Origin of the sequence: Paenibacillus sp. FSL H8-0048, assembly GCF_038002825.1 — a bacterium.
Classification (GTDB): Bacteria; Bacillota; Bacilli; order Paenibacillales; family Paenibacillaceae; genus Paenibacillus_AQ.
Genome location: NZ_JBBODF010000001.1, coordinates 4,090,676 through 4,148,346, shown reverse-complemented (window position 1 = coordinate 4,148,346; position 57,671 = coordinate 4,090,676). Strand labels below are relative to the sequence as shown.

Sequence of the window (57,671 nt, the reverse complement as noted above, 5' to 3'; positions counted from 1 at the left end):
GCCCGGGAATAATCATCAGCACTACGCTGCCGGCTTTGGAGACTGCGAAGCTCATGGCATAGCCCACATAGGGGACGGTTACGCCGGTGTACTCACCTACCACATTCGTGGAACTGACGGGCGCGGTGTCGGCTGCATCATTATTGTCGCCCTTGGTGATATAGCTGGCTTGCCCCAGCGCACTGTTCAGCTCGGCATCGACCACGCGGTGGGTGATCAGAATATTATCCGGATTCAGAAAAGTGATCACATCGCCCTTCTGGAACCGCGTCATGTCTCCGCCCGGCTTAATGGCCACAATGGAACCGGTCTGGATGCCTGGCTCCATGGAGCCGGACAAAACCGTCTTAATCTGATAGCCGAAGAAGGAGGGCTCGCCGCCGGAGGCTTTGGAGATCACAACGGCTGTGATCAGCACGAGGAACACAATCAGAATCAGTGTGGAGATGATCGTACCTGCTATTTTTCGGATGCGCATCTTATTCGCCGCCTTTGCTGGTGTCGGATTGTGGAGACGGTGTAGCTGCAGGAGCAGGCTGCCCGTCGTCCATCACAGTGCCCGGAATTACGCCGTTAGGTCCTTGATCTGGAGTGGGTTCCGGTAAAAGAATCTCAGGCACAGGAGTGGCCGCTGGAGCAATAACCTCTGCTGCTGCTGAAGCTGTGGGGACTGGAGTATCCTGTACAGGCGCTGTTGGAGCGGGCTCCTCTGCCGGCTGGCTTTTGTCAGGAGGACTGGTTGCGGGCGGCTGGTTCCGGGCTTGTTCATGCTCCAGCTTCAGCGCTTCGTCAGCAGCCTTCTGCTTCTCTATGGCGAGCCGTTCGGCCTCTTCCGCTCTGGCCTTATCGGTCTTTTCCAGCGTCAGGCGTTTCTCTTCCTCCTGCTGTGCCTTCGCCTTGTCCTCAAGGGCCGTCTTGGCACCAGCGATCTCTGCCAGCTGTTCCTCTAAGGTGTGGATGGTGGAGGTCAGGGTATCCTTGGACGCTGTTAATTCGGTATTCAACTGCTCATACGCGGCCAGCAGCGCAGGGGATACCTGCGAATCTACTTGATAGGCGCTGGTTACGAATGAGAGCACAGGCTCCTCAGCGGGGAAGCTGTAGTCATCCTGCCGGAGTAAGACGCGGTCGGGATTACCGGTAGGCAAGGAACCGCCGATATCATGAATCGAGCCAAGGTATTGCACAATTCCGCTTAACGTCTCCGCCAGCGGCTCCGAGAGAATCCCGCTTTGCTGAAGACTCTCTTGAATCTGGTCAAAGAACTGTGCATCACGGATTTCCAGACAGTTAGGATCGAGATTCACCATATACCCTCCGAGCTTGTGCAGAATGGCCGCTGCATAGCCAATTTCCTGCAGAATTTGTTGCCAGACCGTCACGTTGAAGCTTAGTTGCTTCTCCAGCAGACCGATCTCGCTGCCAGCTTGAGTGAGCTCAGACGAGAGTTCGTCTGCAGCCTGATCCAGCTCGGCAAGCGACAGCTCTCCGGTAGCGGCTGAGGTGTTATACACTCCACTGATGCTATGGCTGCCAAGGGAAGCTTTCAGCTCTACGAGGGTGCTTAGATGCCCGCCTAATTCCGATAACAGCTGTTCAATCTGACCCGGGAATACCGAGCACAGCCCGATGGAGCTGATCTGCTCCTGCGAGGTGTTGAACTCTCCATAGGTGCTGCCGATCTGGCCTGAGGTATAGATCAAAAGCACAGATACAGCCATACCCGATTGCAGAATCCGCAGGCCGAGCTTCCTGGTTGTTCGTTTGCGCCGCTTGGCAGATCTGGGGTACATAGCTAAGCCCCCTCTCAACTTGCTAATGAGTTATTCGTTATATTCGTTCTTTATAAAGAACAATATCGTAAGCAAATCATACACTGCGCCGCTTGGAAAAGAAAAATGTTAATTTCAGCGGAATGTTCGCAATAAAGTACGAATTAGGTGGGATATCTCGCTGTAACTGCGGTTATCGCTGTTTTTCACAAATGTTCTTTATAAAGAACGGATGGGGCGGGTGGCAGGAGCGGAGTGAGGTGAGTACAGGTGCACCTGAATGGAGCAAAAGTTGGTGGGGAGCGGAAATGAGGGCATTAGTGCCCCTGAATGCGGCGAAAGTTAGTGGAGTGTGGAAATGAAGAGCATAAGTGCACCTGAATGGAGCAAAAGTTGGCGGGGAGCGGAAATGAGGAGCATAAGTGCACCTGAATGGGGCAAAAGTCGGCGGGGAGCAGAAATGAGGAGCATAAGTGGACTCCTGTCAAGAAAGTAGACAAAACCTACAACGTTTTTCGCTTAAATGTGGCTGCAAACTGAACCGGAGAAACGTACCCCAGTGCCCCATGGATTCGTTTACGGTTGTAGAAAAATTCAATGTACTGGAAAATGGCATCATACGCCTGTTGCTTCGTTTTAAATCGATTCCAGTACACCAACTCTTTTTTTAAGAGGCTGTGAAAAGATTCGATACAGGCGTTATCATAACAGTTTCCTTTGCGGCTCATGCTTGCGGTCATCTGGTACGTCTTTAGGCGTTCCCGGTAGTCTGCAGAGGCGTACTGGGAGCCTCGATCCGAATGGTGAATCAAGCCCTTTCCGGGGCGTTTGGCCTGGTAGGCAGCGTCCAGAGCGCCCTGTACGAGGTCAGTGGTCATCCGGTCGCTAAGCCGCCAGCCGACAATCTCCCGGGTACACAGGTCCAGCACGCTCGCCAAGTACATTCGTCCTTCCCGGCAGGGAATGTAGGTGATATCCGCTACCCACGTCTGGTTCGGCTTTTCCGTGTGAAATTGCTGGTTTAACAAGTTGGGGGCAATGGGTAGCGGATGGTTGGAGTCGGTGGTGCATACGCGAAATCTCTTTGCGACACAAGAGCGCAGCCCCAGTTCTTTCATGTACTTGCCTACCGTGCGTTCACTGACCTGGTGCCCTTCACGCACTAGGAGAACCTTGATTTTGGGGCTGCCATAGCGACCCTTAGAGTCGTGAAAATGATAGGCAATCCGCTTTAGCAACAAGGCTTTACGAGTGGCTTGAGGGCTGGGCTTCGCTGTTCTCCATTTGTAATACCCGCTCCGGGACACCTGAAAGACACTGCACATCTTCTCCACGCGGAACTCGGAGCGATGATCTTCAATAAACCGAAATCTCAGTTCTTTGGATTGCTGAAGATGTGCACGGCTTTTTTTAGGATGGCCATCTCCTCTGTCAGGTCTGCGAGTTCTTGCTCCCGCTCCTTCAGTTGACGTTCCAGCTCTCTGTATTTGTCTGGAGTAATGATGGGCTCATTCTCAAACTGCCGGTACTGACCTAGCCATTTATGCAACGTTTTGGCGGGGACATCCAGCTCCAGGGCCAATTCCGCCACCGTTTTCGTCTGCTCCTGGATGTACTTTACGGCCTGTCTTTTGTATTCTTCATTGTAGCTTCTCCGTGTTCCACTCATGCGGACACCTCCTCGTTAAACTCATTATCTCTATTCTCTTAACGGGTGTCCACGGTTAACACTAACAGCAAAGTGCACCTGAATGGGGCAAAAGTGGGAGGCGTACGGGCCCGATGTATGCGAAAAACCGAATACAATTCAGATGCTGAACCAGTTGGCTAAACGAATGGGTTAGTGTTTCTTGGCAAAGAAGGGGTTGTCCCAAAAGCAGCGATCCTTCCGTTAAAAGAGAATCGCTGCTTTCTGTTTTGGAAGAGAAATCAAATGATATTCTCTTATGATGGGGTGTTACGTATACCGCTTAAACAGCGGAGCGTCCACCCAAGTGCCCACAAACTCAAGGAAGCTTCTCCCCGCGCGAAGTAACGTACAACTCATACCATTCCTTGCGGGATAACTCCAGCTGGTCCGCGCCAGCACAGGCAGCGATCCGCTGCGGATTCACTGTGCCGATCACAGGCTGAATGGCTGCGGGATGCGTCATTAGCCAAGCCAGCACGATAGCCTCGGGTGCCGCGTCCTTCTCGTTAGCGAGTCTCCGTACCATGGCCGCTGTATTCACAACATTCTCCGGCTGGCCTTCAAGCGGCCGTCCGCTGAAAAGTCCCTGGGCCAGCGGGCCCCAGGCCTGGAGCTGGATGTTCCCGGCACGGCAATACTCCATGGTGCCCTCCGGGAACGTAATGTCCTTCCACGGATCGCGGTTCACGCTAAGTACGGCGTCGACCCAGCTGATTTTGTACAGGCTCATATGCAGCTGATTGACAATAAACGGCTCGTCGCAATAAGTCTGCAGCAGCTGGATCTGGGCAGCGCTCATGTTGGAGACTCCGAAGTGGCGTACCTTGCCGGAGGCCTTGAGCTGATGCAGCGCTTCTGCCACCTCTTCAGGGTCCATTAACGGATCGGGGCGGTGCAGCAGCAGAATATCAATATACTCTGTGCCCAGCCGTGCTAGAGTTCCATCAACGCTGGACAGAATGTGCTCCTTGGAGAGGTCGAAGCTATTGGAGAGGTCTCCCGGCTCCATCAGCTTGATGCCGCATTTAGACTGGAGGAGAATGCCCTCGCGCAGCCCCGGCCGTTCCTTGAAGATCTGCCCGAACACCTTCTCCGCCTTGCCCCGGGTGTAGATATCGGCATGGTCAAAAAAATTAATACCTATCGACAGCGCCGCATCCAGCGCCTCATGTCCCTGCTTCATATTCGCAGCCGTGACCGGCTCGCGGTCCCAGCCGCCGCCCAGTCCCATGCAGCCAAGGGCAATACGGCTGGCGGGTATGCCGCGCCGGTTAAGGGGTAACGCTCTCAGCAATGTGATCCCTCCATACTATTAGCTTGAGAATGCTCTCGTTATGTTACCGGACAAGCTTACACCTTTAGAATCCGGTGTGGTATCTCTTATCACTGGAGGAACGGTGCTTCGTGGTCTCTTTATCCTTCTCTTCCTCTTTCTCAAGTGTCAGGTCCTCTACGGGTATCGGGTCCACATTCTGCTGGTCCTCATCTACATCGAACAGGCTGGGCTTGTCCGTAGGGTATTGCTCCGGGTGGTCACGCTCGTCTCTGATCGGCTTTTTATCATCGCTCATCACGGCTTCACTTCCCTTTCCAGAATATACGTCAGGCGGGGGCTGACACAGCTTTAGCCCCTCGCCAGCGGTTTGCTCCAAATATAAGAATTTTGAAACGGTACCGCCCCTAAAAGGACAGTAAAGCCGTTTCCACTTGCTAATAAACACATAAGGTCTCCGCTAAACAATCACAGCGGCTATTCACTTCTATTCATCTGCGATAATAGGTCTGCCGATATCATTCAGTCTGCGGGCGGCCACATCCTCATACAGGCGCTTCAGCCACTTCAGCTCAGTCTGGCAATGCTCGTATCTGCCGTACATCAGATGCAGCACCGAACGCGGTACCACGGCGATATGCTCCTCGTATAGCTGATAGGCGAGGTTTACCTCATGCTCTGCCTCGCGGATACGCTCTTCCAGCAGGCTTTCGACCTTCTCCTGGTCAATCAAATGCGTGAGTGACAGAGCGATCTGTACCGGATGGTACATGGGATCGCTTTTTCGGATCTGCTGCAGAATAAGCTGCTCCATGAAGGTCTTGCCTTTGTCAGTGATCCGGTAGATGGTTTTGTCCGGCCGGTCCGGGCTGTGGATGATCTCAACCGCCTCAATATGGCCGCCTGCTGCCAGCTTATCGACCGCATAATATAATGAACCTGTCTGCATCTTGATCACCCGGTCCATGGAGCGTTCCTTCATAACAAGCGTGATCTCATAAGGATGCATATCCCGTTCCAGCAAAAGTCCCAGAATTGCCAGCTTCATGGGCATGGGCTTACCTCCGTTCGTTATCAGCAGCGTGCTGGCTGCCCTGCGGCAGCAGACGGTCCTTCGGCATCAGCAGGACGAAGACCACGGTAAGCACTGCCGGAACGATGGCCCACAAGAAGGTATGTGAGATCGACGAAGACAGTGAGTTCGTGATTTTCTCAAGGACAGGCGCCGGAATCTGTGCTCTGGCCTCGGGTGTTAACGCGGAACGCGGGTCGCCGAAGGAAGCGGCCTGGCCGCTGTCTCCGAAGGCTGCGCTCAGCTGGGAGGCGAAATGGTTGCGCTGGATAATGCCGAAGATCGTAATCCCCAGCGTCATTCCGAGCGAGCGCATGAAGGTACTGGTGGAGGTTGCCGAACCGCGCTGGCGCATGTCGAAATGCTGGATCGAAGACAGGCTGAGCACGGAGAAGGAGAAGCCCACGCCGAAGCCGGTCAGTGCCATGAAGGCATTAAGCGCCATCCGGGGGGTCTCCGGGGTCAAGGTGCTGAGGGAGTAAATCCCGCCCACGAAGCAGACTGCTGACAGCAGCATGATGTTGCGGAAGCTCGTTTTAGTAGTAAGCAGGCCGCCGGACTGGCTGCCGATTACGGTTCCGATCATCATCGGCATCAGAATCAGGCCGGAGTTGGTGGCGGAGCCGCCGTATACCCCCTGGACGTATATTGGGATATATACCGTTGCTACAATGAATGCCGAACCATAGAACAAGCCCAGTATACTGCTGGTCGCGAACAGGCGCTGCCGGAACATGGCGAAAGAAATAACCGGCTCTGCCGCGAATTTTTCAATGATAATGAAGGCGATCAGCAGCACGGCGAACGCAGCGAACAGTCCAAGAATGGCTGCAGAATCCCAAGCATACTGGTTACCGCCAAGCTCCAGGGCGAACATCAGGCAGATAATCCCTGCCACCAGGGTGAAAGCGCCGCCCCAGTCAATCCGCTGTTTGGAATGCGATATGGATTCCTTATAGGAGGTCATAATAAAGAAGAACGAGACAATCCCGATGGGCAGGTTAATATAGAAAATCCAGTTCCAGCTCACATATTCGGTGATATATGCACCCAGCAGAGGCCCAATTACACTGGAGATCCCGAAGACAGCACCGAAGAGTCCGGTGAGCTTGCCTCTTTTCTCAGGCGGGAAAATGTCGAAGACAATCGTGAAGGCAATCGGCATGAGTGCGCCGCCGCCAATCCCTTGAATCGCACGGTAAATACTAAGCTGGGTGATGCTGGTAGCCGTTCCGCACAGTGCGGAGCCGATCAGGAAGACGATGAGTCCGAAGATGTAGAACCGTTTGCGTCCGTACATATCGGACAGTTTGCCGAAGATCGGGGTGCCGGCCATCACCATGACCATGTAGGCGGAGGTGACCCAGACGATTTTATCAAGTCCCCCGAGATCAGAGACAATCGTGCCCATCGCTGCGGCAACAATCGTATTATCCATGGCCGACATCAGAATGCCGAGCAGCAGTCCGGCAACGACAAGCTTCAGATTGCTCTCTTTGTTATGCATGTTGTTCATACTCCTTTAATTGAAATTGATAAGTTGCAGACCTTATTATATTCAAATTTGAATAGGGGGTCAATCCTTTTTATGCAGCGCTTGTACAGGAGTTCTGAAAGGCCGTTTAAGGAAAGCGGCGCCATTCTAATTGGTATTCCTTAAGCGGCGATTCTTTATTCCTGCAGCTTGACATACCCATGGGGGGTATATTATATTGGTACGTAAGGAGGCTGATTCCTGTGTCTACAAATGAGAAGGACCCTGCCGGACGGGACCCTGCCGAAGCCTGCCATTCTTCTGCTTCCGGTGTGCGTAAGAGTCATCATTCCCCGGAATTCAAGAATGGGCTGACGACCCGGCTGAACCGGATTGAAGGACAGATCCGTGGAGTGAAAGGCATGATTGAACGGGATACCTACTGTGATGATGTGCTGAATCAGCTGGCGGCGGTGCAGGCGGCCCTGAACAGTGTCGGCAAGCTGCTGCTTGAAGGCCATATGAAGAGCTGTATTATTGAACGGATCGAAGCCGGTGAGCATGAGGTCATTGACGAGCTGCTGGTTACGGTGAACAAGCTGATGAAATAAAGGTTGGGCCTGGAGAAATGGAACTGTGAGAATCAAAAGTACAAATATGGTGGATGTAACTGCGTTGAATTTAGAACTTTCGGCCGCTGTTGTCCACGGATTTCATGATTGATACCGCCTTAGTGAAAGAAATCCTTGGACAAGGCGGTCGCTGGCGCTCCTGCAGTTTCAGAGGAAGAAGAAACAACAAACAAGGGTCTGATTGTACTTTGTGCAATAGAATTCCTGTTTAACGATGAAAATATCCATTCTATTGTATTCTGTACAATTGAAGTCAGGGAAATAGGATGAAAGAGCCTAAAAGCTGAAAATCTAATGTGCGAAATACAATAGATTCCATTCAGAGGCTGATTTGTCCGGCATCTGTTGTACAAAGTACAATCAAGCACAGCTATCCTTTCTTCACGCAACAATCTATATTCCGGTTGTAGAATATGAACACAAATTAATCGTGTACCAACAACAATTAGGAGGTAATTCAAATGTCGAACGTAACACTGAATGTTGAAGGAATGTCCTGCGGTCATTGTGTAAGTGCTGTAGAGAAGGCTGTTAGCGGTGTAGGCGCTGCGGCGAAGGTGGATCTGCCGGCGAAGACGGTGGCGGTTGAATTCGATGAGAATACGGTAAGCCTGGATAAGATCAAGGCTGCTATTGAAGATCAGGGCTACGACGTAGTGTGAGCTAATTGTTGTAATATAAGGGCTTGGAGCAGGGAACCCTGGGGTACAGGGCCGGGCGCCAATGCCTTTTCTTTTCAAAATAAATATACCCCTTGGGGGTATGTGGAGGTGCATGAGGATGGAAAAGAGTGCAGAGTCCGCCCCGGAGCAGCAGGCCACGCTGCAAATTACCGGAATGACCTGCTCCGCCTGTGCGGCGCGGATTGAGAAGGGCTTGTCCCGCATGGAGGGGGTATCCCGGGCGAGTGTCAATCTGGCGCTGGAGCAGGCTACGGTAGGCTTCGATCCGGCAGCTATGGATGTGCCGAAGATCGAGGAGAAGATACGCTCGCTAGGTTACGATACACTGAAGGAATCTGCGGATTTTGATATTACCGGCATGACCTGTGCCGCCTGCTCGGCGCGCATTGAGAAGGTGCTGGGACGCATGCCTGGAATCGCGGCCGTGAATGTGAACCTGGCGCTGGAGACTGCGCATGTGGAATATTCGCCGGGCAATGTCAGTCCGGCCGAGATTATGGATAAGGTGAGCAGCATCGGCTATAAGGCGGCACTTAAGCAGGACCGGAAGGATATCGCGGAGCAGCGCAGCGAAGAGATTACACGCAAGCGGAATAAGTGGATGATCTCCGCGTTGCTGTCTCTCCCGCTGCTCTGGGCCATGGCGGGCCACTTCTCGTTCACAACCTGGATCTGGACGCCTGAGCTGTTCATGAATCCCTGGTTCCAGCTTGTGCTGGCGACCCCGGTTCAGTTCGTGATCGGCTGGCAGTTCTATGTCAGCGCCTATAAGGCGCTGAAGAACGGCAGTGCCAACATGGATGTGCTGGTGGTGCTGGGTACATCTGCGGCGTATTTCTACAGCGTGTACCTGACGATTGATTCTCTGAAAATGAGCGGGATGCACCACACCGTGGAGCTGTACTTCGAGACCAGCGCGGTGCTGATCACGTTAATTCTCGTAGGCAAGTGGTTAGAAGCGCTGGCGAAGGGGCGTTCATCGGAGGCGATCCGCAGCCTGATGGGGCTTCAGGCCAAGACAGCGCTGGTGCTGCGTGACGGTGCAGAGCTGAGTATTCCGGTGGAGGATGTAGTGATCGGCGATATTGTGCTGGTGAAGCCTGGAACTAAGGTGCCTGTAGACGGTGAAGTCGTTGAGGGCTTGTCCTCCGTCGATGAATCCATGCTCACAGGCGAGAGTATCCCGGTGGAGAAGAAGCCGGGAGATTCCGTGATCGGAGCTACGCTGAACAAGAACGGAATGCTGCGGGTTAAAGCCCGCAAGGTCGGCCGTGATACGGCGCTGGCACAGATCATTAGAGTCGTGGAGGAAGCGCAGGGCTCGAAGGCACCGATTCAGCGGATTGCCGATGTCATCTCCGGGATCTTCGTGCCGATTGTGGTCGGTATTGCTGCCGTAACCTTCGGGGTCTGGTATATCTGGGGAGCGCCGGGGCAGTTTGCAGAGGCCCTGGAAAAAGCCATTGCGGTGCTTGTCATCGCCTGCCCGTGCGCACTGGGACTGGCGACGCCAACCTCCATTATGGCCGGGTCCGGCCGGGCCGCCGAGTTCGGCATCCTGTTCAAGGGCGGGGAGCATCTGGAAGCTGCGCAGGGCGTGAAGGTAGTGGTCGTAGATAAGACCGGGACCGTGACCAACGGCAAGCCGGTGCTGACCGATATTGTAGCGACTACTGGAATCGCTGCGCAAGGACGGGTGCTTGGCGAGAACCGGCTGCTGGCCATAACAGCGGCTGCGGAGAAGCTCTCGGAGCATCCGCTGGCGGAGGCCATTGTGGCTGGAGCACAAGGTAGAGGAATCGACCTGCCGCCAGCGGGCCAGTTCGAGGCGGTACCGGGCCGCGGGGTGTCGGCGGTAGTGGACGGCCAGAAGGTAAGCGTAGGCACACGGCGTATGATGGTGGAGAACGGGCTGGATATCGAGCCGTGGACAGGGATCATGACCAAGCTGGAGCAGGAAGGCAAAACAGCGATGCTGGTAGCCGTGGAGGATGCGGTTGCGGGAGTGATTGCTGTGGCTGACACGATTAAGGAGACCTCACGGGAGGCGGTAGCCCGGCTGCATGCCATGGGCATCGAGGTTGTCATGATTACCGGAGACAATAGGATTACGGCCCAGGCGATTGCGGATCAGGCGGGCATCCGCACGGTTCTGGCGGAGGTGCTGCCTGAGGGCAAGGCCGAAGAGATCCGCAGGCTCCAGAGCGGCGGGGTCAAGGTGGCTATGGTCGGCGACGGCATCAACGATGCTCCGGCGCTGGCAACCGCGGATACGGGCATGGCAATCGGCACCGGCACGGATGTGGCGATGGAGGCGGCGGATATTACGCTGATGCGCGGTGATCTGATGAGCATTCCGGATGCGATCCTGATGAGCCGCAAGACCATGCGCAATATCAGGCAGAATCTGTTCTGGGCGCTGGCCTACAATATCACCGGAATCCCGATTGCGGCGCTGGGCTTCCTGGCGCCTTGGCTGGCCGGAGCTGCGATGGCCTTCAGCTCGGTATCCGTTGTACTGAACGCGCTGCGTTTACAGCGCGTCAAGCTGTAAGAATGATGCAGCCCTTCCGCAGCCGGAGTCATCCGGACGGACAGAAGGGGGGAAGGAACCCAAAGAATCGCCGGGGAGCACCTAAATGCGTGTCTTCTATAGACGCATTCGGTACATGCTGCTCTATTCGCTGGCTGCTGGGGAAGCCGCAGCGGTCTCTTTTCGGCCAAGCAAGTTCGTGCCAATGACCCCGGCGATGATCAGGAATGATCCGATCCAGTGATAGACCGTGATCTGCTCACCCAGGAAGATCGCTCCGGCTGCAATGGATACGATGGTGGAGAGGTTGGTGAACACGCTCATGAGTGAGGCCTCGATTTTGGATAAAATATAGGTTGAGGTCAGGGTTGTGACCAGCGAGGCGACCACCCCCAGATATACAGCGGACAGGACAAACGTTGCGCTTCCCAGCGGATTCAGGAACTCCCCGAGCGTCCCGCTGACGGTATGTCCGGTAAGCGAGATGATCAGGAAGGTGGCGAAGCCGACCCCCATCATCAGGTAGCTGAGCTCAGCAGGGCTGAAGTGGCTGGAGAGGGAGCGGGCCAGCACACTGTACCCGGCAAACGCGAGACAAGTCATGAACAGCAGCACAATCCCGGTCATACTCGACAGCTGAATGCCGCTTCCCTTCATGACGAAGATGAATACCACGCCGAATACCGAGAGGAAGATGCACAGCTTTTGCAGCAGGGTGGTCTTCTCCTTCAGGAAAACCCCGGCGATGATCATCGTCACCACCGGAGTGAACGAATAGAGGATGCCTCCCTCGGCTGAGGTGGCGCGCTGAAGTCCGAAGACCTGCAGGGTGAAGAAGCCGAGCGGATACATCGCGGCGAGCAGCAGGGCCCGGCCAATCGGCTTGCCCCGGTAGGAAACCTTGACCCAGCCGAGGGCGACCGGAACCGACATCACGGCAAAAGAGGCAGCGAACCGGAAGGTCAGCGTATCGAGCGGCCCGGCATGAACGAGCGCCACTTTGGTGAACAGGAAGGAAAAGCCGATAATGAACGCATTGAGTACGGCGAAGCTGTAGGCCAGTTTGAGTCCTTGTTTGTGCATGGGTACATCTCCTTGTAGGTTAGTGAAGATTGGATGCTGTAAACATTCGATCTATTACTTTAAAATTAAAGGAAAAGGTGTGCACCAACAATACAAGGTTTCCTCAACTGTACCGGTACAGTCTGCCGTGATCCCTATATAATAAGGGGAGAATAATAGGATAGAATATACGGCATAGCAGGGGAATAACGGCAAACGGAGGCGGGCGATGAACAAGTATCATCAGGTGATCACCGAGCTGGAGAAGCAGATGAAGGAAGGGCAGTACCGCCCGGGGGACAAGCTGCCGTCTGTGCGCAGTGCTTCAGAAATCTACGGCTGTAGCGTCAGTACCATACTGAAGGCTTACGGGGAGCTGGAGCGGACGCATACGATCTACTCTATTCCGCAGAGCGGCTATTACATGGTGGACAAGAGTGACGATTCAGCGGCGTCGGGGAGTGAAGGGACGGTTGATTTTGCTTCGGCATCGCCGGATCTGAATGTCTTTCCGTACCTGGACTTCCAGCATTGCCTCAATAAGGCGATTGACCAGTACAAATACCATCTGTTCACCTATGGGGATGCCTTGGGGCTTGCAACACTGCGCCGCACCCTGGTGTCGCATCTGGCGGAGTATCAGGTGTTCGCGAAGGCGGAGTCGATCCTGATTACCTCAGGGATTCAGCAGGCGCTGGAGATACTGGCGAGAATGCCTTTTCCCAGCGGCAGGACGGAGATTTTGGTGGAACAGCCGGGGTATGATATCTATTTGAGGTATTTGGAAGCTGAGGGGCTGCCGGTGAGCGGAATCGGGCGTTCGGCGGCGGGCATTGACCTGCAGGAGCTGGAGGAACGGTTCGCCAGCGGGAGATTTAAGTTTTTTTATACGATGCCCAGATACCACAACCCGCTTGGGACAACCTACAGCACAGAGGAGCGCAAGGCCATTGCCGGACTGGCTGGCAAATACGATGTCTACATCGCAGAGGATGATTATATGGCGGATCTGGGGATCGGACGGCGCTATGACCCCATCTATGCGTATGACCAGACCTCCCATGTCATTTATCTCAAAAGCTTCTCCAAAATCATCTTCCCCGGCCTTAGGCTCGGTGCGGTGGTGGTGCCGCAGCCGCTGCTGGAGACCTTCCGCTCCTATAAAGGCTACACCGATACCTCGCTGCTGTCGCAGGCTGCGCTTGAGGTATACATCAAGAACGGGATGTACGGGCATCACCGGCACAAGATCAAAGCCATGTACGCCAAAAAAATCCGCGCGGTATACGAAGCACTCGGGCGGCATAATACAGACGGCTTAATCGAAGCCTCTGCGGACAGCTCAGGCATCTATATCCAGTTCAGGCTGCCGCTCACCGTCAACCTGGAGCGTCTGGTCAAGCGTCTGGGGGAACGCAAAATTCAGGTGATACCCGGTAACGGCTTCTATCTGCCGGGCTACCAGACCCGGGACAAATTCCTGCGCATCAGTATTTCCCGGGCGGGGCTTACACAGATTGATGAGGGAATCCTGGCGATTATCCAGGAGGTAAAGCGCGGGAGCGGGTGGTAAAGGCCGTAGAGGCGGAAAAGGCAGAAAAGGCGGAAGAGGGGGAAGAGGGGAAAAGGTAAAAGAAGGCGGAAGAGTAGGAGAGAAGGAAGATGCGAATGAGGGACGAAGAGGGTGGAAGGAAGCTCCTTTGTTGTCTGAGCCGCGAAATGGGATCATAATAGGCTTTATATGAGTGAAGAAAGGCGGAACGATAATGAAACCTACGAATGAAACCCTTGAGCTGTTGAACCGTCATACCTCTGTCCGCCAGTACCAGGACAAGCCGGTCAGTGACGAGCTGCTGGCAGCAGTGATTGGAGCGGGGCAGATGGCTTCGACCTCCAGCAATGTCCAGGCGTACACGGTTATTGCGGTAACCGAGCCTGCGCTTAAAGAGCAGCTATCCGTTTTGTCCGGTAATCAGGCCTACATTAAGCAGTGCCCGGTCTTTCTGGTCTGGTGTGCGGACCTGTACCGTCTGCGGGAAGCGTCTGCTCCGCATTTGCAGGGGGAGCCGTCCTACGAGGGCACGGCCGAGAATCTGATTGTAGCGACTGTTGATGTCGCGCTGGCCGCGCAGAATGCCGCTGTTGCCGCAGAATCGCTCGGCCTTGGCATTGTCTACATCGGCGGCATCCGCAATGAGATCGCTGCTGTATCTAAGCTGCTCGGCCTGCCGGAGCTGGTCTATCCGGTCTTCGGCATGTGCCTCGGGTATCCGGCCGCCGTGAATGGCGTCCGTCCTCGCCTGCCGCAGGCAGCGGTGCTGCATCATAACGGCTACAATGCCGAAGCTGCAGTGGAACAGGCCCGTGTGTACGACGCCATCTCCAGCGATTATATGCGCGAGCGTACCGGCGGCCAGAACGCAGCCTCCTGGTCGGAGATGATGGCCGGCCGGCTGGCTCAGCCTGCCCGGCTGCACATGAAGGAGTTCCTGCTTAGCAAGGGATTCATGCAGAGGTAGAGCTAGGGATTTGGTGAGCCTTCCCCGTAGTCAGCGGGGGAGGCTTTTTTTGGGTTGGAGGGGCGCGGGGCGAATGTATGCGAAAAATCGAACATAATGGTCTGATGCGAATGTCTGCAGGCCCCAATATTCAACAGCCAGTAACATATTTAGAGAAATCCTGCCAAAAGTGCAACAATGCCGGGTAATAGAAGCGGCCAATGCAGAAATCTTGCATGAAATGCAACAAAGCCAGCACTAACTTGCTCAAAACACCAAAATTCCTGCAAATCATGCAACATTGCACCGCAGCCAGTAACATGCCTTGAGAAATCATGCAAAAACTGCAACAATGCTGCTACATACAAGCTGTGGCAGAGAGTGAAAACCATCAAAATTGGCCGGAGATAGGCAGAACGTCACCATGATGTGCAACTGCGGGGTATCGGGACGAATGTGTGCCGAAAACAACATACAATGTGCCACTGCAAGGGTGATCGGAGCGAATGAGTGCCGAAAACAACATACAATCGGTGCAACTGCAAGGTGAACGAGGCGAATGTGTGCCGAAAACAACATACAATGTGTCACTGCAAGGGTGATCGGGGTGAATGGATGTCGAAAACAACATACAATGTGCAACTGCAAGGTGAACGGGGAGAATGTGTGCCGAAAACAACATACAATGTGCCATTGCAAGGGTGAGTGAGCCGAAGCGAGCGAAAGGGTATTTTCCCATTTGATCGTTTTGCACGTATATAAAAATTGCGTTAAAAGAAATATTGCGTGTTGCGCAAAAATATGGAAAGTGCTAAAATTTGGTCAGAGGTTGGATTTCGCTGGACGCCAACACCCGGGCCCGGAATCGCGCCGTAGCCTAATTCCCTCTCCGCTTCGCGGCTGTGTCTGCTGTGGATGATCTTGAAATCATAGATTCGAGAAGGAGGAGAATGGTATGGTACAGGTAGACGGGCAAGAGACAAAGGTGGCTGCACGATTAACGCATAAGGTATTCTTCGAGCGGGATGACATTGAGTTCACGTTCCAGTGGCTGCTGTCGTTCGTACACTGCGGCGGTGTGTCGCAGGGTGAAGTATTTAAGCTTGCACGGAGCATCGATCCGAACTCTTTGGCCAGCTGGAAGACTGAATTCGAGAAGGAAGCCGTTAAGATCGAAGCAAGCGCAGAGAACTGCATGAAGAAGGGCCATCTGATCAGCGCCAGCGAGGCATTTATCCGTGCCCACTCGTATTACCGGGCAGCCTTCTATGGAGCTTTTCCCGGTGAACCGGATTTCGCGCGGTATCATGGCAAAAGTGTGGAATGCTTCCGCAAGGCGCTTGATGCGAAGTCTGAGCAGATTCCCCATGAATGGGTCGAGGTGGAATACAAGGGGTATAAGTTCCCGGGCTGCTTCCTGAAGGCAGAGCACGGGAATGCGCCTAAGCCAACGATTATTTTCCATAACGGCGGGGAGACGCACAAGGAAGATACCTATTTTCTCGGAGGGCAAGCGGCGATTGACCGGGGATATAACGCGCTGATCGTAGACCTTCCGTATGATGTATGTGTCAGATTCTATGAGCCGGAGGCGACAGCCCGGAACTTCCCGCGCGAGGAGCTGCATAATGTCTACAGAGCCACCACAGATTTCGTTCTGGCCCGTCCGGATGTGGACTCTGAGCGGCTGGTGGTCAGCGGGATGAGCTACGGCGGAGCCAAAACAATGGTGCATGCCAGCTGTGACGACCGCTTCGCAGCGGCAGTGCCCAACTCACCGGTGTACTCCATGGCGTCCTTCATTGAACGCGGCATGCCTTCGTTTCTCCGGGGCAGTGCAGAAGAAGCGGCGGAGCAGACTAAGAAAATGCCTTACACCGGCCAGGTCCTGTTCGCCGGATCAGCCTGGTCGCACGGCTTCGACAGTATTGCCGAGTGGTATCCTGTAGCCAGGGAAGCCGTCGAAGTGGACCCGAAGGACGTCAAGTGTCCCCTGCTCTCCATGTATTCGGAGGCAGAGCATCCTGAGATGCAGCGGCAAGCGATCGACACTTACGAGAAAGCCCCGAATGAGAAGAACGCGATCTTCAAGGGGACGGAAGAGGATGGTGCCGACCTGCACTGCCAGCTGAACAATCTGCCGCTCAGCTACCAGGTGATGTTTGACTGGCTGGATGAGGTACTGGATTATAATATCCGGCTACAATCGGCGCGGTAAGCGAGATTCCGCAGGAATCGAACGGATCTGCGGTGCTGTCCTTTCAGCACCGCAGATCTTTGACTACATATAAGGAATGGAGCACTAGACTGCCATGACGAATGAAAAACAAGGCTTGAGAGCACGCAAGAAGGAAGAGACCAGGCGGACGCTGAGCGATGTAGCATGTAGTCTGGCCATGGAAAAAGGGGCCAGCCAGGTTCGGGTGGAGGATATTGCCGCTGCCGCGAATGTCTCCATGCGGACGTTCAATAACTATTTTGCTTCCAAAGAAGCCGCAATGGTCGGAAATGCTTACCAGCGTTCCGAGCGGATAGCGGCTGCCCTTGCCGGCCGCCCTTCAGATGAACCGCTGCAGGACTCCATCCGGGCCGCTGTGCTTGAAGGCTTCGCCGAGACAACAGACCGGCAGTGGTATGCGCGTATCGTCCTCCTCCGCGATGATCCGGCATTGTTCGGTGCGACACGGAAGGTGGAGATCGAGATTGAGCGGGAGCTCGCCAAGGTGATTGCGGAACGTACACATAAGGATGTGAAGCTCGACCTGTACCCGGACTTAATGGCGGCGCTGCTTATGGCAGCGATACGCACAGCGGTTTTCCATTGGGTAAGCGCACCTCCCGGAGGGCAGACGCTGAACGATATGCTGGAGCAGTCGCTCCAAAGGCTGAGGTTTGAGTAATATGCACACGGGGGGCGCTCCTGCTACGATAACGGAATCGTGGACAGGAGCGCCCTATTTTGGCCGGGTGACAGTTGTCACTTTGAATCGGTGACAGTCCATACTGATGCTCTTCTCCAGTCTCCGGTACTATAGCAATATAGCCAAGAAGGCAGAAGGACACGGAGGGATACACGATGGAATATGTCATTGAAATGAACAATGTCAGCCGCAGCTTCCAGGAGAAGCAAGCGGTGAAGCAGGTGAGCTTTACAATTAGCCGCGGCTCGATCACAGCGGTGCTTGGCCCTAACGGAGCCGGCAAAACCACCACACTTGCGATGCTTCTGGGCTTGCTTGAGCCCTCGGAGGGCAGCGTTAAGGTGTTCGGTCTTAAGCCGGCAGACGTCAGAGTGAAGCAGCGGACCGGAGCCATGCTCCAGGAGGTCAGCGTCATGGACCGGTTGAAGGTCCGGGAGATACTGGCGCTGATCCGCAGCTATTATCCTCAGCCCATGGAGATGGAAGTGCTGCTTCAGGCGACCGGGCTGGGGGCGGCGGATCTGAACCGTTACGCGGAGAAGCTCTCCGGCGGGCAAAAGCGCAGCCTCAGCTTCGCGCTGGCGCTGGCGGGCAACCCGGATCTGCTGTTTTTTGACGAGCCGACAGTGGGGCTGGATACGACAGCCCGGCGGCATTTCTGGGAGAGGGTGCGGGGACTGGCTGACCAGGGCAAAACAATTCTGTTCAGCACTCATTACCTGCAGGAAGCGGAGGATATCGCGGACCGGATTCTGCTGTTCAACCGGGGAGTGCTGGCGGCGGACGGAAGCCCGGACGAGGTTAAGGCGAGACTGGTTAAGAAGTCGCTGTCCTTCCTGGCGTCCGGCGACCCGGCGCTGCTGCACAGTCAATTACTGGAGCTGCCAGCCGTGGACGGCTGCTACGAGAAGGATGGACGGCTGCATGTGACGACAGAGAATACGGATGAGGCGCTGCGGGCTATTTTCGTGAACGGACTGGCTGTGCAGGATGTACGGATCGACCAGGGGAAGCTGGATGAAGCGTTCGAGCAATTGACCCTGAATCAAGAGGAGGCGGCAGTATGATGAAACCTATGATGGCCCAGTGCAAGGCAGAGCTGCTGCGGATTATCCGCAATCCCTATTATGTGTTCTGGTCGCTGCTCATGCCGATTCTGTTCTACTTCATCTTCACCCGGGTGGTGAATACGGGGACGGACGATACGAAGCTGTGGCAGGCGCATTATCTGATGTCGATGGCGGCCTTCAGCGTGATGGGTTCCGCAATTATGACCCTCGGCATCCGGCTGGTGCAGGAGCAGACACAGGGCTGGAATACGTTTATCCGCATTACTCCGCTGCCGTCCTCGGTTTATTTTTTCGGCAAAATGTTCGGTCAGAGCGTCATGCATCTGTTCTCGGTTCTGTGTATTTTCGTAGCCGGGTATTTAATCAACGGGGTGTCGCTGACAGCGGCGCAGTGGCTGCTTTGCGGATTGTGGCTGCTTGCGGGCTCTCTGCCTTTTCTGGCGCTGGGTACGATTATCGGGTCCATGAAGCGGGTGGATACGGCGAGCGGGGTGAGCAATGTACTCTATATGGGGCTGGCGGTGGCCGGGGGCATGTGGATGCCTCTCGACATTATGCCTAAGCTGATGCAGAAGATCGGGCACTGGCTGCCGTCCTATAATTATGGAGATGGAGCCTGGGCGATTGTAGCGGGAGGTTCCCCGTCGTGGAAGGCCGTGCTGCTGTTGCTCGGTTACCTGGCCGTATTTATGTTATTATCGGTCTATATAAGGCGAAAACAGGAAGCGGTGTAATCCATGGCGGCACGTATGCAGTTCCGGATTTTTCCGGAAAGGTTCGGTTTCTTCCCCTATATTTGGCTGATCTATCTGGTGTTCCCGGTGCTGAATTTCGATGGTTACAGCGGCTACAAGCTGATGGCAGGGTATGTGCTGCTCCTGCTGTTCCTGGTGACGTACCGCCAGCTCTACTGGGCGGAAGAGAGGGCGTATACGGCCTGGCTGGGACTGCAGCTGCTGATTATTGTCGTGTTAACCGTAGTCTATAGCCCCTACAACATGTATATGGGCTTCTTCACCAGTAACTTTATCGGCTGGTATACCGATATGCGCCGGTTCAGGCAGGCTCTGGCGGTGTTCACTGCTGTACTGGTTGGACTGGGCCTGTTCTACCTGCCGCAGGCGTATGGCCTGGATATGCTGTTCCTGCTCCCATTCGCACTGATGATGCTGATCACGCCCTTCGGCATCCGCTCCATTAACCGGCGGCGGGTGCTGGAGAAGGAGCTGGACCAGGCCAACGAGCAGATCAAGGAAATGATCAAGCGTGAGGAACGGATGCGCATCGCCCGCGATCTGCATGACACGATGGGACACACACTGTCGCTGATTACGCTGAAAAGCCAGCTTGTCGAAAAGCTTGTCGTCAAGAACCCCGAGCGGGCGCAGGCGGAAGCCCGTGAGATCCAGCGGACCTCACGGGCCGCGCTGCGCCAGGTGCGGGAGCTGGTCTCTGAGATGCGTGCAGTCTCAGTTGCCGAAGAGCTGGCTGAGGCGGCGGAGATGCTGCGCAGTGCGGAGATCGCACTTGAGGTAGAGGGAGATGCAGCGCTGCCGGGTGTATCCGATCTGACGCAGAGTATTCTCAGCCTCTGCATCAAGGAGGGAATCACCAACATCGTTAAGCATAGCCGTGCGGACCAGTGCCGGATCAGCATCGTAATGACACCGGGCGAGGTACAGATTACGCTGGAGGATAACGGCATAGGTCCAGAAGCGAGCGGTGCGGGAGGGACGGAGCGCCGGGACGGCAACGGCATGAAGGGGATGGGCGAGCGGCTGGCCCTGATTGACGGCTCGCTGACGTTTGCTCCGGGACCGGGCGGGGGAACCCGGCTGAGCGTGGTTACACCAAGAGTAGTGAAGGATGGAAAGGATGGGGAAACAGCATGATCAGGATCATAATTGCCGAGGATCAGCGGCTGCTGCGCGGCGCGATGGCATCGCTGCTTGATCTGGAGGATGATATTGAGGTGGCGGGCGAAGCCGGGGACGGGGCGGAGGCGCTGTCCCTGATCGAACGCGTCCAGCCGGATGTGTGTCTGATGGACATAGAAATGCCGCTGATGAGCGGCCTGGAGGTGGCAGAGATACTGAAATCCCGGGGCTGTGCCACCAAAATTATTATCCTGACCACCTTCGCCCGTCCCGGCTATTTCGAACGCGGAGTGAAGGCCGGGATTCAGGGCTATCTGCTGAAGGACGAGCCGGTAGATAAGCTGGCGGATGCCATCCGCCGCGTGATGGCCGGAGGGCGCGAGGTCTCGCCGGAGCTGGTCTTCGGCAGCCTGCGTGAAGAGAATCCGCTAACTGACCGGGAGCGTGAGATTCTGAAGCTGGCCGCAGCGGGCCGCAGTGCCGGTGAGATCGCAGCGGCGCTCCACCTCTCCTACGGCACCGTCCGCAACTACATCTCAGAGATTCTCAGCAAGCTTGCGGTCAAGACCCGGATCGAAGCCGTGCGGCTGGCGGAGGAGAAGGGCTGGATGTAGGGTGACCTGGGGCTCTGTACAACTAAATCGTTTGTGTACCGCCGAATCTCCATATAGCTGTATTTGGTGCAATTAAACTAACTGTATATTCTGGTTGTGGTCCGATTGAGAGGTGGAATGGTTAGCTCAATTGTATTTTATACAACAGATGTCCCCAAAATCCGCAGCAAATCCGATTCTGTTGTACTCTGTACAGCAGAAATCTGCGAAAGTGGTGTTTTTGGGCAAATAAACAAAAATCTGCTGTACGAAATACAGCAGAAGTGAATTTTGACTGGAATATTGCAGATTCTATTGCAGTAAATACAATCAGGCAGAGTTATGCTGCTACAGACAAGGCAGTGCCGAGTCACGAAGGCTGTTGTTATGTATAGCAGGGCGCGCCACGCCACCTTTCCTGCTAAGTCACCAGCGCAGCAACCCCTCTTAACTCTGGCTCTTCGCCTGCTCCTCGCGCATCCACTGGGAGAGCTGGCGCCGCATCCGGAGGAACTCCGGCGAATCGGCGATCTCTTCGCGGCGCGGACGCGGGAAGGGGACCTCCACGGTGTGGAGGACGGAGCCGGGACGCCCCGAGAAGACGTAGATGCGGGTGGAGAGCAGCAGCGCTTCTTCGATGTTGTGGGTGATGAACAGCACGGAGCGGCGGTTCTCCTCCCACAGCTCCAGCAGCCAGCGCTGCATCTGCTCGCGGGTCAGCGCATCGAGCGCGCTGAACGGCTCATCGAGCAGCATCAGCTCCTGCGGCGCGAGCATGGCCCGCAGGAAGGCGGCCCGCTGCTGCATGCCGCCGGACAGCATGTGCGGGTAGGCCCGCTCGAAGCCGCCGAGGCCGATCTTCGCCAGCCAGTGGCGTGCCGCCTCGCGGGCCTCCCGCTTGGGGGCGCCCTGCAGCTCGCCGCCAAGCAGAACGTTGTCGAGCGTGCTGCGCCACGGGAACAGCGCGGGCTGCTGCGGCATATAGCTGATCTTGCCGCGCTGCCCGGTCACCGGGATGCCGTCCATGCTCACGGTTCCGGTATCCGGCAGCGTAAGGCCGCCGATGATATGGAACAGCGTGCTTTTACCGCAGCCGGACGGGCCGACAATGGAGACGAATTCCTGCGGCTCCACGGTCAGGGATACCTGATCCAGCACCTGCGTCTCCCGGCGGCGGTGCGTGAATGACTTGGAGATGCCGCTGACTTCAAGCGCAGGCGGCACACTCTGAGTACGCAGGCGTCCATCTACGTTCGCCTTCTCCAGTTCAATCCTCGTAAGCTCAGACACTTCGTCCAGCCTCCTTCAGTTTTATTTTGGTTGGTCCGTTTTGGATGATCTTCCCGTGCTTCTTAAGCATCCTTGCGCGGCTTCCAGCGCACCAGCCATCTCTCCAGCAGGGCAATGAGCGCGAATAACACGAGACTTAGCAGCACGATGATGGCGATGGCCACGAACATCCGGTCCGCACGGTAAGAGGACTTCTGCAGCAGCATATAATAGCCGATCCCTCTGTCGGCGCCGATCCATTCGGCCACCACTGCGCCCATCACCGCATAGGTGGCGGAGATTTTGAGCCCGGAGAACAGGGAGGGCAGGGAGCCGGGAAGCTCCAGCCGGGTGAAGATCTGCCACTTGCCCGCACCGGCCATTTTCATATAATTCAGCATCACCCGGTCGCTTTGGGCCAGCCCGCCCATGGCTGCAACAGCTACGGGGAAGAAGCAGACGAGAGTGATCAGGATAATTTTGGGCAGCAGACCGAAGCCGAACCAGATAATCAGCAGCGGGGCAAGCGCAATGGAGGGCACATTCTGGCTGAGGATCAGCAGCGGATAGATCGCCCGCTTGACCCAGGGCAGCAGGTGCAGCAGCAAGGCGGTGAGCAGGCCGATGCCTGTGCCGACCGGGAAGCCGATCAGGGTCAGCCGCAGCGTGGCGGCGGTGTGCTCCCAGATCCCTGAGGCGTTGTTCTTCGACTCACGCGCGATATCCGCGGGGCTGGGCAGCTGGTAAGCCGGGATGTGAAACAGCATGACCGAGAGCTGCCATATCCCGACAAAAAAGAGGACCGCCACAAAGGGCGGCCACACTAGCTTCCAGGTGCTTCTCACGGCCGGTATTTCTCGGTCAGCTTGTCCATGCTGATGCCGCCCGGGTTATGGGCGACCTTGATCTGTGAGATGACACTCGGACTGCCGGAGGCGATCAGCGCCTCATGCATGTCACGCACAATATCCAGCAGCTCGGACAGCTCGCCTTCCATCGTGGTCTCCAGCGGATTCACCTGATGCTTCACGCCTGACTTCTGAATGACCTCAATGGCCTTGTCCACATAAGGGATAGAATCCTCGTTGTTCGGTGTCTTGGGAATGACCTGAATGCTGAGCAATGTATTAGCCATGATGAATCCTTCCTCTCCAAGTTAAGTATAAGATTCCCGCCATGCGGGTTCATTATGATTCCGGCAAAAATTCATTCGTAAACGTACTCTCCGCATCCAGCGGCTTATCCAGCAGCTTCAGGCCGTACATCCAGTCGGCGTAATTCTTCCAGATCTCAAGCTTCTGCTCCCCCCAGCGCGGGGCGTCGTCTTTGTATTTCGGGCTAAGCCATTTCTGGCTGGCCAGCACCAGCTTGGGATCAAGGTCTGGTACAGCGTCCGACAGGACCGTCGCAGCTTCTTCCGGGTTATCGATAGCGTACTGATAGCCCTTCGACGTAGCCTTCAGGAAGGCCTTCACCACTTCAGGATGCTCGGCGATCTCCTTCTCGCTGGTCGTCAGCACCGGGGTGTAGTAATCCAGCTGCGGAGCGTAATCCTTCAGATACAGCATATCCAGCGGCTCCCCGCGCAGCTCGGCCTCCACACCGGTCCAGGCATAGAAGATCCAGGCGAAGTCAATATCCCGCTTCACGGCTGTGAAAAAGTCCGCTTCGCCGATATTCACCAGCTTCACCTTGGAGACATCCCCGCCTTCGGGGTCCATGATCGCTTTCATGGCAGCCTGCTCCGCAGGGGAGCCCCAGCCTCCGTACGTTTTGCCTTCGAAATCCTTCGGCGTCTTAATATTGCGGTCCTTCGGAGCCGCGAACCCGGAGGTATTATGCTGAATGATAGCAGCAATCGACACCAGCGGCACATCCTGCAGACGGGCCAGAGTCAGGGCTTCCTGGGCGCTGATGCCGAACTGGGCTTCGCCGGAAGTGACCATCGTATCGGACCCGGCAGCGCCGGGCTGTACAATCTGTACGTCGAGACCTTCCTCTGCGTAATAACCCAGCTCCTTGGCAGCATACAGGCCTGTATGATTGGTGTTTGGCGTCCAGTCCAGGGCAATCTTAACCTGGGTTAGCGCCTTAGGTGCATCCGTGGGTGCGGCTGCGGCTGCATCAGGTGCAGCTGTGCTGTTTCCTGCAGCAGGTGCGCTGGCCCCCGCATTGCCGCTGTTGTTTCCGCCGCCACATCCTGCTACGGTAAGCAGCAGCATGGAGCTGAGCAGGAGTAGTGCTGTTTTTTTGACTCCCATTTCTCTTTCTCTCTCCTTCCAGCAACCCCTGGTCTTCAGAGCTTACAGAAACCGTATTCCTGTACATCCTTAGAATCAAAAAAGCGTCCCGAAGATCGGGACGCCAGTGACTTGCGTGAGGGGACTTCAGCTTCAGTACCGCTTAGGGGCACTGTGCCGAATGAAGATTCCTACGCTGGCATTATCCAGATCAGGTATAAGGGTCAGTATCTTGTGGGATACAATCTCAGCCGGCCAATTCCAGCACCCCTGGTTCTATAAAGTTCACGGGTATTGCTATGTTCTTACGGTGTATTATAGACGGCAGTCCCGCCGTTGTCCACCCTCATATCTTAATCCCTCGTATAATGCCGCTTCTTGCGGCGGCTGCGGATGCCGTTCCAGATCTCTCTTACCGTTAGGCCGATACTGACGGTGATCCCCGAGAAGGTCAGGAACAGAGCCAGATACTCGAACGCGGAGTACTCCAGCATTTTGCTCCAGTCAATCTGTCCCTTCAGATCCTCGATCACCTGATTCATCCCGTAAATCCCGCTGATGACCGTGAACACGGTGAGCACCATCAGGAGCGTATCCCGCCGTTTGGCCTGGAATTTGTCCTGATACTGGAACAGGTCATTCAGCGTCATTTTCACCTCATCGAACAGGGCATCATTGCCATACACCTTACGCAGCTGAAAAAAAATCTCACGTCCCTGCGACTGCGAAATCAGCTCCAGGAAGTAGAATTTGGCCGAGAATTTGTTGATCAGGAAGATCAGATTCTCAATCTCGTCGTTATCGTGGTTGATGCGCAGCCGGGAGTGGAGGTTGGCGAGCTTCAGCAGCACGATTTTGTGGAAAATACTCAGCAGCATTCCGTAATAATACTCGCCGTACATCTGGCTGATCAAGCCTGCGGCAATCTCCGGCCTCGCCCGGCTCACGCAGCAGAAGGTCTGCTCATTGGTCATGTAGTAGGTGTCCGGCCCCCAGCGGCTATAGCAGTGCTCCCGGGTGTACTGCTTGATATAGTCCGGATCACTCGCACTCATATAGGGGCTGCCGTCGATGTTCAGACCGTCCACCTGGGAGGCCCGGTAGAGCAGCTCGACACTGATCTCTTCCTCGTCCTCCGGGAGATTAACGCCGTAGAAGGCCTGCACCAGCATCCGTTCATCGACGAAGAAGGGCAGGGTCTCGAAATAATTGCCGTTCGTCTCCGCAGGATCGAGATACGGCTCAAGCCCGGCTGCCAGATGCCTGAACACGAAATCCTCCACCCGGGCAAAAGACTTCTGATGACAATGAATGAAAGTATGCTCATCCTGAACACTTACATCCTCCAGATTGCGGAAGCGGTCGGCGAATTCCAGCACCATGCTGAAGGGGAGATTCTCCTCCTCAATAGCGACTCTTACCGTCAGGAAGCCCAGCTCGAACGGGCAGAGGAACACATCGGTCGACAGCACGCGGAAGGGAACCGTCTGGAAGGGCATTTGCAGCCCGCACAGCAGATCGTTAGCCCGGGAAAAGCGGCGGAAGGAATCCCTGTCCTTCTCACGCGGAAACAGGACATGGGCGGCAAACGGAAGATAGCTGCGCTCCATTTTCTCATGGGATACACAGTGATTCTCCCCGTAATAGGCATGTTCCAGTTCCTTGTTCTCCAGAAAAAAACGCGTAAATCCATCCTCCTGAAGGCTCTCAATCAGCTCTTGATCGACTTCCGCCTTAATTGAAAAGGGGAAAATGAATTGCAGTAAGGCGGTATGCAAAGTGGGCTCAGAATGCAGTTCAGCCATGTGTGGGTTCCATCCTTATTCACAGAATATGGACCTTGTAGTTTACATTTACCCTATTCTCCAAGCGGTCACGCTCAGCACGAATAACAGCGCGGCACAAGCGGCCAAAAGTCCCGAGGTCTGGGCGATCTGCAGATGATCCATGGACCAGCCGGTCCAGATTAGTTTTTTCAAGGATAAGACTCCTTATTAATCAATTTATGAACAGATGGCGGGATTCAGAATGAACGGGAAGGGTACACTATATTAGGCACAGGTTAATCATAAATCCAAACCGTGGACGTGAATATAAACTTAATATTCACATGAATTTGAAGGGAGCTGTGACGTCAATGGACAACAAAGAGCTGGAGAAAACAATCATACAGGTGCTGGACGACAACAGGTTCGGTTCCTTCGGCACGATTGAGGCCGGTAACAAGCCTAAAGTGCGTTATATGGCAGTATTTCATGACGGGCTGTCCATCTATCTGGCAACTAACCGCAAGACTCATAAGGTAGAAGAGCTTCAGGATAATCCGAATGCTTGTCTCTTGCTCGGCTATGAACAGGGCGGCGGCAAGGATGTACTGGAGATCGAAGCAACGGTTGCTGTAACGAAGGACGACAGCTTGCGCTCTAAGGTATGGAATGAGTCCCTGGAGAAATGGTTCAAGGGGCCGGATGATCCCGATTATGTCATTCTTGAGCTGTCACCTTCACGGATTGAATATATGGGCAAGAACGGCGGGCATGGGGTATGGCAGTCTTAAGTATATAGTCCGGCAATCCGGGCCTCTTAGGAACCTTCAAGGTTCATAAGGGGCTCTTTCTGCTGCGGCTTTCCGCATTGTGCCTTGTGCCGGAGGAATCATGCTATAATGACCTCAGGTTATCGACATCATGAGGCGGAGGGATTGCCATGAACTGTGTTGATTGTGCTGACATTGACCCGATTGAGGATCAAGGGGAGCTGAAGCTCCGCCCCTGCTCAGCTCCGCTGGCTGCGACCATCCGAAATGCCGGTTATGAAGGTTATCAGACAAGCAAGACTTGTATCATTCCATATCATTGTAAAGAAGAGCTGTTGAAGCTTATAGAAATGCTGGTGGCGGCTAAGGACGTAGCGGATTCCTTAACCGTATGCGTTAAGAGTAAAGGTGCCTCTGCGGCCCCAGACCGGTGGCTGACCTTTGAGCAGCTGAAGGTCCGCTTCGCCAATGAGAATCTGGTGTCCATCATTATGAGCCATGATTTTTGCAGCCATATGCAGCCGATTGTGAATTTCAGCGAGGAGATTGTCGGCTTTGAATTCCTGCTGCGCCCGCTGCCCCAGGGCAGTTATTTTCAGCCCTATGAGCTGTTTGAGATTGCCCGGCGGACAGGGTTTCACTCCTTCCTTGACCGGGCCGCCCGGATCTCGGCGATAGAGACCGGCAGTAAGCTGTTGCCCAAAGGCATCAAGCGGTTCATTAACTTCCTGCCCTCTTCTATTTATAATCCCAAGTATTGTCTTACGCATACTTTTGAGGCGATACGGAGGCTAGACCAGAATCCGGAGGATTATGTATTTGAGGTTGTGGAGACGGAGCAGATCAGCGATATTCCGCATCTGCGCGCCATCTTCGCCGAATACCGCCAGCAGGGGATGCGGGTTGCGCTGGATGATGTGGGCGCTGGCTATTCCACCGTTGAACTAATGTCCAGCCTCCAGCCCGATTATGTCAAGGTTGACCGCAGTCTAATCAGCTTCTGTGACCGGGATGAAGGGAAGCAGCGGATTCTTAGGGAGATTATCTCCAGGGCTGGAGAATTCGGTGCAAGCCTGCTGGCCGAAGGCATAGAACGCCGTGAGGAATTCCTGGTCTGCCGTGATCTAGGCATGGATCTGGGACAAGGCTATCTATTCGGGCTGCCGGAGGATAAGCCGCCGGGACGGTTCGGAATTACGGCCTGAACAGCAAGGATCATTCTCCCCGGATACCGGCAGACCTCAAGACTGCTGGTATCCGGGGATTTGTGATTCCATTTGGAAGGAAGAAAGGATGGAGAACAACGTGAGTGTAACCCTATTGTACGTAGAAGATGACCGGGAGATCGGCAGTGCCTTGGCGGCTGATCTGCGGGAACGGGAATATGCTGTGCGCTGGCTGGAGAGCGGAGACGGGGCGCTTGAAGCCGCAGAGGGCTGCCAGCTTGCGATTCTGGATGTGATGCTGCCGGGTCTGGACGGCTTCACCGTCGGTCGGCGGCTGAAGCGGGCCTATCCGGAGCTGCCGGTTCTGATGCTCTCGGCCCGCACTTCCATTGACGATAAGCTTCAGGGGCTGGACTTCGCCGATGATTATCTGACCAAGCCGTTTCATCCCGATGAGCTGGCGGCGAGAATCGAGGTTCTGCTGAGAAGAAGCGGCGCAGCCGCGCCCGCTCAACTGACGCTCAAGCATCTGGTCGTCCGGCCGGGAAGCAGTGTAGTTACGGAAGCTGCAACCGGACGGGAGATTATGCTTACCGGCAAGCAGTTTCAGATCTTCTCTTATCTGCTGCGGCATCTGGGCCAGATTCTGACTAAGGAGCAGATCTATGAGGCGGTCTGGGGGGAGAGCTACATTGAAGGCGACAAGACGCTGATGGTACATATCCGTTATCTGCGCGAGAAGCTGGAGCTTGATCCGGCCGCGCCGGAGATTATTGAGACGGTCCGGGGGATCGGCTACCGGGTGAGAGGGTGAAAGGGGCGGGGCGCTTCCAACTGCTGCACCGCTCGCTGCTTTTTCGTTATCTGCTCATTATCGTAGCTGCACTGCTGTTCGTGCCCGTTGTTATTCCGCTGACGATTGCCGTGTACAGCATCTTTGGGGGGATTACTCATACAAGTCCACCCAAGGCGTATGAGCAGTATTCCAGGATAGATAAGCTGGAGAGGATGTGGCATGAGGAAGCCCGCAAGCTCCTTGACCAGCCTCCTGAGGATATCAACCGCCGGCTGTTGGCCTTAAGTGAAGCCTATCCGCTGTCGAGAATATTCTGGGTCGATCCTGCGGGGGAAACACAGCTGGTGACCGAGCCTTCAGGACCGCCGCTGCTCTTGACGGGAGAGGCTCCGGCTATTCCCGCCCAGTGGAGCGCCGCTGAAGCGGTAGCCTTCATGAAGGACAGTGCGGCGCTGAAGCCGCTGGCTATTGTCGCTTTTATTGGAGACCGGGCAGAGGCCGCAGAGGGCTTCATGGTGATGCAGCTGCCTGAGGATATTACGAAGAGCAAATATACCGCAGGGCTGGATAAATGGTATACGATTGCCATGCTGGTGTTCTTCCTGCTGTTCATTACCAGCTCCTGGTTCTTCTTCATCATGATCCGCAGAAGGCTGCTGCGGCTGCAGACCGCTATGGTGTTCACCGGTCAGGAGGGCTTGCCGCAGATTGTTCCGCCGGGGAAGCCGGATGAGATCGGGCATCTGGAGGAAGCCTTCAATACCATGGTGACGGAGCTTAAGGCAGGCCGTGCCCGGGAGGCGGAAGAAGAGGCGCTGCGCAAACGGCTGGTGGCCGATCTGTCGCATGATCTGCGGACTCCGCTTACCGTTATTCGCAGCCACCTCCATGTACTGGGCAAGGAGCCGTTGTCTCCGCACGGTCAGTCCTCCCTTAAGCTGATGGATCAGCGGATTGAGAGCCTTGGCATCCTGATTGAGAATCTGCTGTCCTACAATCTGCTGAACAGCGGACGCATTACGCTGCATCTGGAGCGCCGGGATGTGCTGAGACTGGTGCGGGAGAGCGCTGCCGCCTGGTATCCGGTGTGGGAGAGGGAGGGGTATCGGATCGATATTGATCTCGAAGGAGCGCCGCTGTACTGGGAAATCGATGACAGCTGGTTCCGCAGAGTGCTGGACAATCTGTTCCAGAATATTCTGCGTCATGCACGCAGCGGGTTATATGTAGGAATACTTACGGAGATCCGTGATGGCAACCGGGTGATTATTATCTCGGATCACGGCGGTGGTCTTGCGCAGAGCACTGACTCCGCAGGAGCAGGCCTGGGCCTGTCGATTGTCGATCTGCTGCTGAAGCGGATGGACCTGGAATGGAGCATGGAGAGCATAGCGAAGGGGACCGAGGTTGTAATCTGGAAGCGGAACGCCTGAACAATTTAAACGAAATTTAAACTTGCTGCCTCCGTGCTTTTAACCTTGGGGCGTTATGCTGTTACCGAGGTGAAGAGAATATGAAAGATACAGTGATAGAGACAAGAAATCTGCTTAAGGAATACCGCGGCCGTGCGGCTGTGAAGAACCTGAATCTCAATATCACCAAAGGGGAAATCTACGGTTTCCTCGGACCGAACGGTGCCGGCAAAACAACAACCATCCGCATGCTGCTCGGTCTGATCAAGCCGACCTCCGGCAGCATTGAAATCTTCGGCAAGGAGCTGCGTGCGAACCGGATGCAGATTCTGCGCAAGGTAGGCTCGCTGGTGGAATCGCCGTCCTACTACGGACATCTGAGTGCATGGGACAACCTGGAAGCGATCCGCCGCATTCTGGCTGTGCCGAAGGTGCGCATTGCCGAGGTGCTGGAGATCGTCTCGCTTACCGGGGAGGAGACGCGGCCGGTCAAGGGCTTCTCGCTGGGCATGAAGCAGCGGCTGGGGATTGCGGCAGCCCTGCTGGGCAGCCCGGAGCTGCTTATTCTCGATGAGCCGACCAACGGGCTGGACCCGTCAGGCATACAGGAGATCCGCTCCCTGATTAAGCGGCTGCCTGAAGAGCAGGGGATTACGGTGCTGGTATCCAGCCATCTGCTGAGCGAGATTGAGCAGATGGCCGGTACGGTCGGCATTATCCGCGAGGGACAGATGGTCTATCAGGATACCATTGCCCATCTCCAGCAGCAGGCGGCGGGCCATCTCCGCCTGGCGTTATCCGAGCCGGAGACTGCGCTGATGACAGCGGTGCGGCGCGGCTGCGGCGGCGAGCTGCAGGAGGGCCGGCTGGTCCTGCCCCGGATGAGTGATGCGCGAGTATCGCTGCTGGTCAAAGAGCTGGTCGAGGAGGGACACGCGATCTACAGGGTAGAGGAGCACAGGCAATCTCTGGAGGAATTCTTCCTGCAGGTGGTCGGGGGAGGGGAGCTATGATGTGGCGTGCGCTGTCAGCGGACTGGCTTAAGATCCGTGGCAAAGGCATATGGTTCCTCGCCTTCCTCGGCCCGCTGGGTCTTATCGCCATGCAGGGGCTGAATTTCGGCCTCCGCTATGACTATCTTCGCGGGCAGTACCGGGAAGACCTGTGGGGTGGCCTGCTCAGTGAGGTCATACCCTTCGTACCGATTGCCCTCTATCTTGGAGGCACACTGATCTGCTCACTGATTGCGAATGTCGAGCATCAGACCAGCGCCTGGAAGCAGCTGCTGGCGCTGCCTGTCTCCCGTACGGCTGTGTTCATAGCGAAGCTGCTGCTCTGCCTGCTGCTGCTTATCGTGTCCTGCCTGCTGCTGTCGGCGGGGACTGTCATTCTCGGGCTGCTGCTAGGATTCGGCACTCAGCAGATACCGCTTGCGGATGTCCTGCGGATGGGCTTCGCCGCTTATGCTGCGGCCATGCCGATCATTGCACTCCAGTTGTGGCTGTCTCTAACCAGCCGGAACCAGACCCTTCCGGTATCGGTGGGATTGACCTTGTCGCTGGTCAGCCCGTTCGGCTCATACTTCACGCAGTGGTTCCCGCTCTCCTGGCCGGAATTTGCTTGGAGTGATCCGCGTCCATGGCTGTTCAGCGGAGCCGGCCTGTTGCTTGGATTCCTGGTAATCCTGCCTGGAGCCGTACATTTCGCGCGAAAGGATGTGGACTGAACATGCGGACGTTTCTGCGAATGATCTCTGCGGAGTGTCTGAAGATAGCCGGATTCCGCACCTGGCTGTTGATTCTGCTCAGTCCGCTGGTCTCCCTGCCGATTGGTGAACTTTCGGACATGCCGGGAAATCAGACAATCACCTGGCAGGTTCTGCTAAGCACGATGTCAACGCTGCATGCGCTGCTGTTTCTTCCGGTGCTCTCAGGACTCTTCGCGGCCTTAATCTGCCGCAATGAGCATAGTGACGGCGGCTGGAAGCAGCTTCTGGCGCTCCCGGTGACGCGGACTTCAGTATACTTTGCCAAATATGTACTGATAATAGGGCTATTGGGTGCGGTACAACTGCTGTTTGTTGGAGGGGTTCTGGGAATCGGATGGTATCGGGGCGCAGAAGGGGGAGTTCCCTGGGGGCTGCTGCTGAGCAGTCTGTTCGGAGGCTGGTTCGCCTGCCTGCCGCTGGCCGCCCTGCAACTGGCGGTATCCCAGGGCTGGAGCAGCTTCGGCGCTCCGCTGGCGCTGAATGTCTGCTTCACCATTCCCAATATACTGATTGCCAATTCCGCCACCTACGGCCCTTATTACCCATGGGTACAACCGATGCTGGCCATGTCCCCCTTCGGCGAAGAACGGTTCGGCGCCTTCAACCTGCCGCTGGAGAGCCTGATGATTGTCGTGTCGGGCAGCCTGCTTCTGTTCCTGGGTGCTGGCCTGATCGCTTTTTGGCGTAAGGCGGTATAAGATTCCCTTCTCCATGGACATTGGACGCTATTTTTTCTATAATTAATCGTAGAAGATACTATTAAGCGCCGGTGATGCCGGATGAGCATATGGAGGAGGGCGGGAGCATGGAACCAGCGGCACTCGAAGAATGCGACAACACCTGTAATGGTTCCGAACTGGAACCGGAATCTATGGCCTTGATTCTGCCGGACCGTGAGACTACAGATAAGATGGCAGAAATGTTCAAGGCACTGGGTGATCCGACAAGAGTTCGGCTGATCTACGCTTTATCCCAGCAGGAGCTATGTGTGCATGATTTGTCCTCCATACTGGATATGGGACAGTCGGCAGTCTCCCATCAGCTCCGCTATCTGCGCAATCTGCGGATTGTGAAGCGCCGCAAGGAAGGCAAGACCGTATATTATTCGCTGAATGATGCACATGTGGAGCAGATCTTCCTGCAGACCCATGAGCATATCCGGCATGAATAGATCGTTAGGTCAGGAAAAAGGGCTGTCCCCAAGCCAGGTAATGGCATGGGGCAGCCCTTTTATAAGTTATGATGTACGATAATCCGCATACATGTGCCAGTGCGAGGGCATGTGTTCAAAATATATGTGGAAAACAGCATACAATCGGTGGTCGTGAGGGCAAGTGGCCGAATATATGTGGAAAACAGCATACAATCGGTGGTCGTGAGGGCAAGTGGTGGTAGCGTCAAGAAGTTTGTGTAAGAGAGTAGAAGTACCTCCCCGGGGTTACGGGTTGGGGTGTAGTGTTTCTGGGGGGAGGGGGAACCCCGACCCCCAGAAACTGGATTTCTCTGCTATGTCTCTTCCGGTGTGGGCAAAGAGGGATAGCGTGTTTCGAATAGCTCTTTTAGCTTCTTTTTAACGGCATCCATGCCAAAGCCTTGGGCGACCCGCCCTGCATGACGTTCATTGTATTCCAGCATCTCCAGGTACACGATTTTCTCTGCCGCATCCATGTTCGTCAGACTGTTCATCGGTTTCAGACGCTTGCGGATTTCCTTGTTCATCCGTTCGATGGGGTTCGACGTGTAGATCGCTTTACGGATCGATTCCGGATACTTGTAGAACGTCAGGAGTGTGGATAACTGTTCCTCCCAGGACCTCATTTCCTTCGGATATAGCTTGTTCCACTTCGCTTTGACCGTATCAAAGTTAGCCCGGGCTACCACTTCATCCGGTGCGGTATATACGGTTTTCAACGCTTCAAGGACATCAGTTTTGTGCTCCATCCGGATTTTAGGGAACGTGGCCCGCACTTTGTGCACTACGCAATGCTGTACATCTGCCTGAGGATAGGTCTCTTTAAACGCCGCATCCAGCCCCGGTAGTCCGTCAAACACACCCAGCAGGACTTCCTGCGCTCCGCGGTCGTACAGGTCTTTGAGTACCTCCCGCCAGCCATTCGAACTCTCTTGGCCGCCCACGTAAAACCCGAGAATTTGACGCTGTCCCTCCTCGTCAATCCCCATCGCAAAGTAGACCACTTCGCCACGGACCGTGCCCCGTTTCAGCTTCACGTACAGCCCATCCAAGTAGATCACGGAGTACCGTTTGCTCAGGGGCCGTTTCTGCCACTGGTGGATATCGTCCAGCACCGTAGCCGTAATATTGCTGACCGTGGTGGGGGAGTAGTGGCTGCCAAACATACTTTCAATGAACCGGGCCACATCCCGCGTACCCATGCCCGATTTGTACATTTGGATGACGGCCTCTTCTAACCATCCGTCCCGCCGCTGGTACGGCTCAAACATCTGCGTCTGGAAAAGGCTTTGGCGGTCCCGGGGCACCTGAAGATCCTCGATATGGCCGTATTTCGTGTGTAAGTCTCGCGTATAGTAGCCATTGCGACTATTGCTGGCACCGGCTTCTTCACTGTCCATAAACCCCTGGATTTCGGCGCGCAACAGGCGTTCCATGTTGTCTTTCACAAAATCTTTAACAAGTTTTTCAAATAGATTATTCAGAGAACTTTCGGGTAAAATACTCATTGGTAGGGTTCCTCCTTGGTGGTTTCGCAATCCCGAGGATACCCTACTTTTTTGGTGTCTGACTAGACTCCAAATCTTGGTACACAACTTACTTTACGCCATCCAAGTGGTTCGAATGTATGCGAAAAACAGCATACATTCGGCAGGCCTACAGAATCGTTAGGTTTTTCTCGGATTCCCTCAAAATTCCTCGAACTCTCCCGGACTCCCTCCGACGCACAGACTCCCTTACCCTTACCCGCTTACCTCCTCTTCCTCAGACCGGAAGCTGACCGTGCTTCACAACGGAATTCTCAAGCTGCAATGTGGTGTGCCGGATGCCGAAATGCTCTTCCACTAATTGAAGTGCCTGCTGCAGCACCTGCTCCGTATTCACTCCGTCTCTAATCAGCAGATGACCACTGAGGGCATCCATGCCGGAGGTGATGGTCCAGATATGCAGATCATGTACATCCTGAACCCCTTCAATGCCCAGTAGCGCCTTCTCGACATCTTCGGCATTCACGCTAAGCGGAGCTCCTTCCATAAGAATATGGAAGGCCTGCTTGATGACACCCCAGGCGCTGCGCAGGATCAGCAGGGCAACCAGTACACTGATGATAGGGTCTGCAACATACCAGGAGAACAGGTTCATGATCAGACCGGCCGCCAGCGCACCGACGGAGCCGAGAGCATCGCTGATGACATGCAGGTAAGCGCTGCGGATATTGATGTTGTCTTTAGCCCCGCTTTTGCGCATCAGCGACCAGGCGCTGACGAGATTGGCCAGCAATCCGACACTGGCAATTAACATCATCGTTCCGCTGGCTACCGCCGGAGGGGCGGAGAAGCGCTGGAAAGCTTCATACATAATGAATCCGGCAATGACGAACAGGGTCACCCCGTTGAACAAGGCTGCCATGATCTCGAACCGGTGGAAGCCGTAGGAGTTCTTGGAGGATGCCGGCTTCACTGCGATAATCATTGCCACAAGGCTAAGGGCAAGGGAGGCGGTGTCGCTGAGCATATGGCCGGAGTCGGACAAAAGAGCCAGACTTCCCGTAAACAGGCCGCCGAAGAACTCAAGGAACATAATGCCGCCGGTGATAATTAAGGCGATCAGCAGGCCCTTTTTATTATCAGGTGCGTGGGAATGTGAATGGGAGTGCGAATGCCCGTCAGAGTGCGAGTGGGCATGTGTTCCAGTGTGTGAGTGAGTGTGTGAATTGATATTAGAATTGTTCATTAGATAGGACCTCGCTTCAGTTAACATATGAATGATTGCTCATATGTTAATATTATAACTGCCGCAAACGAATTACAAGCTTTTCTTTTTCTCATTTTTAAGCTCATTTTATAAGTAAGATACGAACAGTTTGCCCAAAATAACTCCATCGGCATCATATTCTTCACAGTACATAATTAGCCGTAATCTGTGGGCTGAATGCATTGACACTGTATGATTCAGGGGAATATAATAGGTGTAAGTTAACATATGAACAAATACTCATATATAGGAACAATCAAGGGAGATGAGTCATTTGAGTACGGTAGAAGACAATGTGAAGCGGAAATGGGTACTGGATGGGCTGGACTGCGCGAATTGCGCAATGAAGATCGAGAATAAGGTCAAGAAGATTGAAGGTGTGTCCTCCTGCTCCGTCAACTTCGCCACCAAGACCATGACATTGGAGACAACCGCTGCTGCTGCGGATGAGATCGCCCAGCAGGCTGAGCAGACGGTAACCAAGCTGGAGCCGCATGTGAAGCCGCGCGCGGTTCAAGCTTCGCGGGCTGTTAAGAAGTCCTTGTCTGCGGAGGGAGCAGCTCAGGTGCGCAGCACAGCGGTTCAAGGACAGGGGCATGTTCATAACCATCCTGAACCGCACGGTCATGAGCATGCCCGCGGAGAAGGGCATTCCCATGAACACGGGCACCAGCATTCACATGCTGCTGAGCACAGCCACAGTCATGAGGATTCCCATGGCCACGGACACAGCCACGAGCATGGGGAGGGCGATACGCGCCGCATCCTGATGCGGCTGGGCGGCGGTGCCATTCTGGCTGCTGCCGGGATGTTCCTGCCGGTCAGCGGGATCACCGAGCTGCTGATCTTCCTGGCAGCCTATCTGATTGTCGGGGGGGAGGTTGTTTTCTCCGCTGCCCGGAATATTGTAAGAGGCCAGGTGTTCGATGAGAACTTCCTGATGGCCCTGGCTACCATCGGTGCCTTCGCTATCGGCGAATATCCTGAAGGCGTCGCGGTTATGCTCTTCTATCAGGTGGGTGAGCTGTTCCAGGGAATGGCTGTGAACCGTTCGCGCCGTTCGATTACAGCGCTGATGGATATCCGGCCGGAGTTCGCTTATCTGAAGGAAGGCAATAATCTGCGCAAGGTGTCCCCGGAAGAGGTTAGAGTAGGGGACAGCATCGTGGTTAAGCCCGGCGAGAAGGTGCCGCTGGACGGGATTATTCTTGAGGGCAGCGCGATGATGGATACCTCGGCGCTGACCGGAGAATCGGTTCCCCGCTCGACACAGCCGGGAAGCCAGGTGCTGAGCGGATTCATTAACCGCAATGGCGTGATTACCATTGAAGTGACCAAGGACTTCGGAGAATCCGCAGTCTCGCAGATTCTGGAGCTGGTGCAGAATGCTACGAATAACAAAGCGAAGACAGAGAATTTCATCACCAAATTCGCCCGTGCCTATACGCCGGTTGTAGTGATAACAGCGCTGCTGCTGGCAGTGGTTCCGCCGCTGGTGCTGAGCGGAGCCACCTTCTCGGACTGGATCTACCGTGCACTGGTCTTCCTTGTTATCTCTTGCCCTTGTGCGCTGGTCGTGTCGATCCCTCTCGGGTTCTTCGGCGGGATTGGTGCCGCGTCGAAGAACGGGATTCTGGTGAAGGGCAGCAACTATCTGGAAGCCTTGAACGATGTGAAGGTCGTCGTGTTCGATAAGACCGGAACCTTGACCAAGGGCCAGTTCACGGTAACCGGCAATGTTCCGGCGGAAGGCTTCACAAGGCAGGAGCTGCTGCGGGTAGCGGCTTATGCGGAGAGTCATTCCAGCCATCCGATTGCAGAATCCATCCGTGCAGCCTATGGTGAAGCTATTCCTGGTGAAGCCATTAGCGACTATAACGAAATCTCCGGCCACGGCATCGCAGTTACCGTGGAGGGGAAGGCAGTGCTGGCCGGGAATGCGCGGCTGATGGAGCGTGAAGGGATTGCCAGTGTAACCCCGCAGGAGTACGGGACGATCGTGCATATTGCTGTAGATAAGCGCTACGCAGGCTATCTCGTCATTGCAGATGAAGTGAAGGACGATTCCCTTAAGGCAATTCAGGCTCTGAATGCACTGGGAATCCACAAGACGGTTATGCTGACTGGTGACGCCGCTCCGGTAGCCGAGTCTGTCGGTAGACAGCTGGGCATTCAGGAGATCCATGCAGAGCTGCTGCCGGGAGATAAGGTTGCGGCGATTGAACAGCTGGAGCGGGAAAAGGGGCCGAAGGAGAAGATCATTTTTGTCGGGGACGGGATCAATGATACTCCGGTGCTGGCCAGAGCGGATGTCGGGATCGCCATGGGCGGACTTGGCTCGGATGCGGCCATCGAGGCGGCGGATATTGTAATTATGACGGATGAGCCTTCCAAAATCGCTTCCGCCATCGGCATCGCCAAGCGGACGCGGACCATTGTCTGGCAGAACATTGCTTTTGCGCTGGGAGTCAAAGCGGTCTTCCTGCTGCTGGGAGCATTCGGGATTGCCACCATGTGGGAGGCCGTATTCTCAGATGTCGGAGTCACTGTACTCGCTGTACTGAATAGCATGCGCGCCTTACAGCCGCCGAAATCGGTATAATCGTGTAAGATGAATCAATAATGAAATAATTATGAAAAGTATAAGCCTTAATGATCCTAATTTTTGGGTCTTGAGGCTTATTTTTATTGCATGTATTATGCTTTTTGTCTATTTATGCCGATATATCAATATATATTTACAGCATATGGAAGACCACAATGGGTTTCTAGGGGGATTTTGCGGTGAATGAGGCAAGTGTACGGTCAAAATTGAAAATGAAAGCAAAGAACGGAAAATCATTATCGCTGCAAAGCAAGTATTCGCTTGTTATTTTGGCAATTGCTATTGTACCTCTGCTTGGCGTCACGATCTTTTTCATGCAGTACTTCGGGGGTGTAACCAGAGACGACAGTGAGGAGCTCGCCCAGAATATTCTGGAGATGAACACCACACGGATTGCAGAGTGGCTGAATACGCGGACATCTGCGGTCCAGGAGCTGATTGCGCAGCATCCGGAATTCGATACCGCAAGACCGGATACTATTTTTCCCGTGGTCAAGGTACTGGAGGAGAGCGATACTCAGTCCGAAGGCTACAGCGTCATTAACAAGCAAGGCATTCTGGCCAATTCCCTTAAGCTTACGGCGGATGTAGGGCAATCGGCATATTTCCTGCAGGCGAAGGAGAGTCTTGCTCCGGCGGTAGCGGAGATGTCTTATCTGGAACAGCTCAGCAAATATATTATCCCGGTATTCGTTCCGGTCGTGGACAAGGACAAGCAGTTTGGCGGCGGCATCGCCTTCTCGGTGACACCGGACATTCTGATGGAGATGGGCAAAAACATCCACGTGGGCGATACCGGCTACGGATACGTGATCTCGGGCAAGGGTGATTATTACGCCTACTCCGAGACGGAGCGGATCGGCAAGAATATCGCGGATTACGCCAAGACCACAGAGATGAAGCAGGCAGTAGAGCATATTCTCGGCAAGGAAGCAGGCTCGGAAGTTTATAAGGGAGAGGACGGCAAGCAGGTGATTACCTATTTCCGTACCGTCCCGGGCACAGACTGGAAGCTGCTGATTACGGTTCCCAAAAGCGAGATTACCGCCAAAGTCACCTCAGCCCAGCGGATATCCACCTTATTCATTGGAATCATCATTCTGGCGGTCATTGCCTTGGCCTTATCTCTGACCCGGCTGATTGTGAAGCCGATTGTGGCGATCTCTGGAGTGATGAAGAAAGTGGCAGACGGCCATCTCAGCGAACGGGTAACCGTACGCTCGGGTGATGAGATTGGCCAGATGAGCCAGAGCATTAATGATATGATCGGATCATTGTCCGGCATTGTCGGCAAAATCGATGCTACAGTGGCGCAGGTGGCTGTCTCGGCAGAAAGTGTGCTGAATTACGCCAGCCAGACCTCAAATACGTCGGCAGAGATTGAGACGGTCGTTCAGGAAGTCGCCCAGGGAATGGGCGAGCAGTTCAAGGGCTCGGAACAAGCTGCCAGAGCTACGGAAGAGATGGCGATCGGGCTGCAGCGGATTGCGGAATCCTCCGTCAATGTGTCCGACCAGGCAGAGACGGTCAGCACCGAGGTCGAGAACGGGTATGTGGAGATTCAATCCACACTTAAGCAGATGACTGTCATCAGCGGCGCTGCGGAGGAGACCTCGGCTCTGATCAGGAATCTGAGCGGGCAATCTGAGCAGATTGGCCAAATTGTTGACGTAATCTCGGAAATCTCCAATCAGACGGGGCTGTTATCCCTCAATGCATCGATTGAAGCGGCCAGAGCAGGCGAGCACGGGCGCGGGTTCGGCGTGGTGGCGAATGAAGTGAAGAAGCTGGCAGAACGCACGAACAGTGCCATTGTGAACATTGTGGAGCTGATCCGTCAAATTCAGGAATCCACCAGAGCAGCCGAGGTCTCTATGGAGAAGAGCATTGCAGAGATCGGAGACGGGATGGGTAAAATGCAGAACGTAGGCACCTCCTTCGACCATATCCGCTCGTCCATCCGTGAGGTATCGGTTCAAATTCAGGATGTCTCTGCCGTCAATGAGCAGATGTCCGCCGGGACGGAGGAGATTACAGCCTCTATCTCCGATATGCTGATTATTGCCAGAGATTCTGCCGAGAGCGCCGAGATGGTGGCGGAGGCTTCCACCGAGCAGCGGAATCTGATGGGCCAGGTCGTCACCTCAGCCGAATCCCTCAACCAGTTAATGGGCGAATTGCGCAGCGAGATTGAGAAGTTTCAATAGTATCAGGTAAAATTACCGCAAACACCCCTCTGTCACACAGGTTACTGTGTGAAGCAGAGGGGTGTTTGCGGTATAGGCTGTGCGGTTAAGCTTAGTGATGCTCCTCCAGTGTGAGGCTATCAATTCCCGCACGGATAATGCTGCAGGAGGCGGTGAATTTGGCCATCTCCGTATCGCTGAGATTCAGCTCCAGCAATTCCTGAATGCCGCTGCTGCTGATAATGGCAGGAACTCCGGCACATACGCCGCTTTGTCCGTATTCTCCGTCCAGGATGGCGGAGACGGCGATGATTTTGTGCTCGTCATTCAGAATGGAGCGGGTGATATAGGCGAGTGCACTGCCGATTCCGAAGTGGGTTGAGCCTTTGCGCGTAAAAATCTCCCAGCCGGCATCCTTCGTCTTGCGGGCAATATCCTCCAGGTCCAGGCTGCTGAAGCGCTCGCGGTGCTGCTCCATAATCTGCAGAATCGGCTTGCCGCCGATGGTTACATGGGACCAGGCCACGAACTGCGACTCTCCGTGCTCGCCAAGGGCGTAGCCGTTGACGCTGCGCGGATCAATCGTGAACACCTCTGACAGCAGGGTTTTTAGCCGGGAGGAGTCGATGGAGGTGCCTGTGCCGATCACCCGGTGCCGCGGCAGGCCGGAGATCTGCCAGACCATATAAGTCACAATATCTACAGGGTTCGCCGCGACGACGAAGATCCCATCGAAGCCGCCCGCCATAATCTCGGTGATGATCTCCCGGGTAATTACAGCAGCGGCATCCAGTACATCCAGCCGGGTCTGCCCCGGCTTGGGATTGGCGCCTGCCGTCAGAATGACGACATCCATCCCCGCACAGTCGCTGGCGGTGCCGGCATAGACCTTGGTGCGTGTTCCGGTGAAGTCCATGCAGTGCGAGAGATCCAGTGCTTGTGCCATGGCGCGGTCGTAGGTGCGGTCGATCATCATGATCTCATCGCATACGGCCTGATTCACCATGGAATAGGCAACACTTGAGCCAACCATGCCGGAGCCGACGATTGCTACTTTTCTCGATTTACTTTTCAATTGCCCCGTCCCCACTCTCTACAAGTATGGTACTATTCTAACTGATCTCATCGCAAGTTACCTGACATAGCACCGAAAATATCCGCTGTCCCCGTCCGTTATTTAGCCACAATTTACATGGAAGGTAAGAGTATCAGGGTTCTTATGGGTTCTTATGAACTATAATATGCAGCTGATGGGCGTTTGGGAAGGCAGAAGGAAAGGGTGCCTCCGGCAGTCATCGCTAAGGCTGCCGGGGACACCCCCCCTTGTACAAATATAAGAATGTATATGTTTCACACGTTAAATTATCCTTCTATTTCTCGCTGAAACGGTACCGTCCTTTAAAAGGACGGCAAAGCCGTTTCCACTTGATGAAATGAATGTCTTAACCCGCTTCTCCCTAGACCCGGGGCTGCGGAATCTGCGGCTCGGCAGGCAACATTCCGGTATAGTGCTTATACATGAACAGTCTCCAGTGGAGGATCATGCCAAAGGCCAGAATGAAGAATAATCCGCCGGACTGCGGAACGGATACATACCGGTTGATGAACTCATGGAGCAGGGTGCGGACCAGCAGCAGTCCAAGCAGAATGAACGCGAAGCTCTTGGAGCGCTGGGCATAGATCAGCCCTTCACGTTCTTCGAACCGTGTACTGCGGATTAGCGGATAGGCAAAAATAAACCAGCCGACCAGGAAAGCAAGGGCCGCCCACCACCAGGGGAAGCGCACTTCCGGTACTACGAACATGGCGAAGCCGGTGGACATGCCTAGCGGCGGAATCCATATTTTGCGGATGGTTACCGGGCGGGCACTGGCCTTCATGCGGATAAAAATCACCATCAGCGCCATGAATACGGCCCCCAGCGTGGAGCCCACATGCAGAAGCGAGGGGTTGATGTTACCCATAATTCACTGTCCTCTCTGTGATTTCGGTCACTATTGTCTTCATTATAGCAGATAATGAACGGATTTCAGAATGAGCAAACACAGCAAACCCGCCTGGGGTCTAACCCCCGGCGGGTCTGCTTGCGAAGTATAGTTCAGCAGCTTCAGGTAAGAATGCTGCCATAGAGCTTAAGAACGGCTACGTCCGCCAACCGAACGCAGAATCAGGCTAACGATAAAGATCAGAATTACAGCACCGATCAGTGATGGGAAGACATAGAAGTCGCTGACCTTAGGTCCCCAGCTTCCCAGCAGCATGCCGCCCAGCCATGAACCGAGAATACCAGCGATAATATTGCCAATAACTCCGCCCGGAATGTCCCGGCCCATAATCAACCCGGCCAGCCAACCTATTACGCCACCAACAATCAACATCCATAGTAAACTCATTTACTTTCAGCTCCTTTTGTGTTTGTTGTCTTCGATGGTTACTATTAACCTCATGCTCAGCGTTTAAACCAGTGTTAAATTTTGCCGGCACACATTTATTTAGTATTCCAGTCTGTCCAAATTTATACTGTTTAACCCTAATAATGAGGTGGGTACATAAAGATGTTATAGTGAATTAAATGGAGGACCTGCTGAGTAAGAATAGGGCTGTACAGGTTATATAAGATTATATACTTTAGAACAAAAAGGAGCCGCAGCCATGCACCAGCCTAATGAAGTATTATTCTATATTGGAACCTACAACAGTAAGGAGAAAGAGGCCATCCTGCTCGGTGCGCTGGATAAGGAGACCGGAGAAATGAGGCTTATGGGCGGTACCCGGGGGACCCATAATCCCTCCTATCTGGCGGTCAATGCGGCGCAGACTGCATTATATGCCGTGAGCGAGCAGGATGAGGGTGAGATTCATGCCTATGCGATTGAACCCGGCAGCAAAGCCCTGCATCCGCTGGGCAGCAGAGCGACCGGAGGCGGCGCACCTTGTTATGTCTCGGTGGCTCCGCAGGGAGATTACATAGCCGTGTCAAACTATACGGGGGGCAACGTCAATGTGTTCCCGCTGAACCCGGACGGGTCCTTGCAGGAGATGTCTTCCCAGGTGAAGCATGAAGGCTCGGGAATCCGCAGTGACCGTCAAGAGGCGCCCCATCCCCATTCGGTGATTCCGGACAAGACAGGTGAGCATGTGCTGGTCTGTGATCTTGGTCTTGACCAGATCGTGTTCTACCGGGTGGAGGAAGGGAAGCTGGTCACTCACCGGGAGGTGAATCTTCCTCCAGGCTCAGGACCGCGCCATCTGGCAGTGCATCCTTCACGGCAATGGATCTATCTGGTCAATGAACTGAATAATACCGTAACCGTGTTCGCTAATGATGAGCCTCAGGGTAATCTGAAGCTCCTGCAGAGTATCAGTTGCCTTCCGGAGCATTATACGGCGGGAAGTGATGATACGGCTGCTGATATTCATGTATCGCCATGCGGGCGCTACCTCTACGTATCCAACCGTGGACATGACAGCATTGCACTATTCCACATCGATAATGCTACAGGTCTGCTGGAAGCGGAGGACTGGGTGATCTCCGGCGGCCGGACACCGCGCAATTTCGCTCTGATCGGCGGCATGCTGCTCGCCGCTAACCAGAACAGCGGCAATATTGCCTCCTTCCGCATAGACGCTGAGACCGGGCGGCTGATTCCTACCGGCAATGAGCTGGAAGTGACGGCCCCTGTCTGCCTTGTAGCCCTGGATTAACCTGGACAAGTATCTTTGTGCAGGAACAGCAAAGCCCCCTGAACGCCGGAGTATGGCGGGCAGGGGGCTATTTGGGCTTTTTATAGATAGAATGATGTCCGGTTAATACACGCCTGTCAGCGGCTCCTCCCGCTCATAGAAGCCAATGTCGTCCAGCATAATCTTGTCTTCTGAGCCTTGTAGATAAAAGGTGATACCCTTCAGACTGTCCGGATCAAGCTCCGGCTCTTCCTCAAGGAACAGCTCGAAGGGCAGCTTGTACGTCTGGTAGACGGCCTCCGAGAGGTTGCTGAATTTGCCGTCACTGATCCGCTCCTCCAGCCATGGGCTAAGCGTGAATTCCGTCTGCGGCAGGGGCAGAATATCCATCACCTCGTCCAGTGGGATTCTTGCGGCGGTGTCGTTGCTGTCCGTCAGCTCCACCTCCACATCGGGGGAGAGCTCAGCTTCCGGCAACGGCCCGGAATCGCCGTCCTCGTTAGGATCGGAATTATGGTTCGCCAGGGAGAAGGTCAGTCCCTCTACGGCAGGAGATTCCGCAAGCGTCTGAGTCAGCGTGTCACTGAGCCTAATGCTGTAAGCGGCCTCGGCGGCCGCAGGCTCCTGATCCGGGCTTGCGCTGCGCTCCAGCAGAATACCGTAAGAGGGCTTACTGTTCCGCTCGCGGTCCTTCGCGGCCTCTTCGCTCCATTGAAGCCCGGTAGTTGAGACGGTCCCGCCTTGAACGATGCCTCTGTTGCGGTCTTCATCATAGTCCGCCACCGTAATATAGCTCCCGCTCTGGAAGCGGTTATAGTAGGCGGTATCCGGCAGCCAGCTGGCACCGCTGCGGTAATCGCGGAACAATTGCCGGTACTCGCTCCTCCCGTGCAGCGTGGTCTCCAGGAAGGCGGACACATAGACCTTGGCAATTCTCCGCTGCTCCTCCCCGTCCATGATCCGGGAACGCTTCAGGAACAGACCGGTCGGCAGCGTCTGGTCATACAGCCCCCAGTCTGTATTGAACTGGCTGTGGTTGGCGTCGGCAATGTAGAGCGAGCTTTTGAAGCCGGGGGTATTGCCGGTGTAGGAAGAACGCATATATTGCCGGTCCCCGTAGAAATCATGCACATCGCCGTCACGGGCGCCCTGCAGCGTCAGATAGCTCACATCCGTTAGGCGGGCCTGCTTGCTGTCGATCATTTTATCCGTAGGGGCTAGAGCAATGACTGAAGTAATATGAAACTGCTGAATAGCGTTCAGAGCCGGATCACTGCTGAACCAGAGCGATGCATCCGCAGCCATGGCTACTGCCTGGCCGCCGCGGCTGTGGCCGAGCAGCGCAACAGAATCGTAATCAACCTTCTGGTAAAAGGGGTTGCCAGGCTGCTCCGCGAAGCTGCCGATCTGCTGCAGATGCTTCAGAATCATCCAGGTCCGCGCCTTGAAATCGTTGTCCGGAATACCCGACCAGGCCGAATAATTCAGGAAATTCTCATCCAGGGTGACCGCGATGAAGCCCCGGCTGGCCAGTAATTCACCCAGATAGGCGTAGCCGCCCTCGGAGAAGTCCTCCATCATATGGTTGCCATGCACCATGAGCACCAGCGGATACGGCCCGTCCCCGTCCGGCATCCATACTCTGGCGTTCAGCGGGAGAGAAGCGGGATCGAAGCCCCAGAACAGGGTCCGCAGCGCGGGCCAGGAAGAGATATACCCGGTAGCATCCACGGAAGCAGAGGTTAGCAGGACATCCTTGCCATACGCCTTGCGCTGCAGATCCTTGCCGCTGCCATAGGTGAAGCTGTGGAATGTATAGCTGCCCGGCTGGGCGGGATCGTCTGCAAGTAAGGGAAGCACCTGTCCGTTCGCCGCCAGACTCTGAAGCGGGGGTACAGGTACCGGGCTGCTTCCCGATCCAGTGCCATAGGCCAGTGCGAACGGGGAGAGGAGGAGCGCCGCAGCCAGCAGACTGCCGCTGAGCATTCTCCGGGTCCGCAGCAGGCCGGCCGCAAGTCCCCCTATGCCGCAGGCTAAGGTTGCGATACAGGCAATTACGGCTGCTGCTTCAAGCTCCAAATCGGAAAAATACAAGATTAGCAATACAGTCCCATAGGTGCTGAGCAAAGAGCCCGCGAACAGATGCGGACAGCGGAGTCCGGTAAGGGAGAGCAGCACAGCCAGCAGATTGCTGGCCAGTGCCATAACAAGCGTTCCGGCACCAACTGCCAGCATAATATCCGCTGCGCTTCCGAGTCCGGTAGGAATACCCATAATAACTATAGAAAAAGCAAGAATACATAGTGTCCAAGGGCCGCTGAGCGCAGTCCTCCATATAGTAGTATCATACCTGTACGTTTCCAGAATGCGTCTGCCCAGTTCTTTGAGTACGCGCCTGTGCAGCCGCGGTCCTTGCGGCGCGGGGCCATACTCCAAATCCATTCCCATGATTATTTCCCCCGGTGCTTTTTTCACTCTATTTCACTCTATTAGATGTAAGCAATGATATTACTTTGGGGCAGCAATAACAAGTGGAGCTTACAGGAACGGACGCCACTTCCTGCCCGCCTCCCGTCGATCGTAGTCTTTCATTCAAATTGAAAAAAAGGTTTGACAGCGCGGGAAGCGTTCAGTATTATATCTGTATAACCTACTAAATGGGTAGGAATAATCAAATAAGTTCTTACCGTACAGACGGAGGAACGCCTGCTTCAGGCTCGCAGATACGTGTCTATAAGACCGGTTTGACTTGCCGCAAGCGGGCTTTCCTGCGTCTATTGCTTGTTACAAGACTATTATGGGGGAGTGGACTAAGGATGACACAAGGGATCAAGAAGGGGCTTCTCGCCGGGTTTGCATTGATATTGACGGCAGGGCTTACAGCTTGCGGGAACAGTAACACAGGAAACAGTGCGGGTGCAGGAACAGCAGCCCCGGCCGTGACAGAAGCGGCGGCGAATGCGTCTTCAGCACCGGAAGCCACCCAGACACAGGCTAAAGAGCCCATCGAGCTGCTGAATGTATCCTACGATCCAACGCGTGAGTTATATGAGAACTACAACAAGGCCTTCGCCGCCTATTGGGAGCAGGAGACCGGCCAGAAGGTAACAGTCAAGCAATCGCATGGCGGATCGGGCAAGCAGAGCCGGGCTGTGCTGGATGGCCTGGAGGCAGATGTCGTTACGCTTGCACTTGGATATGACATTGATGCCCTTCAGGAAGCCGGGCTGATCGGTGCGGACTGGCAGAGTAAATATGAGCATAACAGCTCCCCGTATACCTCCACCATCGTCTTCCTGGTCCGCAAAGGCAACCCGAAAGGCATCAAGGACTGGCCCGATCTGCTGAAAGAGGGCGTAGAGGTCATCACCCCTAATCCCAAGACCTCAGGCGGTGCACGCTGGAACTACCTGGCTGCCTGGGGCTATGCGCTGGACCACAATAATAATGATGAAGCTAAGGCCCAGGAATTCGTGCAAAAGCTGTTCAAGAATGTACCGGTCCTGGACACGGGCGCCCGCGGCTCGACCACTACCTTCGTGGAACGCGGCATCGGGGATGTGCTGATCGCCTGGGAGAATGAGGCCTATCTATCCATCAAGGAGCTGGGTCCGGACAAATTCGAGATTGTGAACCCTTCAGAGAGTATTTTGGCAGAGCCGCCGGTTGCTGTGGTAGATAAAGTAGTCGATAAAAGAGGAACCCGCGAGGCAGCAGACGCCTATTTGAAATATCTCTACACCGAGGAAGGCCAGAAGATTGCTGCCGAGAACTATTACCGTCCGACGCTGGATAGCGTGAAGGCTGAGTTCAAGGATCAATTCCCGGAGATCAAGCTGTTTACCCTGGCGGAGAAATTCGGAACCTGGAAGGAGACCCAGGCGAAGCACTTCAATGACGGCGGGATTTTCGATAAAATTTACGTACCGGGCAGCTGACAACAGAGTTCGTGAACGTTGCTGCAGAAGCGGCAAGAACATACTGACAGGCGGGATTCCGCCAGAGGCTGATCGGCCATATGCCGAAGGCAGGAAAGGATGAATGGGCAGATGAGTGTCATGACCAAAGCTGCTGCAAGGACGGTAAGGCGCAGGCTGCTGCCTGGGTTCGGGATTACGATGGGGTTCAGCGTACTCTATCTGAGCCTTGTGGTCCTGCTGCCGCTGTCCGCGCTGCTCTTCAATTCAACGGGGCTGAGCTGGACGAAGTTCTGGGATGTGGCTACGGATGCCCGCGTCCTGGCCTCCTACCGTGTCAGTCTAAGTACGGCGGGTGCTGCGGCCCTGATCAATGTTTTTCTGGGACTGCTGTTGGCCTGGGTGCTGGTGCGGTATGAATTCCCCGGTAAAAGAATCTTCGACGCCCTGATCGACCTGCCGTTCGCGCTCCCGACAGCCGTGGCAGGCGTATCGCTGACCGCCCTCTATTCCCAGAACGGCTGGATCGGCTCCCTGCTGATGCCGCTGGGCTTCAAGGTAGCCTTCACTCCGCTGGGCATTACGCTGGCGCTGATGTTCATCGGCATTCCCTTTGTCGTCCGCACGGTGCAGCCGGTGCTGGAGGATCTGGAGCGGGACATGGAGGAAGCCGCCGCTACGCTGGGGGCAGGCCGGGGGCGCACCTTCCTGCGGATTGTCCTGCCGGAGCTGCTCCCTCCGCTGCTTACGGGCTTCGCCCTGGCGTTCGCCCGGGGCATCGGCGAGTACGGCTCTGTCGTGTTCATCTCCGGCAATATGCCGATGCGCACAGAGATCGCCCCGCTGCTGATCATGTCCAAGCTGGAGCAGTTCGATTACGCCGGAGCCACTGCCGTGGCGTTGATTCTGCTGCTGCTCTCCTTCCTGATGCTGCTGGTCATCAACAGCCTTCAGCACTGGGCGCGGAGGAGCTCGCGTTAAAGGCGGCGAGTTTTGTCCGGAGCGGATTCATGATGCATATACTAACAAAACTTTAGGAGGAATAAATATGGCCGGTACGGTTCCCCTGCATGTCCCCGGGCCGCGTACAGGCGCGTCATCGCCTTCTACGACGGAGTCACAGGCGGTGAAATGGGTGCTCATCTCCCTGGCCGGGCTGGTCCTGCTCTGGCTGATTGCGCTGCCGCTGATCATTGTGCTGGTGGAGTCGCTGAAGCGGGGGCTGGATGTCTACTGGGCAGCATTGACCGACCCGGACGCCGCCTCGGCGCTGAAGCTGACGCTGCTGGTGGCCGCGATTACGGTTCCGCTGAATACGATCTTTGGGGTAACGGCGGCGTGGGCGGTGACCAAGTTCCGTTTTCGCGGCAAGGGCTTTCTGATTACGCTCATCGATCTGCCCTTTGCGGTATCACCGGTGATTGGCGGGCTGATCTTCATTCTGGTCTTCGGCTCGCACGGCTGGTTCGGCCCCTGGTTAAGCGACCATGATATTAAAATCGTCTTCGCCCTGCCGGGCATCGTGCTGGCTACGCTGTTTATCACGTTCCCGTTCGTAGCCCGCGAGCTGATTCCGCTGATGGAGGAGCAGGGCACACAGGAGGAGGAGGCTGCGATTACGCTCGGTGCGCACGGGTGGCAGATCTTCTGGCGCGTAACGCTGCCGAATATTAAGTGGGGCCTGCTCTACGGCATTATTCTCTGTAATGCACGGGCCATGGGCGAGTTCGGGGCCGTCTCGGTGGTGTCCGGGCATATCCGCGGGGAGACGAATACGCTGCCGCTGCATGTCGAAATTTTGTACAACGAATATCAGTTTTCGGCATCCTTCGCGGTGGCTTCTCTGCTGCTCCTGCTGGCACTGGTGACGATGATTGTAAAAAGCGTACTTGTACGCAAAAATGCTCATTGACAGCTATTGGGAGCCGTGCTAAGTTAATTCATAGTATACAAGGTGGTAATAACGGAATTTGGGTGAAGTTACTTCCCTAACCGGGAAAGGGAGGCTTGCGAATGGCTAAACCACTGAAGGTGGATGAGGTATGGCTTGCGCGGATAACGGAACTGCTCGACGATATGGAATTCGGCTCCTTGCACATCGTAGTGCATGAAGGCCAAATCGTACAGATGGAGCGCACGGAGCGCAAACGTTTCGAGAACAGCACAGCAAATTCACGCGGTAGTGGAGAGACCGGAAGCCGGCGGACCGATACCCGTACTGGAGGACGGGGATAATGCAGAAAGACCTTCCATTGGGGAACCAATCGAAGGTCTTTTAGGTTTGACTGTCAGTAACGCGGATTGCGCCGTGATCCGCTCAGCCCTTCTACAAGCAGAATGATAGCGGTAATGGCATGCATCACCCAGCCGACAAAAGGAATCAAGGCAACCACCGAGGTGACCACGCCCACGGCATTCCCGATAATCGGACCGCGCTCTCTCAGCAGAATGATTATGGCTACGGCATGCAGCAGAAAAGCGATCCCGAGCGGCGCCCAGGCATTTGCGACAACAAAGCTTCCCCCGATAATCGGCAGCGCCAGAAAAGCCTCATAAGCGAAAGTTCCCCATTTAAACAGTTTCCCTGTAGGAGACATAATTACTTCACCAACCTTCCACAATAATAGTGTTGCTTGTCTATCCACAGTTTACCCAAGGACACGGGGTAAGAATAACCTGCCACCCGCTAGAGAGCAAGTGCTGTGCTTTGAGTTATTGTACGCCGGAGGAGGCGGGGCGTTTCAATTTTGAACAAATACATATATATTGGTATCAGTATGGCAGCGGGGCTGCGTGTAGATTGCATGACAGGAGGAGAATTATGACCAATTCAGTACAGCCGGAGATCCGGCAGGAGCTGCCCTCAGTTGAGGATTATCTGGCGCTGCGGCTGGAAGCCGGGCTTAGTCCGATGAGCATAGAGGGGGCGTCCGCCGGACTGCCTAACTCCGCTTTTGCCGTGACGGTGTATGCGGGGGAGCAACTGGTGGGCATGGGCAGGGTTATTGGGGACGGGGGATGTTTTTTTCAGGTCACAGATATTGCTGTGAAGCCTTCCTTCCAGGGACAGGGTCTTGGAAAAAGCATCATGCGGGAAATCCGCGCATTCCTGGACAGTGTCCCGGAGAAGGCGTATATCAGTCTCATTGCTGACGGGGAAGCGGCCAAGCTGTATGCCAAGTACGGGTTCGCGCCGGTAATGCCTGCTTCACAGGGAATGTTCCTGCGGCGATAAATAGAGTAAATTCGTGTAATGATAAAGGAAAGCAGATTAGGAAAGTGAGGCAGCGGGAGAATGGATATTGTAGTATTTGGAGCATCGGGCAGAGTTGGAAGTGCCATCGTTCAGGAAGCGTTAAAAAGAAAACACGAGGTCACGGCTGCGGTACGCAGACCGGAAGCCTTCGGCCTTCAGCATGAGCGGCTGCAGGTAGTGGCTGCTGATCTGCTGGACCCGGCCTCGGTAACGGCAGCGGTACGCGGGCATGAAGAGGTAATCAGTGCGTTCGGTCCGGCGGCGGGGCATGAGAATGATCTGCTGCGGGTAGCGGATTCATTGCTGGAAGGGATGCGGGCGGCCGGACTTGAGCGTCTGATCATTGTCGGCGGAGCGGGAAGCCTGAAGACGGAATCGGGAGAATGGCTGATGGACACCGCCGGATTCCCGGAGGACTACCGAGCGCTGGCTTCGGCTCATGCCAATGCCTATGAGATCTATAGAGGGTCGGAGCTGGACTATACGTATCTTAGTCCGCCTGCCGCTCTGGTAGACGGGCGCCGCACCGGCCAGTTCCGTATCGGCCTCGACCGGCTGATTGTAGATGAAGACGGCCGGAGCAGCATCAGCATCCAGGATTTCGCCGTGGCGGTCATCGATGAGCTGGAGGAAGGGAATTTCAGCAGAGCCAGGTTTACTGTAGGGTATTGATGGGGCGATTGTGCAGATCGCAAGGTGAGGAGTTGCGCGCAGTGCTTGGGGTGCGCGTGTGCGTGTGCACGGAGGAGGATGCGGGCGAGGAAGAGGAGGAAAGGACAAAGGCAGCGGCAGGTTTAATCGCATTCTGTACAACTAAAACGCCTGATTTTACAAGAATTATGCGTTTAGTTGTAGTTTGTACATTTAAAAATCCCTATGTGCCGGGATTCTCCCCAATCGGGCAGATTTAGTTGTACAAACTACAGCTAGAAGAGGCGGGCTTTGCTTTTAGTGTTTTTAGGTGTATGAAATGCAACTATGCTTATTTGATCCTCAGGACTACATAGTGGGGGTCATTACCTATCTAACATAGAGGTCCTCTTCGTAGCGGGAGGACTTTTTGCTGTTTAAGCAGATTGTTACTCGTCACTGATTGGCCGCCATGGGCTGCCTTGGTTATTTGCTTGCTGAAACGGGACTTAGTACAATCGAAGCAACTATGAAGGAGGTCTGGACCCATGGATGTAGTGACAGCGGAGGAGATGCGGGAACTTGACCGCGACACGATTGAGCGGCTGGGCATCCCGGCCATCGCTCTGATGGAAAATGCCGGACGGGCCATTGCCGAGGAGGTCATCGGCCTATGCCGCCGCCGGGCAGGCGTAGCTGGTGTGGCTGGCGGCGGGGCGTGGTGCGCTGGTGCGGGAGCGGTTGGTGGCGGAGTATGGAGCATTAAAGCGGGAGTGCTGGGTAGCGAAGTGCAACGTGGTGGAACAAGATCGGCTGGTGGTGAAGCACTGAGTACTGGAGCGGGTGCAGTTGATGGTCAAGCGGGGAGTAATGAAGCACGGTGGAACGGGGCAGGCGTGGCTGGGGCGGGAGCGGGAGTGAGTGTTGATGGTGCATGGAGTGACGGGTTCAGTGCCGCTGGAGGTGGAGTGCGGAGTAGCGGAGCGGTAATACCAGGAGGTGGAATGCGGTTGGACGGAACGGGAGCGATTGTTGATGGTGCACAGAATGATGGGTTCGGCACGGTTGGAGATGGAGTGTGGAGTAGCGGAACGGGAGCAACCGGTGGCACAGCAGATGCGTCAAGCGGGCGTAGGGCGCCAGGCTTCGGCGCTGCGGGCTTCTCCGTCAGCGTAGATGCAGCGCTGACGCTTGCCGGTGCCGGCGGAGAGCATTGGCTCGTCCTCGCCGGCAAGGGCAACAACGGCGGCGATGGCCTCGCCGCCGCCCGGCACCTGCGTGAGGCGGGCATCGCCGTCACGCTGGTGTACGCGGCCGCGCCGGAGTCGCTGGCCGGTGAAGCCGCGCTGCAGCGTGATGCCGCTGCAGCCATGGGCATTCCTGCCGTAGTCTACGGCAGGAATGCCCTGGACCTTGCCGCATGCAGCGGCATCGTGGATGCGCTGCTCGGCACAGGCAGCGCGGGAGCGCCGCGCGGTGCCTATGCGGAGCTGATTGCCGCTGCGAACGCCAGCGGCAGAGCCATTGTGTCCGCGGACATCCCCAGCGGGCTGGATGCGGACACGGGGGAGACGCATGAGCCCTGCATTCATGCGTCAGTGACCGTCTGCCTCGCGTTCCTGAAGCGGGGGCTGCTGCAATATCCCGGCGCAGAGGCCGCCGGGCGGGTCGTGGTCCGCTCCATCGGCATACCCGCTGCCCTTGCCCGGGAGGGCGGCGTCCGAGTCAGCCTGCTGACGCCGGAAGTACTGACGGCGCGCCTGAAGGTTGACCTGGCGCGCCGCCGTTCGCCCGAGGGCCACAAGGGCACCTACGGGCATGTCCTGCTTGCAGCAGGAAGCCTGCGCATGAGCGGCGCAGGTCTGTTGTCTGCCCGCGCTGCACTACGTGCAGGCTGCGGGCTGGTAACCTGGGCGCTGCCGGAGAAGCTGCTGCCCTATGTGATCGGTTCTGTACCGGAGCTGATGCTGGCCCCGGTCACCGGAGGTGACGGGGAGTGGAACGCAGGTACAACCGCTGAAGTGCTGCGGCTGAGCACCAGCCGCGATTGTACAGCCATCGGCCCCGGCCTGGGCCGGTTCGAAGGAGATACGGAGTGGCTCCGCAGACTGTGGGAGGAGACGGAGGGTCCTATGGTTATCGATGCGGATGCGCTGAATATACTGGCAGATGCCGATTACCGGAGCTGGAGCCGCCGACATCCGGTTATTCTGACTCCTCATCCAGGCGAGATGGCCCGTCTGGCGGGGATATCTGCAGCAGAGGTGCAGCGGGACCGGATCGGGCTGGCATTGTCTTACGCAGTTCAGCATGGGGTAATCCTTGTACTCAAAGGAGCCCATACCGTAATAGCAACGCCTGAAGGGCAGGCCTATATTAACATCACCGGGCATCCCGGTATGGGAACCGGCGGTGCGGGAGATGTGCTGACGGGCATCATCTCCGGTCTGCTGGCCCAGGGTCTGGAAGCGGATCAGGCCGCAGCATTCGGAGTATATTTGCATGGGCTGGCCGGAGAACGCGCCGCCCGGAAGCGGGACCATCCTGCCGCCCTGATCGCCGGTGATATTATCGAAGCGCTGTAAGTGTAAGCACCAGCTTGATGTCTCCAACCAACATCCCTTTAACAAATTCAAGCTCGTGCTCGCTCTGGCGCACGGCCCTGCTTCGAGGTCAAAGTTTATATTAGTCTGCTGTCTGCTTTAGCGGATAATAGGTGGATATTGTCCACCTGCTGATGAGCGGATGAGCGCTGGCGGGACGTTAGCTGGATAAACGGCACTTAATTTAGCGCGTTTCACCCCAGGCGGCGAAACTAACTCTATTAGTTGTAGTTTTTCCACCTGCTTGCCTGTAATCGGCAGAAGCGGATGAATTAAGACACATTTGTCCAATTGTTTGCTGCGGGCATACAATAGCGCGCAATGAGCCGGAGGATAGGAGTTAACACGCTGTGCTTGAGGAAGTTCACCGAGCCCAACGTATGCGAAAAACCGAACACAATTTGTCCGCGCGAGGTAATTGAACCCAATGTATGCGAAAAACAGGCATGACAAGACAGAGACCTTGTCACCCCCAGGAATGAAAATAAGTGGGTGGCATCCGTCGCATCCATTCTAAAAGAGGCTGTAGTCGTCAACACTACATATACAAATCAAAGGGCGGAAACGGTTACTGGGATACACCCCGTGCGAAAAACTGTTCTATTGCGCTTTTCGAGCATCGCCTATTGTAGCCCCCAAAAGTACGTGTATTAAATTACACTCACTCGAGCGCATGATTTGTAAGCTGACGATGGAGGATGATTGGAATGGATGCTGTACGTATGTGTTGCGCCGGTCTGGACGTGCACCAGGAAACCGTTGTGGCCTGCGTGTTGAAAGGACCGATCGAACAGAAACCCCAATGTCACCTGAAAACCTTTGGGACGACAACCAAAGAATTGCTAGGCCTGCAAGATTGGCTGAGTGAACAAGGCTGTCGGGAGGTGGTGATGGAGAGTACGGGCGTGTTATGGAAACCGGTATGGAACATCTTAGAGGGCAGTTGTGATCTGGTCTTGGCCAACGCCCAGCGGGTAAAGAATACGCCGGGTCGAAAAAGTGACATGCAAGATGCGCGCTGGTTAGCGCAATTGCACCGTTGCGGGCTCATTGAAGGCAGTATGGTGCCCGAACAAGACATCCGGGATTTGCGAGACTTGACCCGTTACCGGAGTAAGATGGTGCAGGCGGTGACGGCGGAGAAAAACCGCATTCACAAAATCCTGCAGGATGCCAACATTAAGCTAACCACCTTTATGTCCGATCTATATGGGGTTTCGGGACGGGGCCTGCTCCAGAAGATCATGGACGGCGAGGTCATCGACGAAGGGACCGTTAAAAACCTGGTCAAAACCCGTTTGAAAAAGAAAGTTCCGCAGTTGCTAGACGCGCTCAATGGCAAGTTGCGCCGTCATCACCGCGAGATGATTCGAGACCACTGGGACCACTTGGTCTATTTGGAGAAAAGGATCACGGAGCTGGAAGCTCGAATCGAGGCGAAGGCAGAACCGTACCTGGAGGTGATTGAACAAATTGACTCCATTCCAGGAATTGAGCGGACGTCTGCCGTGACCATCTTTGCCGAAGTGGGGCCGCATGTCGCGGAAATGTTCCCGAGTGATGCGCAGTTTGCATCATGGGCGGGGGTGTGTCCAGGGAACAACGAAAGCGCGGGAAAGCGAAGAAAGTCAAAAACGATGCAAGGGAACAAGCATCTGAAAGGGGCCTTGTGTCAGGCGGCTTGGGCGAACTCTCGCTCCTCGAACCGGATCGGCCAATTTTTTCGACGAATACGTAAGAGAAGAGGCGATAAAAAAGCAAACGTCGCCACCGCGCATTTGCTGATTCGAATCCTCCATGCCCTGATGCGGGAGAAGAGGTCATACCAAGAAATAGACGTCTCACTAGGCGATGAGACGTCCAAGAAAAACACGTTAGATAGGTACGTGAACTATATCCAGCAGTTAGGATATAGCGTGCAATTAAATCCTATCCAATAGTCTTCCCTTTTTCAAAAAAAACGAAACGTTTTTTTGGGGCGGTGGGTCTTTTTTTGTCAAAACCCGTTCTGCTGCGCATTTTCCGGTACTTTTATTTTCGTATTAAACCGAACACAATTTGCCCGCGCGAGGTCATCGGGCCCAACGTATGCGAAAAACCGAACACAATAGTCTGTGGTGTCCTCTTACTGAGCCAATCTATAAATTTAGAGGTTACTTTACTCCGTTAGCCTGGATACCAGCCTACTCAATGTTACAGCCCTAGCTGGTATACCAGCCCTCCGGCTATCCGAGCCTTACCCGCTCTCCAGCCCAGTACCCCGCCTCCCCTGAAACCGTCCAGGTCAGAATAGAACCAGATAGACCAGCGGAATGAACAGGGCGAAGAAGGGAAGCAGGATCGGGAAGCGTTCGCCCGCGATCTGGGCGATGCGGAACAGCAGCAGGATTGCGAGTCCGGTAAGGCCGGAGACGAGGGCGTCGCCGCCCTGCTCCGCAGCGAGCCACAGGCCGGCGCCATAGCCGGCAATGGCGTACAGGGCCAGCGCCGGGCTGAGCGAGGTGGAG

General features: G+C 55.2%; 54 protein-coding genes and 1 riboswitch (2 of these 55 running past the window's edge). Of the genes, 30 read left to right on the top strand and 24 right to left on the bottom strand.

The genetic code is table 11. The features are described from left to right. From sipW to NSU18_RS17550, 8 genes are all read right to left on the bottom strand, one after another. On the bottom strand, positions 1-478 hold the 5' portion of the coding sequence (gene sipW / locus NSU18_RS17585) for a signal peptidase I SipW (protein ID WP_341015005.1). Its footprint begins 125 nt before the window's first position; the window shows 478 of its 603 coding nt (coding positions 1-478); its start codon is at positions 476-478; its stop codon lies beyond the left edge, outside the window. Between the two features lies 1 nt (position 479). Next, positions 480-1,793: a hypothetical protein gene (locus tag NSU18_RS17580; RefSeq protein WP_341149648.1), complete on the bottom strand. Its 1,314-nt coding sequence runs from the start codon at positions 1,791-1,793 to the stop codon at positions 480-482. A gap of 482 nt (positions 1,794-2,275) precedes the next feature. Continuing rightward, complete coding sequence (locus NSU18_RS17575; protein ID WP_341018673.1) at positions 2,276-3,133, bottom strand: IS3 family transposase; 858 nt, start codon at positions 3,131-3,133, stop codon at positions 2,276-2,278. An 11-nt stretch (positions 3,134-3,144) separates the two neighbouring features. After that, the gene (locus NSU18_RS17570) at positions 3,145-3,441 is read right to left on the bottom strand and encodes a transposase (RefSeq protein WP_341016938.1); all 297 of its coding nucleotides are present in this window, start codon (positions 3,439-3,441) and stop codon (positions 3,145-3,147) included. 337 nt (positions 3,442-3,778) lie between these two features. Continuing rightward, positions 3,779-4,756: an aldo/keto reductase gene (locus tag NSU18_RS17565; RefSeq protein ID WP_341015002.1), complete on the bottom strand. Its 978-nt coding sequence runs from the start codon at positions 4,754-4,756 to the stop codon at positions 3,779-3,781. 64 nt (positions 4,757-4,820) lie between these two features. Further along, complete coding sequence (locus NSU18_RS17560; protein WP_341149647.1) at positions 4,821-5,033, bottom strand: hypothetical protein; 213 nt, start codon at positions 5,031-5,033, stop codon at positions 4,821-4,823. 189 nt (positions 5,034-5,222) lie between these two features. Continuing rightward, the gene (locus NSU18_RS17555; RefSeq protein WP_341014999.1) at positions 5,223-5,789 is read right to left on the bottom strand and encodes a PadR family transcriptional regulator; all 567 of its coding nucleotides are present in this window, start codon (positions 5,787-5,789) and stop codon (positions 5,223-5,225) included. 4 nt (positions 5,790-5,793) lie between these two features. Further along, positions 5,794-7,314, bottom strand: a complete 1,521-nt coding sequence (locus NSU18_RS17550) for an MDR family MFS transporter (RefSeq protein WP_341149646.1) — start codon at positions 7,312-7,314, stop codon at positions 5,794-5,796. 299 nt (positions 7,315-7,613) lie between these two features. Between NSU18_RS17550 and NSU18_RS17545 the strand changes: the two genes are divergently transcribed. The 3 genes from NSU18_RS17545 (at position 7,614) to NSU18_RS17535 (ending at position 11,150) form a co-directional block, all read left to right on the top strand. Beyond that, a complete protein-coding gene (locus NSU18_RS17545) occupies positions 7,614-7,892 on the top strand; it encodes a metal-sensitive transcriptional regulator (RefSeq protein WP_235218520.1) in 279 nt (92 codons plus the stop codon). A 482-nt stretch (positions 7,893-8,374) separates the two neighbouring features. Then, on the top strand, positions 8,375-8,575 hold the full coding sequence (locus tag NSU18_RS17540; protein WP_036732845.1) for a copper ion binding protein: 201 nt from the start codon (positions 8,375-8,377) through the stop codon (positions 8,573-8,575). A 118-nt stretch (positions 8,576-8,693) separates the two neighbouring features. Further along, complete coding sequence (locus NSU18_RS17535) at positions 8,694-11,150, top strand: heavy metal translocating P-type ATPase (protein ID WP_341014996.1); 2,457 nt, start codon at positions 8,694-8,696, stop codon at positions 11,148-11,150. Between the two features lie 123 nt (positions 11,151-11,273). Here the strand turns inward: NSU18_RS17535 and NSU18_RS17530 are convergent, their stop codons facing one another. Continuing rightward, positions 11,274-12,212: a DMT family transporter gene (locus NSU18_RS17530; RefSeq protein WP_341014994.1), complete on the bottom strand. Its 939-nt coding sequence runs from the start codon at positions 12,210-12,212 to the stop codon at positions 11,274-11,276. A 208-nt stretch (positions 12,213-12,420) separates the two neighbouring features. On the opposite strand from NSU18_RS17530, the gene NSU18_RS17525 reads away from it, so the two are divergent. Then, the gene (locus NSU18_RS17525) at positions 12,421-13,764 is read left to right on the top strand and encodes an aminotransferase-like domain-containing protein (protein WP_341014993.1); all 1,344 of its coding nucleotides are present in this window, start codon (positions 12,421-12,423) and stop codon (positions 13,762-13,764) included. A gap of 193 nt (positions 13,765-13,957) precedes the next feature. Beyond that, on the top strand, positions 13,958-14,710 hold the full coding sequence (gene nfsA / locus NSU18_RS17520) for an oxygen-insensitive NADPH nitroreductase (RefSeq protein WP_341014992.1): 753 nt from the start codon (positions 13,958-13,960) through the stop codon (positions 14,708-14,710). A gap of 149 nt (positions 14,711-14,859) precedes the next feature. On the opposite strand, the gene NSU18_RS17515 is transcribed toward nfsA, so the two are convergent. Then, entirely contained in the window at positions 14,860-15,057 is a 198-nt protein-coding gene (locus NSU18_RS17515) for a hypothetical protein (protein WP_341014991.1), read from the bottom strand. A gap of 587 nt (positions 15,058-15,644) precedes the next feature. Here NSU18_RS17515 and NSU18_RS17510 point away from each other — a divergent pair. From NSU18_RS17510 to NSU18_RS17485, 6 genes are all read left to right on the top strand, one after another. Next, entirely contained in the window at positions 15,645-16,907 is a 1,263-nt protein-coding gene (locus tag NSU18_RS17510) for an alpha/beta hydrolase family protein (RefSeq protein WP_341014989.1), read from the top strand. A gap of 94 nt (positions 16,908-17,001) precedes the next feature. Next, positions 17,002-17,589 (top strand): TetR/AcrR family transcriptional regulator, encoded by a 588-nt coding sequence (locus tag NSU18_RS17505; RefSeq protein WP_341014987.1) that lies wholly within the window; start codon positions 17,002-17,004, stop codon positions 17,587-17,589. 176 nt (positions 17,590-17,765) lie between these two features. Continuing rightward, positions 17,766-18,677, top strand: a complete 912-nt coding sequence (locus NSU18_RS17500; RefSeq protein WP_341014986.1) for an ABC transporter ATP-binding protein — start codon at positions 17,766-17,768, stop codon at positions 18,675-18,677. Then, a complete protein-coding gene (locus NSU18_RS17495) occupies positions 18,677-19,414 on the top strand; it encodes an ABC transporter permease (RefSeq protein WP_341018491.1) in 738 nt (245 codons plus the stop codon). The genes NSU18_RS17500 and NSU18_RS17495 overlap by 1 nt, the downstream gene beginning before the upstream one ends. A 3-nt stretch (positions 19,415-19,417) precedes the next feature. Beyond that, a complete protein-coding gene (locus NSU18_RS17490) occupies positions 19,418-20,572 on the top strand; it encodes a sensor histidine kinase (RefSeq protein ID WP_341014984.1) in 1,155 nt (384 codons plus the stop codon). Further along, complete coding sequence (locus NSU18_RS17485) at positions 20,569-21,171, top strand: response regulator transcription factor (RefSeq protein WP_341014983.1); 603 nt, start codon at positions 20,569-20,571, stop codon at positions 21,169-21,171. Before NSU18_RS17490 ends, NSU18_RS17485 begins: the two co-directional genes overlap by 4 nt. 426 nt (positions 21,172-21,597) lie before the next feature. Here the strand turns inward: NSU18_RS17485 and NSU18_RS17480 are convergent, their stop codons facing one another. From NSU18_RS17480 to NSU18_RS17455, 6 genes are all read right to left on the bottom strand, one after another. After that, positions 21,598-22,422 (bottom strand): ABC transporter ATP-binding protein, encoded by an 825-nt coding sequence (locus NSU18_RS17480; RefSeq protein ID WP_341151064.1) that lies wholly within the window; start codon positions 22,420-22,422, stop codon positions 21,598-21,600. A gap of 80 nt (positions 22,423-22,502) precedes the next feature. After that, the gene (locus tag NSU18_RS17475; protein WP_341014982.1) at positions 22,503-23,264 is read right to left on the bottom strand and encodes an ABC transporter permease; all 762 of its coding nucleotides are present in this window, start codon (positions 23,262-23,264) and stop codon (positions 22,503-22,505) included. Continuing rightward, positions 23,261-23,554 carry a thiamine-binding protein gene (locus NSU18_RS17470; RefSeq protein ID WP_341149645.1) on the bottom strand — a complete coding sequence of 98 codons (294 nt, stop codon included), beginning with the start codon at positions 23,552-23,554 and terminating at the stop codon, positions 23,261-23,263. Before NSU18_RS17470 ends, NSU18_RS17475 begins: the two co-directional genes overlap by 4 nt. Positions 23,555-23,606: 52 nt before the next feature. Continuing rightward, positions 23,607-24,680 carry an ABC transporter substrate-binding protein gene (locus NSU18_RS17465; RefSeq protein WP_341014979.1) on the bottom strand — a complete coding sequence of 358 codons (1,074 nt, stop codon included), beginning with the start codon at positions 24,678-24,680 and terminating at the stop codon, positions 23,607-23,609. 150 nt (positions 24,681-24,830) lie between these two features. Next, positions 24,831-24,941: riboswitch (TPP riboswitch) on the bottom strand. Positions 24,942-25,012: 71 nt separating this feature from the next. After that, entirely contained in the window at positions 25,013-26,464 is a 1,452-nt protein-coding gene (locus NSU18_RS17460) for a hypothetical protein (protein ID WP_341014977.1), read from the bottom strand. Positions 26,465-26,512: 48 nt separating this feature from the next. Continuing rightward, positions 26,513-26,638: a hypothetical protein gene (locus NSU18_RS17455; RefSeq protein ID WP_341149644.1), complete on the bottom strand. Its 126-nt coding sequence runs from the start codon at positions 26,636-26,638 to the stop codon at positions 26,513-26,515. A gap of 158 nt (positions 26,639-26,796) precedes the next feature. Here NSU18_RS17455 and NSU18_RS17450 point away from each other — a divergent pair, with 158 nt between their 5' ends. From NSU18_RS17450 to NSU18_RS17415, 8 genes are all read left to right on the top strand, one after another. Next, positions 26,797-27,216: a pyridoxamine 5'-phosphate oxidase family protein gene (locus tag NSU18_RS17450; protein WP_341014975.1), complete on the top strand. Its 420-nt coding sequence runs from the start codon at positions 26,797-26,799 to the stop codon at positions 27,214-27,216. 149 nt (positions 27,217-27,365) lie between these two features. After that, complete coding sequence (locus tag NSU18_RS17445) at positions 27,366-28,400, top strand: EAL domain-containing protein (protein ID WP_341149643.1); 1,035 nt, start codon at positions 27,366-27,368, stop codon at positions 28,398-28,400. Between the two features lie 88 nt (positions 28,401-28,488). Continuing rightward, a complete protein-coding gene (locus NSU18_RS17440) occupies positions 28,489-29,175 on the top strand; it encodes a response regulator transcription factor (RefSeq protein WP_445321808.1) in 687 nt (228 codons plus the stop codon). Next, positions 29,172-30,590: a sensor histidine kinase gene (locus tag NSU18_RS17435; protein ID WP_341149642.1), complete on the top strand. Its 1,419-nt coding sequence runs from the start codon at positions 29,172-29,174 to the stop codon at positions 30,588-30,590. Before NSU18_RS17440 ends, NSU18_RS17435 begins: the two co-directional genes overlap by 4 nt. Before the next feature lie 80 nt (positions 30,591-30,670). Further along, on the top strand, positions 30,671-31,582 hold the full coding sequence (locus tag NSU18_RS17430; protein WP_341014972.1) for an ABC transporter ATP-binding protein: 912 nt from the start codon (positions 30,671-30,673) through the stop codon (positions 31,580-31,582). After that, positions 31,579-32,295, top strand: a complete 717-nt coding sequence (locus tag NSU18_RS17425; protein WP_341149641.1) for an ABC transporter permease — start codon at positions 31,579-31,581, stop codon at positions 32,293-32,295. The genes NSU18_RS17430 and NSU18_RS17425 overlap by 4 nt, the downstream gene beginning before the upstream one ends. Positions 32,296-32,297: 2 nt before the next feature. Continuing rightward, positions 32,298-33,035, top strand: a complete 738-nt coding sequence (locus NSU18_RS17420; protein ID WP_341149640.1) for an ABC transporter permease — start codon at positions 32,298-32,300, stop codon at positions 33,033-33,035. Positions 33,036-33,142: 107 nt separating this feature from the next. Then, positions 33,143-33,508 carry an ArsR/SmtB family transcription factor gene (locus NSU18_RS17415; RefSeq protein ID WP_036702072.1) on the top strand — a complete coding sequence of 122 codons (366 nt, stop codon included), beginning with the start codon at positions 33,143-33,145 and terminating at the stop codon, positions 33,506-33,508. A 335-nt stretch (positions 33,509-33,843) separates the two neighbouring features. On the opposite strand, the gene NSU18_RS17410 is transcribed toward NSU18_RS17415, so the two are convergent. Together NSU18_RS17410 and NSU18_RS17405 are read right to left on the bottom strand one after the other, a co-directional pair. Next, the gene (locus NSU18_RS17410) at positions 33,844-35,037 is read right to left on the bottom strand and encodes an IS256 family transposase (protein ID WP_341149639.1); all 1,194 of its coding nucleotides are present in this window, start codon (positions 35,035-35,037) and stop codon (positions 33,844-33,846) included. A gap of 256 nt (positions 35,038-35,293) precedes the next feature. Further along, positions 35,294-36,262, bottom strand: a complete 969-nt coding sequence (locus tag NSU18_RS17405; RefSeq protein ID WP_341014969.1) for a cation diffusion facilitator family transporter — start codon at positions 36,260-36,262, stop codon at positions 35,294-35,296. A 295-nt stretch (positions 36,263-36,557) separates the two neighbouring features. Between NSU18_RS17405 and NSU18_RS17400 the strand changes: the two genes are divergently transcribed. Both NSU18_RS17400 and NSU18_RS17395 read left to right on the top strand, forming a co-directional pair. After that, positions 36,558-38,885: a heavy metal translocating P-type ATPase gene (locus NSU18_RS17400; protein ID WP_341149638.1), complete on the top strand. Its 2,328-nt coding sequence runs from the start codon at positions 36,558-36,560 to the stop codon at positions 38,883-38,885. Between the two features lie 215 nt (positions 38,886-39,100). Further along, entirely contained in the window at positions 39,101-41,095 is a 1,995-nt protein-coding gene (locus tag NSU18_RS17395) for a methyl-accepting chemotaxis protein (RefSeq protein ID WP_341149637.1), read from the top strand. Positions 41,096-41,186: 91 nt separating this feature from the next. Here NSU18_RS17395 and NSU18_RS17390 read toward each other — a convergent pair whose 3' ends face one another. The 3 genes from NSU18_RS17390 to NSU18_RS17380 all read right to left on the bottom strand — a co-directional run bounded on the left by NSU18_RS17390 (position 41,187) and on the right by NSU18_RS17380 (position 43,467). Beyond that, the gene (locus tag NSU18_RS17390; RefSeq protein WP_341014964.1) at positions 41,187-42,149 is read right to left on the bottom strand and encodes an L-lactate dehydrogenase; all 963 of its coding nucleotides are present in this window, start codon (positions 42,147-42,149) and stop codon (positions 41,187-41,189) included. 382 nt (positions 42,150-42,531) lie between these two features. Then, positions 42,532-43,038, bottom strand: a complete 507-nt coding sequence (locus NSU18_RS17385) for a CcdC family protein (RefSeq protein ID WP_209994407.1) — start codon at positions 43,036-43,038, stop codon at positions 42,532-42,534. A 168-nt stretch (positions 43,039-43,206) separates the two neighbouring features. After that, positions 43,207-43,467 carry a GlsB/YeaQ/YmgE family stress response membrane protein gene (locus NSU18_RS17380; RefSeq protein ID WP_036702079.1) on the bottom strand — a complete coding sequence of 87 codons (261 nt, stop codon included), beginning with the start codon at positions 43,465-43,467 and terminating at the stop codon, positions 43,207-43,209. A gap of 259 nt (positions 43,468-43,726) precedes the next feature. Here NSU18_RS17380 and NSU18_RS17375 point away from each other — a divergent pair, with 259 nt between their 5' ends. Continuing rightward, complete coding sequence (locus tag NSU18_RS17375; protein WP_341014960.1) at positions 43,727-44,779, top strand: lactonase family protein; 1,053 nt, start codon at positions 43,727-43,729, stop codon at positions 44,777-44,779. Between the two features lie 102 nt (positions 44,780-44,881). Here the strand turns inward: NSU18_RS17375 and NSU18_RS17370 are convergent, their stop codons facing one another. Next, on the bottom strand, positions 44,882-47,206 hold the full coding sequence (locus NSU18_RS17370; protein WP_341149636.1) for an alpha/beta hydrolase family protein: 2,325 nt from the start codon (positions 47,204-47,206) through the stop codon (positions 44,882-44,884). 368 nt (positions 47,207-47,574) lie between these two features. Between NSU18_RS17370 and NSU18_RS17365 the strand changes: the two genes are divergently transcribed. From NSU18_RS17365 to NSU18_RS17350, 4 genes are all read left to right on the top strand, one after another. Next, a complete protein-coding gene (locus NSU18_RS17365) occupies positions 47,575-48,696 on the top strand; it encodes a sulfate ABC transporter substrate-binding protein (RefSeq protein ID WP_341014958.1) in 1,122 nt (373 codons plus the stop codon). Positions 48,697-48,807: 111 nt separating this feature from the next. Beyond that, positions 48,808-49,656 carry a sulfate ABC transporter permease subunit CysT gene (gene cysT, locus NSU18_RS17360; protein ID WP_341014957.1) on the top strand — a complete coding sequence of 283 codons (849 nt, stop codon included), beginning with the start codon at positions 48,808-48,810 and terminating at the stop codon, positions 49,654-49,656. A 67-nt stretch (positions 49,657-49,723) separates the two neighbouring features. Next, positions 49,724-50,587 (top strand): sulfate ABC transporter permease subunit CysW, encoded by an 864-nt coding sequence (gene cysW / locus NSU18_RS17355; RefSeq protein ID WP_341014955.1) that lies wholly within the window; start codon positions 49,724-49,726, stop codon positions 50,585-50,587. 101 nt (positions 50,588-50,688) lie between these two features. Continuing rightward, positions 50,689-50,910, top strand: a complete 222-nt coding sequence (locus NSU18_RS17350) for a YezD family protein (RefSeq protein ID WP_036702087.1) — start codon at positions 50,689-50,691, stop codon at positions 50,908-50,910. A gap of 53 nt (positions 50,911-50,963) precedes the next feature. Here the strand turns inward: NSU18_RS17350 and NSU18_RS17345 are convergent, their stop codons facing one another. Beyond that, the gene (locus NSU18_RS17345; protein ID WP_036732747.1) at positions 50,964-51,272 is read right to left on the bottom strand and encodes a hypothetical protein; all 309 of its coding nucleotides are present in this window, start codon (positions 51,270-51,272) and stop codon (positions 50,964-50,966) included. 224 nt (positions 51,273-51,496) lie between these two features. Between NSU18_RS17345 and NSU18_RS17340 the strand changes: the two genes are divergently transcribed. From NSU18_RS17340 to NSU18_RS17325, 4 genes are all read left to right on the top strand, one after another. After that, positions 51,497-51,910, top strand: a complete 414-nt coding sequence (locus NSU18_RS17340; RefSeq protein WP_341014953.1) for a GNAT family N-acetyltransferase — start codon at positions 51,497-51,499, stop codon at positions 51,908-51,910. Positions 51,911-51,970: 60 nt separating this feature from the next. Then, positions 51,971-52,603, top strand: coding sequence for an NAD(P)-dependent oxidoreductase (locus tag NSU18_RS17335; protein WP_341014951.1), 633 nt, complete (start codon positions 51,971-51,973; stop codon positions 52,601-52,603). Positions 52,604-53,109: 506 nt separating this feature from the next. Further along, a complete protein-coding gene (locus NSU18_RS17330) occupies positions 53,110-55,146 on the top strand; it encodes an NAD(P)H-hydrate dehydratase (RefSeq protein WP_341149635.1) in 2,037 nt (678 codons plus the stop codon). Between the two features lie 725 nt (positions 55,147-55,871). After that, complete coding sequence (locus NSU18_RS17325) at positions 55,872-57,104, top strand: IS110 family transposase (RefSeq protein WP_341148273.1); 1,233 nt, start codon at positions 55,872-55,874, stop codon at positions 57,102-57,104. A 344-nt stretch (positions 57,105-57,448) separates the two neighbouring features. On the opposite strand, the gene NSU18_RS17320 is transcribed toward NSU18_RS17325, so the two are convergent. Continuing rightward, positions 57,449-57,671 carry the final stretch of a hypothetical protein gene (locus tag NSU18_RS17320; protein ID WP_341014947.1) on the bottom strand. The gene runs 233 nt beyond the window's last position, so only the last 223 of its 456 coding nucleotides appear in the window; the start codon falls outside the window, past its right edge — the gene reads right to left on this strand; it ends in the stop codon at positions 57,449-57,451.

Coding starts and splice junctions, on each gene's coding strand:
- NSU18_RS17580 (WP_341149648.1), bottom strand. CDS start 1,793: ATGTACCCCAGATCTGCCAAGCGGCGCAAACGAACAACCAGGAAGCTC.
- NSU18_RS17570 (WP_341016938.1), bottom strand. CDS start 3,441: ATGAGTGGAACACGGAGAAGCTACAATGAAGAATACAAAAGACAGGCC.
- NSU18_RS17560 (WP_341149647.1), bottom strand. CDS start 5,033: ATGAGCGATGATAAAAAGCCGATCAGAGACGAGCGTGACCACCCGGAG.
- NSU18_RS17555 (WP_341014999.1), bottom strand. CDS start 5,789: ATGCCCATGAAGCTGGCAATTCTGGGACTTTTGCTGGAACGGGATATG.
- NSU18_RS17550 (WP_341149646.1), bottom strand. CDS start 7,314: ATGCATAACAAAGAGAGCAATCTGAAGCTTGTCGTTGCCGGACTGCTG.
- NSU18_RS17540 (WP_036732845.1), top strand. CDS start 8,375: ATGTCGAACGTAACACTGAATGTTGAAGGAATGTCCTGCGGTCATTGT.
- NSU18_RS17535 (WP_341014996.1), top strand. CDS start 8,694: ATGGAAAAGAGTGCAGAGTCCGCCCCGGAGCAGCAGGCCACGCTGCAA.
- NSU18_RS17530 (WP_341014994.1), bottom strand. CDS start 12,212: ATGCACAAACAAGGACTCAAACTGGCCTACAGCTTCGCCGTACTCAAT.
- NSU18_RS17525 (WP_341014993.1), top strand. CDS start 12,421: ATGAACAAGTATCATCAGGTGATCACCGAGCTGGAGAAGCAGATGAAG.
- nfsA (WP_341014992.1), top strand. CDS start 13,958: ATGAAACCTACGAATGAAACCCTTGAGCTGTTGAACCGTCATACCTCT.
- NSU18_RS17510 (WP_341014989.1), top strand. CDS start 15,645: ATGGTACAGGTAGACGGGCAAGAGACAAAGGTGGCTGCACGATTAACG.
- NSU18_RS17505 (WP_341014987.1), top strand. CDS start 17,002: ATGACGAATGAAAAACAAGGCTTGAGAGCACGCAAGAAGGAAGAGACC.
- NSU18_RS17500 (WP_341014986.1), top strand. CDS start 17,766: ATGGAATATGTCATTGAAATGAACAATGTCAGCCGCAGCTTCCAGGAG.
- NSU18_RS17495 (WP_341018491.1), top strand. CDS start 18,677: ATGAAACCTATGATGGCCCAGTGCAAGGCAGAGCTGCTGCGGATTATC.
- NSU18_RS17490 (WP_341014984.1), top strand. CDS start 19,418: ATGGCGGCACGTATGCAGTTCCGGATTTTTCCGGAAAGGTTCGGTTTC.
- NSU18_RS17485 (WP_341014983.1), top strand. CDS start 20,569: ATGATCAGGATCATAATTGCCGAGGATCAGCGGCTGCTGCGCGGCGCG.
- NSU18_RS17470 (WP_341149645.1), bottom strand. CDS start 23,554: ATGGCTAATACATTGCTCAGCATTCAGGTCATTCCCAAGACACCGAAC.
- NSU18_RS17465 (WP_341014979.1), bottom strand. CDS start 24,680: ATGGGAGTCAAAAAAACAGCACTACTCCTGCTCAGCTCCATGCTGCTG.
- NSU18_RS17460 (WP_341014977.1), bottom strand. CDS start 26,464: ATGGCTGAACTGCATTCTGAGCCCACTTTGCATACCGCCTTACTGCAA.
- NSU18_RS17450 (WP_341014975.1), top strand. CDS start 26,797: ATGGACAACAAAGAGCTGGAGAAAACAATCATACAGGTGCTGGACGAC.
- NSU18_RS17445 (WP_341149643.1), top strand. CDS start 27,366: ATGAACTGTGTTGATTGTGCTGACATTGACCCGATTGAGGATCAAGGG.
- NSU18_RS17440 (WP_445321808.1), top strand. CDS start 28,489: ATGGAGAACAACGTGAGTGTAACCCTATTGTACGTAGAAGATGACCGG.
- NSU18_RS17430 (WP_341014972.1), top strand. CDS start 30,671: ATGAAAGATACAGTGATAGAGACAAGAAATCTGCTTAAGGAATACCGC.
- NSU18_RS17425 (WP_341149641.1), top strand. CDS start 31,579: ATGATGTGGCGTGCGCTGTCAGCGGACTGGCTTAAGATCCGTGGCAAA.
- NSU18_RS17420 (WP_341149640.1), top strand. CDS start 32,298: ATGCGGACGTTTCTGCGAATGATCTCTGCGGAGTGTCTGAAGATAGCC.
- NSU18_RS17415 (WP_036702072.1), top strand. CDS start 33,143: ATGGAACCAGCGGCACTCGAAGAATGCGACAACACCTGTAATGGTTCC.
- NSU18_RS17410 (WP_341149639.1), bottom strand. CDS start 35,037: ATGAGTATTTTACCCGAAAGTTCTCTGAATAATCTATTTGAAAAACTT.
- NSU18_RS17405 (WP_341014969.1), bottom strand. CDS start 36,262: ATGAACAATTCTAATATCAATTCACACACTCACTCACACACTGGAACA.
- NSU18_RS17395 (WP_341149637.1), top strand. CDS start 39,101: ATGAAAGCAAAGAACGGAAAATCATTATCGCTGCAAAGCAAGTATTCG.
- NSU18_RS17385 (WP_209994407.1), bottom strand. CDS start 43,038: ATGGGTAACATCAACCCCTCGCTTCTGCATGTGGGCTCCACGCTGGGG.
- NSU18_RS17380 (WP_036702079.1), bottom strand. CDS start 43,467: ATGAGTTTACTATGGATGTTGATTGTTGGTGGCGTAATAGGTTGGCTG.
- NSU18_RS17375 (WP_341014960.1), top strand. CDS start 43,727: ATGCACCAGCCTAATGAAGTATTATTCTATATTGGAACCTACAACAGT.
- NSU18_RS17370 (WP_341149636.1), bottom strand. CDS start 47,206: ATGGGAATGGATTTGGAGTATGGCCCCGCGCCGCAAGGACCGCGGCTG.
- NSU18_RS17365 (WP_341014958.1), top strand. CDS start 47,575: ATGACACAAGGGATCAAGAAGGGGCTTCTCGCCGGGTTTGCATTGATA.
- cysT (WP_341014957.1), top strand. CDS start 48,808: ATGAGTGTCATGACCAAAGCTGCTGCAAGGACGGTAAGGCGCAGGCTG.
- cysW (WP_341014955.1), top strand. CDS start 49,724: ATGGCCGGTACGGTTCCCCTGCATGTCCCCGGGCCGCGTACAGGCGCG.
- NSU18_RS17350 (WP_036702087.1), top strand. CDS start 50,689: ATGGCTAAACCACTGAAGGTGGATGAGGTATGGCTTGCGCGGATAACG.
- NSU18_RS17345 (WP_036732747.1), bottom strand. CDS start 51,272: ATGTCTCCTACAGGGAAACTGTTTAAATGGGGAACTTTCGCTTATGAG.
- NSU18_RS17340 (WP_341014953.1), top strand. CDS start 51,497: ATGACCAATTCAGTACAGCCGGAGATCCGGCAGGAGCTGCCCTCAGTT.
- NSU18_RS17335 (WP_341014951.1), top strand. CDS start 51,971: ATGGATATTGTAGTATTTGGAGCATCGGGCAGAGTTGGAAGTGCCATC.
- NSU18_RS17330 (WP_341149635.1), top strand. CDS start 53,110: ATGGATGTAGTGACAGCGGAGGAGATGCGGGAACTTGACCGCGACACG.
- NSU18_RS17325 (WP_341148273.1), top strand. CDS start 55,872: ATGGATGCTGTACGTATGTGTTGCGCCGGTCTGGACGTGCACCAGGAA.